Annotated in this window: 45 protein-coding genes and 6 tRNA genes; 27 read left to right on the forward strand and 24 right to left on the reverse strand. The window is 67.1% G+C overall.

The window, feature by feature from the left end:
* Positions 1-311 (reverse strand): DUF4136 domain-containing protein (locus Q3A80_RS29415; protein WP_446332312.1); only part of this gene is annotated, 311 nt, incomplete at its 3' end.
* 187 nt (positions 312-498) lie between these two features.
* Here Q3A80_RS29415 and pepN point away from each other — a divergent pair.
* The 7 genes from pepN (at position 499) to Q3A80_RS29450 (ending at position 8,416) form a co-directional block, all read left to right on the forward strand.
* Entirely contained in the window at positions 499-3,192 is a 2,694-nt protein-coding gene (pepN, locus tag Q3A80_RS29420) for an aminopeptidase N (RefSeq protein ID WP_446332313.1), read from the forward strand.
* A 291-nt stretch (positions 3,193-3,483) separates the two neighbouring features.
* On the forward strand, positions 3,484-4,497 hold the full coding sequence (locus Q3A80_RS29425) for a class 1 fructose-bisphosphatase (RefSeq protein WP_446332314.1): 1,014 nt from the start codon (positions 3,484-3,486) through the stop codon (positions 4,495-4,497).
* Between the two features lie 207 nt (positions 4,498-4,704).
* Positions 4,705-4,780, forward strand: a tRNA-Thr gene (locus tag Q3A80_RS29430).
* Between the two features lie 184 nt (positions 4,781-4,964).
* Entirely contained in the window at positions 4,965-5,774 is an 810-nt protein-coding gene (locus Q3A80_RS29435; RefSeq protein ID WP_446332315.1) for a helix-turn-helix transcriptional regulator, read from the forward strand.
* Between the two features lie 180 nt (positions 5,775-5,954).
* The gene (locus tag Q3A80_RS29440; protein WP_446332316.1) at positions 5,955-7,700 is read left to right on the forward strand and encodes an FAD-dependent oxidoreductase; all 1,746 of its coding nucleotides are present in this window, start codon (positions 5,955-5,957) and stop codon (positions 7,698-7,700) included.
* Positions 7,697-7,915, forward strand: coding sequence for a hypothetical protein (locus tag Q3A80_RS29445; protein ID WP_446332317.1), 219 nt, complete (start codon positions 7,697-7,699; stop codon positions 7,913-7,915). The genes Q3A80_RS29440 and Q3A80_RS29445 overlap by 4 nt, the downstream gene beginning before the upstream one ends.
* Positions 7,916-8,161: 246 nt before the next feature.
* Positions 8,162-8,416 (forward strand): GlsB/YeaQ/YmgE family stress response membrane protein, encoded by a 255-nt coding sequence (locus tag Q3A80_RS29450; protein WP_006476609.1) that lies wholly within the window; start codon positions 8,162-8,164, stop codon positions 8,414-8,416.
* A gap of 83 nt (positions 8,417-8,499) precedes the next feature.
* On the opposite strand, the gene Q3A80_RS29455 is transcribed toward Q3A80_RS29450, so the two are convergent.
* The 4 genes from Q3A80_RS29455 to Q3A80_RS29470 all read right to left on the reverse strand — a co-directional run bounded on the left by Q3A80_RS29455 (position 8,500) and on the right by Q3A80_RS29470 (position 13,115).
* Positions 8,500-8,982 carry a TlpA disulfide reductase family protein gene (locus Q3A80_RS29455; RefSeq protein ID WP_446332318.1) on the reverse strand — a complete coding sequence of 161 codons (483 nt, stop codon included), beginning with the start codon at positions 8,980-8,982 and terminating at the stop codon, positions 8,500-8,502.
* Complete coding sequence (locus tag Q3A80_RS29460) at positions 8,979-10,256, reverse strand: exo-alpha-sialidase (RefSeq protein WP_446332319.1); 1,278 nt, start codon at positions 10,254-10,256, stop codon at positions 8,979-8,981. Before Q3A80_RS29460 ends, Q3A80_RS29455 begins: the two co-directional genes overlap by 4 nt.
* Positions 10,244-12,598 carry a TonB-dependent receptor gene (locus Q3A80_RS29465; protein WP_446332320.1) on the reverse strand — a complete coding sequence of 785 codons (2,355 nt, stop codon included), beginning with the start codon at positions 12,596-12,598 and terminating at the stop codon, positions 10,244-10,246. Before Q3A80_RS29465 ends, Q3A80_RS29460 begins: the two co-directional genes overlap by 13 nt.
* 127 nt (positions 12,599-12,725) lie before the next feature.
* Positions 12,726-13,115, reverse strand: a complete 390-nt coding sequence (locus tag Q3A80_RS29470; RefSeq protein ID WP_446332321.1) for a DUF2946 domain-containing protein — start codon at positions 13,113-13,115, stop codon at positions 12,726-12,728.
* A gap of 239 nt (positions 13,116-13,354) precedes the next feature.
* On the opposite strand from Q3A80_RS29470, the gene Q3A80_RS29475 reads away from it, so the two are divergent.
* Both Q3A80_RS29475 and Q3A80_RS29480 read left to right on the forward strand, forming a co-directional pair.
* Positions 13,355-13,459 (forward strand): chorismate mutase, encoded by a 105-nt coding sequence (locus Q3A80_RS29475; protein WP_162484450.1) that lies wholly within the window; start codon positions 13,355-13,357, stop codon positions 13,457-13,459.
* A gap of 220 nt (positions 13,460-13,679) precedes the next feature.
* A complete protein-coding gene (locus Q3A80_RS29480; protein ID WP_446332322.1) occupies positions 13,680-14,273 on the forward strand; it encodes a chorismate mutase in 594 nt (197 codons plus the stop codon).
* A gap of 54 nt (positions 14,274-14,327) precedes the next feature.
* On the opposite strand, the gene Q3A80_RS29485 is transcribed toward Q3A80_RS29480, so the two are convergent.
* Entirely contained in the window at positions 14,328-15,455 is a 1,128-nt protein-coding gene (locus Q3A80_RS29485) for an exonuclease domain-containing protein (RefSeq protein ID WP_446332323.1), read from the reverse strand.
* Between the two features lie 159 nt (positions 15,456-15,614).
* Positions 15,615-15,818 carry a cold-shock protein gene (locus Q3A80_RS29490; RefSeq protein ID WP_006476615.1) on the reverse strand — a complete coding sequence of 68 codons (204 nt, stop codon included), beginning with the start codon at positions 15,816-15,818 and terminating at the stop codon, positions 15,615-15,617.
* A 393-nt stretch (positions 15,819-16,211) separates the two neighbouring features.
* Here Q3A80_RS29490 and Q3A80_RS29495 point away from each other — a divergent pair, with 393 nt between their 5' ends.
* Entirely contained in the window at positions 16,212-16,475 is a 264-nt protein-coding gene (locus Q3A80_RS29495; RefSeq protein WP_446332324.1) for a hypothetical protein, read from the forward strand.
* A 515-nt stretch (positions 16,476-16,990) separates the two neighbouring features.
* Positions 16,991-18,133, forward strand: a complete 1,143-nt coding sequence (locus Q3A80_RS29500) for a porin (protein WP_446332325.1) — start codon at positions 16,991-16,993, stop codon at positions 18,131-18,133.
* 98 nt (positions 18,134-18,231) lie between these two features.
* Here Q3A80_RS29500 and greB read toward each other — a convergent pair whose 3' ends face one another.
* Entirely contained in the window at positions 18,232-18,795 is a 564-nt protein-coding gene (gene greB / locus Q3A80_RS29505) for a transcription elongation factor GreB (RefSeq protein WP_446332326.1), read from the reverse strand.
* A 131-nt stretch (positions 18,796-18,926) separates the two neighbouring features.
* Here greB and Q3A80_RS29510 point away from each other — a divergent pair.
* From Q3A80_RS29510 to Q3A80_RS29520, 3 genes are all read left to right on the forward strand, one after another.
* Positions 18,927-19,003 (forward strand) — tRNA-Arg (locus tag Q3A80_RS29510).
* A 68-nt stretch (positions 19,004-19,071) separates the two neighbouring features.
* A tRNA-Arg gene (locus Q3A80_RS29515) sits at positions 19,072-19,148 on the forward strand.
* A gap of 61 nt (positions 19,149-19,209) precedes the next feature.
* Positions 19,210-19,286: transfer RNA gene (locus Q3A80_RS29520), tRNA-Arg, on the forward strand.
* Between the two features lie 140 nt (positions 19,287-19,426).
* On the opposite strand, the gene Q3A80_RS29525 is transcribed toward Q3A80_RS29520, so the two are convergent.
* From Q3A80_RS29525 to Q3A80_RS29540, 4 genes are all read right to left on the reverse strand, one after another.
* Entirely contained in the window at positions 19,427-21,793 is a 2,367-nt protein-coding gene (locus Q3A80_RS29525; protein ID WP_446332327.1) for a RelA/SpoT family protein, read from the reverse strand.
* A 63-nt stretch (positions 21,794-21,856) separates the two neighbouring features.
* The gene (gene rpoZ / locus Q3A80_RS29530; RefSeq protein ID WP_006025620.1) at positions 21,857-22,060 is read right to left on the reverse strand and encodes a DNA-directed RNA polymerase subunit omega; all 204 of its coding nucleotides are present in this window, start codon (positions 22,058-22,060) and stop codon (positions 21,857-21,859) included.
* 58 nt (positions 22,061-22,118) lie between these two features.
* A complete protein-coding gene (gmk, locus tag Q3A80_RS29535; protein ID WP_446332328.1) occupies positions 22,119-22,802 on the reverse strand; it encodes a guanylate kinase in 684 nt (227 codons plus the stop codon).
* 6 nt (positions 22,803-22,808) lie between these two features.
* Positions 22,809-23,732 carry a YicC/YloC family endoribonuclease gene (locus tag Q3A80_RS29540; protein WP_446332329.1) on the reverse strand — a complete coding sequence of 308 codons (924 nt, stop codon included), beginning with the start codon at positions 23,730-23,732 and terminating at the stop codon, positions 22,809-22,811.
* 174 nt (positions 23,733-23,906) lie between these two features.
* Between Q3A80_RS29540 and rph the strand changes: the two genes are divergently transcribed.
* The 9 genes from rph (at position 23,907) to Q3A80_RS29585 (ending at position 30,295) form a co-directional block, all read left to right on the forward strand.
* On the forward strand, positions 23,907-24,647 hold the full coding sequence (rph, locus tag Q3A80_RS29545) for a ribonuclease PH (protein WP_446332330.1): 741 nt from the start codon (positions 23,907-23,909) through the stop codon (positions 24,645-24,647).
* Positions 24,640-25,269, forward strand: coding sequence for an RdgB/HAM1 family non-canonical purine NTP pyrophosphatase (rdgB, locus tag Q3A80_RS29550; RefSeq protein WP_446332331.1), 630 nt, complete (start codon positions 24,640-24,642; stop codon positions 25,267-25,269). The genes rph and rdgB overlap by 8 nt, the downstream gene beginning before the upstream one ends.
* A 34-nt stretch (positions 25,270-25,303) precedes the next feature.
* Positions 25,304-26,518, forward strand: a complete 1,215-nt coding sequence (gene hemW, locus Q3A80_RS29555; protein ID WP_446332332.1) for a radical SAM family heme chaperone HemW — start codon at positions 25,304-25,306, stop codon at positions 26,516-26,518.
* Between the two features lie 42 nt (positions 26,519-26,560).
* Positions 26,561-26,648, forward strand: a tRNA-Ser gene (locus Q3A80_RS29560).
* Positions 26,649-26,801: 153 nt separating this feature from the next.
* Positions 26,802-27,203, forward strand: coding sequence for a hypothetical protein (locus Q3A80_RS29565; protein ID WP_446332333.1), 402 nt, complete (start codon positions 26,802-26,804; stop codon positions 27,201-27,203).
* 148 nt (positions 27,204-27,351) lie between these two features.
* Positions 27,352-27,645: a hypothetical protein gene (locus Q3A80_RS29570; RefSeq protein WP_446332334.1), complete on the forward strand. Its 294-nt coding sequence runs from the start codon at positions 27,352-27,354 to the stop codon at positions 27,643-27,645.
* A gap of 268 nt (positions 27,646-27,913) precedes the next feature.
* A complete protein-coding gene (locus Q3A80_RS29575; protein WP_446332335.1) occupies positions 27,914-28,405 on the forward strand; it encodes an energy transducer TonB family protein in 492 nt (163 codons plus the stop codon).
* Positions 28,406-28,698: 293 nt separating this feature from the next.
* A complete protein-coding gene (locus Q3A80_RS29580) occupies positions 28,699-30,009 on the forward strand; it encodes an MFS transporter (protein ID WP_446332336.1) in 1,311 nt (436 codons plus the stop codon).
* 106 nt (positions 30,010-30,115) lie between these two features.
* Positions 30,116-30,295 carry a hypothetical protein gene (locus Q3A80_RS29585; protein WP_446332337.1) on the forward strand — a complete coding sequence of 60 codons (180 nt, stop codon included), beginning with the start codon at positions 30,116-30,118 and terminating at the stop codon, positions 30,293-30,295.
* A gap of 46 nt (positions 30,296-30,341) precedes the next feature.
* Here Q3A80_RS29585 and waaC read toward each other — a convergent pair whose 3' ends face one another.
* Positions 30,342-31,340, reverse strand: coding sequence for a lipopolysaccharide heptosyltransferase I (gene waaC, locus Q3A80_RS29590; RefSeq protein WP_446332338.1), 999 nt, complete (start codon positions 31,338-31,340; stop codon positions 30,342-30,344).
* 173 nt (positions 31,341-31,513) lie between these two features.
* Here waaC and Q3A80_RS29595 point away from each other — a divergent pair, with 173 nt between their 5' ends.
* Complete coding sequence (locus Q3A80_RS29595) at positions 31,514-33,106, forward strand: chloride channel protein (protein ID WP_446332339.1); 1,593 nt, start codon at positions 31,514-31,516, stop codon at positions 33,104-33,106.
* Between the two features lie 116 nt (positions 33,107-33,222).
* Here Q3A80_RS29595 and Q3A80_RS29600 read toward each other — a convergent pair whose 3' ends face one another.
* The 5 genes from Q3A80_RS29600 to Q3A80_RS29620 all read right to left on the reverse strand — a co-directional run bounded on the left by Q3A80_RS29600 (position 33,223) and on the right by Q3A80_RS29620 (position 36,378).
* Complete coding sequence (locus Q3A80_RS29600; RefSeq protein WP_446332340.1) at positions 33,223-33,624, reverse strand: YXWGXW repeat-containing protein; 402 nt, start codon at positions 33,622-33,624, stop codon at positions 33,223-33,225.
* A gap of 160 nt (positions 33,625-33,784) precedes the next feature.
* Positions 33,785-34,039: a cell division topological specificity factor MinE gene (gene minE / locus Q3A80_RS29605; protein WP_006486661.1), complete on the reverse strand. Its 255-nt coding sequence runs from the start codon at positions 34,037-34,039 to the stop codon at positions 33,785-33,787.
* 12 nt (positions 34,040-34,051) lie between these two features.
* A complete protein-coding gene (minD, locus tag Q3A80_RS29610) occupies positions 34,052-34,867 on the reverse strand; it encodes a septum site-determining protein MinD (RefSeq protein ID WP_046545140.1) in 816 nt (271 codons plus the stop codon).
* Between the two features lie 59 nt (positions 34,868-34,926).
* Entirely contained in the window at positions 34,927-35,697 is a 771-nt protein-coding gene (minC, locus tag Q3A80_RS29615; protein ID WP_446332341.1) for a septum site-determining protein MinC, read from the reverse strand.
* A gap of 165 nt (positions 35,698-35,862) precedes the next feature.
* Positions 35,863-36,378: a GNAT family N-acetyltransferase gene (locus Q3A80_RS29620; protein ID WP_446332342.1), complete on the reverse strand. Its 516-nt coding sequence runs from the start codon at positions 36,376-36,378 to the stop codon at positions 35,863-35,865.
* A 687-nt stretch (positions 36,379-37,065) separates the two neighbouring features.
* Between Q3A80_RS29620 and Q3A80_RS29625 the strand changes: the two genes are divergently transcribed.
* The gene (locus Q3A80_RS29625; RefSeq protein ID WP_446332343.1) at positions 37,066-38,226 is read left to right on the forward strand and encodes an alkane 1-monooxygenase; all 1,161 of its coding nucleotides are present in this window, start codon (positions 37,066-37,068) and stop codon (positions 38,224-38,226) included.
* A gap of 36 nt (positions 38,227-38,262) precedes the next feature.
* On the opposite strand, the gene Q3A80_RS29630 is transcribed toward Q3A80_RS29625, so the two are convergent.
* The 3 genes from Q3A80_RS29630 to serS all read right to left on the reverse strand — a co-directional run bounded on the left by Q3A80_RS29630 (position 38,263) and on the right by serS (position 41,638).
* The gene (locus tag Q3A80_RS29630; RefSeq protein ID WP_446332344.1) at positions 38,263-39,798 is read right to left on the reverse strand and encodes a methyl-accepting chemotaxis protein; all 1,536 of its coding nucleotides are present in this window, start codon (positions 39,796-39,798) and stop codon (positions 38,263-38,265) included.
* Between the two features lie 317 nt (positions 39,799-40,115).
* A tRNA-Ser gene (locus tag Q3A80_RS29635) sits at positions 40,116-40,206 on the reverse strand.
* A 130-nt stretch (positions 40,207-40,336) separates the two neighbouring features.
* Positions 40,337-41,638 carry a serine--tRNA ligase gene (gene serS, locus Q3A80_RS29640; protein ID WP_446332345.1) on the reverse strand — a complete coding sequence of 434 codons (1,302 nt, stop codon included), beginning with the start codon at positions 41,636-41,638 and terminating at the stop codon, positions 40,337-40,339.
* 253 nt (positions 41,639-41,891) lie between these two features.
* On the opposite strand from serS, the gene Q3A80_RS29645 reads away from it, so the two are divergent.
* Positions 41,892-42,158, forward strand: a complete 267-nt coding sequence (locus Q3A80_RS29645; RefSeq protein WP_446332346.1) for a DUF2164 domain-containing protein — start codon at positions 41,892-41,894, stop codon at positions 42,156-42,158.
* Between the two features lie 30 nt (positions 42,159-42,188).
* Here the strand turns inward: Q3A80_RS29645 and Q3A80_RS29650 are convergent, their stop codons facing one another.
* The 3 genes from Q3A80_RS29650 to Q3A80_RS29660 all read right to left on the reverse strand — a co-directional run bounded on the left by Q3A80_RS29650 (position 42,189) and on the right by Q3A80_RS29660 (position 46,758).
* Positions 42,189-43,499: a replication-associated recombination protein A gene (locus Q3A80_RS29650; protein ID WP_446332347.1), complete on the reverse strand. Its 1,311-nt coding sequence runs from the start codon at positions 43,497-43,499 to the stop codon at positions 42,189-42,191.
* A gap of 213 nt (positions 43,500-43,712) precedes the next feature.
* Complete coding sequence (gene lolA, locus Q3A80_RS29655; protein ID WP_124613296.1) at positions 43,713-44,402, reverse strand: outer membrane lipoprotein chaperone LolA; 690 nt, start codon at positions 44,400-44,402, stop codon at positions 43,713-43,715.
* A gap of 46 nt (positions 44,403-44,448) precedes the next feature.
* A complete protein-coding gene (locus tag Q3A80_RS29660; protein WP_446332348.1) occupies positions 44,449-46,758 on the reverse strand; it encodes a DNA translocase FtsK in 2,310 nt (769 codons plus the stop codon).
* Between the two features lie 419 nt (positions 46,759-47,177).
* Here Q3A80_RS29660 and trxB point away from each other — a divergent pair, with 419 nt between their 5' ends.
* Positions 47,178-48,140 (forward strand): thioredoxin-disulfide reductase, encoded by a 963-nt coding sequence (gene trxB / locus Q3A80_RS29665; RefSeq protein ID WP_151065459.1) that lies wholly within the window; start codon positions 47,178-47,180, stop codon positions 48,138-48,140.
* Positions 48,141-48,266: the final 126 nt, after the last annotated feature.

Below are 48,266 nucleotides of genomic sequence, written 5' to 3' on the forward strand. Positions count from 1 at the left end.
TGCGGCACCGTCACCAGATCGCTGCCGACGCCGTACGCGAGACCGACCAGATAGCGGGCCTGCGCGGCCGGCACCTGGCGGAACGCGTACGCAGACAATTCGTTCGCGACGATCGGCTCGTAGGTCGACTGCTCGATGCTGTGCTTCTGCGCGTCGGTGCGCGTGAAGGCGTAAGTGCGTGTCGCGTCGCTGCCGTTCCAGTCGGAGAAGGCCGTGACCTGCGTCGTCACGTAGCTCGTGCAGCCCGCCAGCAGCGCCACGCACAGCACCGCCGCCCAGCCCGCACCGCGTTGTATCCATTCGCGTTTCATGTCGATCCTCGTCGATCCGTCACCCGTTCGTCGCACCGCGCGAAGCGCACGGGATGCCGATAATACGCGGACTCCCGGAACCGGTAAAAAGTTCGCGGCGGCACGCGGCCGCAAGCCTTTGTACAATGGCCCGGTTCACCCGGCCCGCGCCGCGGGCCCGATCCCCACTCCACCGACCTCGACGACCATGTCCGACAACGCCTCCTCCACCGTGATCCGCCGCGCCGACTACACGCCGCCGGCCTTTCTCATCGATTCCGTCGCACTCGAATTCGATCTCGCACCGGCCCGCACGATCGTCAGGAATACGATGCGCGTGCGCCGCAATCCGGACGCGGCGCCCAACCCGCATCTGGAGCTGATGGGCGAAGCGCTCGAATTCCTCGGCGCGCAGCTCGACGGCGCGCCGTACGGCGCGGTGCGCGCACACGAACACGGGCTCACCGTCGAAAACGTCCCCGATGCGTTCGAGCTCACGCTCGACAGCGCATGCGCGCCGGACCAGAACACGACGCTGTCGGGCCTGTACGTGTCGAGCGGCAACTTCTTCACGCAGTGCGAGGCCGAAGGCTTTCGCCGCATCACGTACTTCCTCGACCGTCCCGACGTGATGGCGTCGTACACCGTCACGCTGCGTGCCGACAAGGCCGCGTATCCGGTGCTGCTGTCGAACGGCAACCTCGTCGACTCGGGCGAGCTGCCCGACGGCCGCCACTTCGCGAAATGGGAAGACCCGTTCCGCAAGCCGAGCTACCTGTTCGCGCTGGTCGCGGGCAAGCTCGTCGCGATCGAGGAGACGATCACGACCGGCTCGGGCAAGGAAAAGCTGCTGCAGGTGTGGGTCGAACCGGCCGACCTCGACAAGACCCGCCACGCGATGGATTCGCTGATCCACTCGATCCGCTGGGACGAGAAGCGCTTCGGTCTCGAGCTCGATCTCGACCGCTTCATGATCGTCGCCGTCGGCGACTTCAACATGGGCGCGATGGAGAACAAGGGGCTCAACATCTTCAACACGAAGTACGTGCTCGCGAACCCCGAGACCGCGACCGACACCGATTTCGCGAACATCGAGTCGGTGGTGGGACACGAGTACTTCCACAACTGGACCGGCAACCGCGTGACCTGCCGCGACTGGTTCCAGCTGAGCCTGAAGGAAGGGCTGACGGTGTTCCGCGACCAGGAATTCTCGGCCGACATGGCCGCAGGCGACGACGTGGCATCCGCGGCCCGCGCGGTCAAGCGCATCGAGGACGTGCGCGTGCTGCGCCAGCTGCAGTTCGCCGAGGATGCGGGCCCGATGGCGCATCCGGTGCGCCCGGAAAGCTACGTCGAGATCAACAACTTCTACACGATGACCGTCTACGAGAAAGGCTCGGAAGTCGTGCGGATGTACCAGACGCTGTTCGGCCGCGACGGGTTCCGCAAGGGGATGGACCTGTACTTCCAGCGCCACGACGGCCACGCCGTGACCTGCGACGACTTCCGTCACGCGATGGCCGATGCGAACGGGCGCGACCTTGCGCAGTTCGAGCGCTGGTACAGCCAGGCCGGCACGCCGCGCGTGTCGGTGCGCACCGCGTACGACGCGGCCGCGCGCCGCTACACGGTCACGCTCGTGCAGGGCTACGGCGACGCGTCGCCGGCCGCGCGCGACACGCAGCAAGGGCCGCTGCTGATCCCGTTCGCGCTCGGCCTGATCGGCCGCGACGGCCGCGACCTGCCGTTGCGTCTCGACGGCGAAGACGCGGCGGCGGGCACGACGCGCGTGCTCGACTTCACCGATACCGAGCAGACCTTCACGTTCGTCGACGTGCCCGAACAACCGCTGCCGTCGCTGCTGCGCAATTTCTCGGCGCCGGTGGTCGTCGAGTACGACTACAGCGACGACGACCTCGCGTTCCTGCTCGCGCACGACAGCGACCCGTTCAACCGCTGGGAAGCCGGCCAGCGCCTCGCGACGCGCGCGCTGCTGACGCTCGCGTCGCGCGCCGCCGCGAACGAGCCGCTCACGCTCGGCGAGAACTTCGTCGCCGCGTTCCGCCGCGTGCTGACCGATGCGAGCCTGTCGCCCGCGTTCCGCGAACTGGCGCTGACGCTGCCGTCGGAAACCTATCTGGCCGACCAGATGGCCGAAGCCGATCCGGCGGCCGTGCATCGCGCACGCCAGTTCGTGCGCCGCCAGCTCGCGACCGCGCTGCGCGCCGAGTGGCTCGCCGCGTACGAGCAGCACCAGACGCCGGGCGCATACGAGCCGACGCCAGAAGCATCGGGCCGCCGCGCGCTGAAGAACCTCGCGCTCGCGTATCTCGCCGAACTCGAGGATCCGGCCGAAGCCGTGCGCATCGCGACCGCGCAGTACGACGCGGCGAACAACATGACCGATCGCGCCGCGGCGCTCGGTGCACTGTTGTCCGCGGCGGCGGCCGGTGCCGACGACGCGGCCGCGCGCGCGCTCGACGACTTCTACCACCGCTTCGACAAGGAAGCGCTCGTGATCGACAAGTGGTTCGCGATGCAGGCCGCGCAGCGCGGCACACCGGCCCAGCCGACGCTCGCGAAGGTGCGCAAGCTGATGGCTCACCCGGCGTTCAACCTGAAGAATCCGAACCGCGCACGCTCGCTGATCTTCAGCTTCTGCGCGGCGAACCCCGCGCAATTCCACGCGGCCGACGGCTCGGGTTACGCGTTCTGGGCCGAACAGGTGCTCGCGCTCGACGCGATCAACCCGCAGGTCGCCGCCCGCCTCGCGCGCTCGCTCGAACTGTGGCGCCGCTTCACGCCGACGCTGCGCGATCGCATGCGCGAAGCGCTCGAGCAGGTCGCGGCCGGCGCGAAATCGCGCGACGTGCGGGAGATCGTCGAGAAGGCGCTCGCGTAATAGCCGACACACGCGACCGCGTCGCGCGCTCGGCCGCGACGAAGCCGGTGCCGCCCCGTTGCGGCACCGGCTTTTTTATCGGCTGAAGGTTCGCGGGGTCGGAGCCGGACAACGCTTCGAGCGCCCCGCTTCCACTGCGCGGCAGGGCCGCGCGCCCGCGCCGCGCACGCCCCACCGCGGCCTGAATCGGCGGCCGCGTCATGTAACCGGACGAAAAAAGGCCGCGGGCCGGGAGGCACGCCGGGTAAAATTGCGGCAATTCAAGGATTCTTTGGCCTCTCGGAGTCTGTCATGTCCATTGCCCGCCGCACCACGCTGTCCAAGTTCCTGATCGAACAGCAGCGTGAGACCAACAACCTCCCCGCCGACCTCCGCCTGCTGATCGAAGTCGTCGCCCGCGCGTGCAAGGCGATCAGCTACAACGTGTCGAAGGGCGCGCTCGGCGATGCGCTCGGTACCGCCGGCAGCGAGAACGTCCAGGGCGAAGTGCAGAAGAAGCTCGACATCCTGTCGAACGAGATCCTGCTCGACGCGAACGAATGGGGCGGCAACCTCGCCGCGATGGCGTCGGAGGAAATGGAAACGTTCTTCCCGATCCCCGCGAACTATCCGCGCGGCGAATACCTGCTCGTGTTCGACCCGCTCGACGGCTCGTCGAACATCGACGTGAACGTGTCGATCGGCACGATCTTCTCGGTGCTGCGCTGCCCGGACGGCAAGCAGGCCACCGAGGAATCGTTCCTGCAGCCGGGCACCGAGCAGGTCGCCGCGGGCTACGCTGTGTATGGCCCGCAAACGGTATTCGTGCTGACGACCGGCAACGGCGTGAACTGCTTCACGCTCGACCGCGAAGTCGGCTCGTGGGTGCTCACGCAAAGCAACATGCAGATCCCGGCCGATACGCGCGAATACGCGATCAACGCGTCGAACGCGCGCCACTGGTACGAGCCGGTGCAGCGCTATGTCAACGAACTGAACGCCGGCAAGGATGGCCCGCGCGGCGACAATTTCAACATGCGCTGGATCGCATCGATGGTCGCCGACGTGCACCGGATCCTGAACCGCGGCGGCATCTTCATGTACCCGGCCGACAAGCGCACGCCCGATCGTCCGGGCAAGCTGCGCCTGATGTACGAAGCGAACCCGATGTCGTTCATCGTCGAACAGGCGGGCGGCGCCGCGACGACGGGCACGCAGCGCATCATGGAAGTGCAGCCGACCGGCCTGCACCAGCGCGTGCCGGTGTTCCTCGGTTCGAAGAACGAAGTCGAGCGCGTGACGAGCTATCACAACGAAGGCAAATAAATTTGCACCGCAGCACTGGACGAAGGCGCGAGACCTCAGTACAATCGCGCCTTCGCGATGTGGCCCTAGTGGCTGCATCGCAGTGAAGTGAAAGCGGGAAGTCCGCCGGATCGATGGTTTCGCGAAGCAGCGGCAGCAAGCTGAAAAAAATTCGCAAAACCTATTGCCAAGATCTCGGATATCACCATATAATTTCATTTCTCTGCTGCCGGTGTAGCTCAGTTGGTAGAGCAGCGCATTCGTAATGCGAAGGTCGTAGGTTCGACTCCTATCTCCGGCACCAAGATATAAAGGCCTGACAAGTGATGCTTGTCAGGCCTTTTCTCTTTTGCGGCCACGTTTCCGATGCGCGGATCGTGCGCCCTGTCCTCGCCTCGCCGCTGCATTCCGCTTGCGGGCATCTCCCGACTGCCGCGCCGCGCGCCGCCGACTACAATCGCCGGATCACCGGCCCTCTCCCAAGCACCATGCGCACCTGGCGTCTCGAGCGACCGAACCTCGGCGGGCAGCTGGACGTGTCCCGCGCAACCGGCCTCGTCGCCGCGATCGGCGGCAGCGAGCCGAACGCGTTCGCCGCGGAAATCCTGAAGCTGTTCGACGATGCGCTGTCCGTCACGCAGTGCACGATCTTCGCGTACGAGTTCGGCAACCGGCCGCGCACGGTGTCGGTCGCCGATCATCGCGGCGGCCGCTACCTGCGCGATGTCGCCGATACCTACGCACGACACTTCTATGCGCTCGACGGCAACCAGACCATCGTGTCGGCCGCCGGCCGCGGCACGCATCGCCGCGACGTGCTGCTGCATCAGCAGGCCGGCGACGAGATCGGCCACGATGCGTATCGCGCCGCCTGCTACCGCGGCCCCGACGTCTCCGATCGCCTCGCGCTGCTGATGCAGCCGAACGACGCGACGTGGCTGTCGATCAACCTGTATCGCGCGCATCGCAGCGGCGCGTTCCAGCCGCGCGAGATCGCGGCCATCGAGACGCTCGCGCCGCTGATCGCGCAGGCCGCGCAGCATCACTACACGCTCACGGGTTCGGCGCAGATCGGCATTCCGCAACGGATGCTCGCGCGGCTGCGCGCGGCGTGTCCGGCGCTGTCCAAGCGCGAACTCGACGTGCTGCGCGGCGTGCTCGAAGGCCGCACCGCGCAGGAGATCGGCGACACGATCGGCGTGAAGACATCGAGCGTCGTCACGTACCAGAAGCGCGCGTACCGCCGGCTCGGCATCTCGAGCCAGCGCCAGTTGTTCGCGCTGTGCGTGCAACCGTGAGCGGCACCTCGCGGGCCTGAACGCGTCCGGGTAAATCCCGGCCCGGCGGCTGCCGATCGTTGTACCCGGAATGGGGACAGCGGGGCCCCGCGCGGCTTCCATACTTGCATCCACCCTGCCGCACGCGTCGCGTCGCCGAGCGTGCGCGCGTGCCCGCTCACTGCAACCTGGAAGCCAACGATGGACATCGCATTCAAGCCATATCCGTTCGTCGCCGCACGCCACCCCGCGCGCCTGCCGCCGTGCAACGACGGTGTCGACACGCAGCGGCACCGCGTCGCGATCGTCGGCGGCGGGCCGGTCGGCCTCGCCGTCGCGCTCGGTCTCGCGAACCACGGCATCCGCAGCGTGCTGCTCGAAGCCGACGATTCGGTATGTCACGGCAGCCGCGCGATCTGCATCTCGCGACGCAGCCTCGAAATCATCGAGCGGCTCGGCGCGCTCGACGATTTCCTGCGCGTCGGACTGCCGTGGACCGGCGGCCGCAGCTTCTATCGTCACGACGAAGTGCTGCACTTCACGATGCCGCAGGACGAGAACCAGAAGCTGCCGCCGATGGTGAACCTCGCGCAATACCACATCGAGCAGTTCCTCCTCGATGCCGCGCTGCGCCGCCCCGATCTCATCGAGATTCGCTGGCAGACGAAGGTCGTCGGGCTCCGCCAGCACACGGACGGCGTGCGCGTCGACGTCGACACGCCGCTCGGCGACTACGCGCTCGATGCGGACTGGCTCGTCGCAAGCGATGGCGGACGCAGCACGATCCGCGACGCGCTCGGCCTGTCGCTGCAGGGAACGCGTTACGAAGGCCGCTACGTGATCGTCGACATCGCGCTCGACAGCGACCGGCCGACCGAGCGGCTCGCGTACTTCGACCCGCCGTCGAATCCCGGCTCGACGGTGCTCGTCCACAAACAGCCCGACAACGTGTGGCGGATCGACTACCAGCTGCGCGACGGCGAGGATCCCGAAGCGGCCGTGAAGCCCGAGAACGTGATCCCGCGCGTGCAGAGCCTGCTCGACATGATGGGCGAGCGCGGCGCCTGGTCGCCGATCTGGATCACGATCTACAAGGCCAATGCGCTGACGCTCGAGCGCTACCGGCACGGCCGTGTGCTGTTCTGCGGCGACGCCGCGCATCTCGTGCCGATCTTCGGCGTGCGCGGCGCGAATTCGGGTATCGACGACGCCGACAACGTCGCGTGGAAACTGGCGTACGCGATTCGCGGACTCGCGTCGGATGCGCTGCTCGACAGCTATTCGGACGAACGCGTGTTCGCGACGCACGAGAACCTGCGCTACGGCACGAAGAGCACCGAGTTCATGGCACCGCCGTCGTTCGCGTTCGAACTGATGCGCAAGGCCGTGCTGACGCTCGCGGCCCGGCATCCGCCGCTGCGCTCGCTGATCAATCCGCGCCAGACGTCTGCGATCGCCTATACGGCATCGCCGCTCAATGCGATCGAACGCGATGCGTTCTCGGCCGGACCGGCGCCCGGCACGGTACTCGCGGAGTGTCCGCTGATGGTGTACACGGTGCCCGAGCGCGGCAGCGACGCCGCCGCACGGCGCGCCCATCTGACCGATCTCGTCGGCGCGCGATTCACCGCGTTCCGCTTCACGCTCGACGGCGCACGCGATCCGTCGTTCGACGAACTCGAACGGCGGCTGCACGACGCCGGCCTGCCGTTCGCACTCGTCACGCTCGCGCGGCACGCGGCACCGCATCGACCGCGCTGCGACGGCTTCGATGCCGACGGCAGGTTGTTCGACCTGTACGGCGCGCGCGCCGGCACCGTCTATCTCGTGCGTCCGGACGGACATGTGCTCGGCCGCTGGCACGATGCACGCGTGGGCGACGTGAGCGACGCACTCGAACGCGCGCTTCATCCGTACACGCGCGCCGATCCTCAGGAGAACGCATGATGACCGATACCGAACGCGACAGCCTCTATACCGACCTGTGCCGCACGATGACCCGCGTCGGCGAAACCGACGCATCGCTCTTTCTCGCCCGCTTCGCGCTGCTGGCGATCGACGCGATCGGCGAGGCCGCGACCGTCGCGAGCCTGATTGCCGACGCAGGCGACGGCCTGCCCGACACAGGTGCCGTGGCCCGCGCGACGCCGGCTGGCACATGATTCGTCATTCGCCGTTTCTTACAAATATATTTCGACGCGCATTGTCCACGCGCGCGTCGCGCGCTAGCCAGACGAATTCCCTGGAAAAACCCGTTAAGCGTGCATAACATTACTTAACGATTCCGACCCGTCTATCGCGTTACATTGCGAAAGGCGGCGCGGCGGGTCGCAGTGCCGCCTTCATGCAGCTTGCGGCGAAACAGCCGGCGTCCGGTCATTTCGACTCAACACAAGGAGAGGATCACCATGACTCATGGCTTGATTATGTGGCTCATCATCGGCGCGATCGCCGGCTGGCTGGCGGGCCTGCTCGTCAAGGGCGGCGGGTTCGGACTGATCGTCGACATCATCGTCGGCATCGTCGGCGCGGTGATCGGCGGCTGGCTCGCCGGGCTGCTCGGCATCAGCATCGGCAGCGGCTTCATCGGCTCGGTGATCGTCGCGGTCATCGGCGCCGTGATCCTGCTGTTCGTGATCCGGCTATTCAGGCGCGCGGCCTGACGATCTTCTCGCGCGCCTTCGGGCGCGCTGTCGTTTCATGCATCGCAGCGGCGCGCGGCATCCGACGCGCGCCGCCGTCCGTTTCAGCGGCGCTTGCCGCGCTGCAGCCAGCCGTCGAGCACGTCGGTCGTCAGCAATCCGCTGCGCGCTTCGCGCGCACCATCGCGTCCGATCCACACGGTACGCGGCATTTCTCCGCGCCATCCCGCATCGAGCGCCGTTCGCAATCGCTCCGGCATCGGCTCCGCGTTCGCATACTGCGCGACCTGCGGCGGCAGGTTCATTTGCGCGAGCGCCTGTGCGATCGTCGCGCCGTTGTCGTCGTACGCGTCCATCGCGATCATCGCGAGTTGCACGTCCGGATGCCGGCGCTGCCACGCGACGAGATGCGCGGCGTTTTCGCGGCAGTATCCGCAATCGAGCGACCAGATCTCGACCGCGAGCGGCCGTTCCTGCGCGCTCGCATACAGCTTCGCGACCTCGGCCGCGCGCAGCGGCCGCAGTTCGCCGGCCCATGCCGGCAGACTCGCGAGCGCGGCACCGATCCATACGATCCATCGTTTCATCGCGCGCCCTCCACCGGGAACAGCCGGTAGCCGTCGTTACGCGTACGCCACGACAGGTAGATGCGGCCCGCATCGTCGAGCAACTGGGGGTTGTCGCTCGCGCCCGACGTCGACGCGATCACGCGCGGCGCCGACCAGTGCTCGCCGCGATCGTCCGAGCGGCGCAGCTTGATCTGCATCGTGTCGCCGTCGAACGCCTTCCACGCAAGCCATACGACGTCGCCGTGAGCGGCGAGTGCCGCGTGCGACGCCTGCTCGGCCGGCACCGCCGGATTCGCGCCGAACGCCCACGGCGTGCCGCGCGGCGCGCCGTCGGCGCCGATACGCGAATAGAACACGTCGGCGCGGCCGTCGACGACGCCGAACCACGCGATATGGCGCGTGCCGTCCGGCGTGATCGCGAGCGCCGGTCCGTGTTCGGGGCACGCTTCGACATGCCAGTTCGAGAACGTCGCACGCACCGGCACGACGGGCTCCGTCGCCGAGACGGGCAACACCGCGAGCGCATGATCACGGATCTGCCCGGGGAACACGTTGCGCCACACGGCTTCGATGTGTCCCGCCGGGTCGATCGCCATCGCGATCCGGCAGCATTCGCACGTGTGGTCGGTCACCTTGCGCTCGGGTTCGAACGACGCGCCGCCGTCGCGCGACACCGCGTAGTAGACGGCCGCGCCGTCGTACGCGTGCCCGGCCGCCTTCGCCGCGACGAGATCGCGCTTGTCGATCCACGCGATCGCGACGTTGCCGGCCGGATCGACGGCCATCATGTCGAAGCGGTGCGTGATCGCCTGCCTGTCGCGATGCACGGTGACGGGCACGCTCCACGTCGCGCCGCCGTCGAGCGACCGCGAGAAGCGCACCATGCCGGTGTACGGCGCATCGAGCGGCATCGACCACGACACGTACACCGCGCGGCCGTCCGGGCTCGCCGCGACTTTCGGCCGATTCTCCGCGCTCGTGTAGACCGGCTCGGGCATGGCGTTGACGGTCACGGGCGCAGACAGCGTGCGACCCGCGTCGTCCGAATGCGCGACGACGACATGCGCGCCTTCGACCCATGCGATCCACAGCCGGTGCCGCGCGTCGAATGCGGCGCCGGTCGCGAGCGGCTGCTTCTGTTGCGCCGGCGTGCCCTGCATGCTCATGTGCGCGGCATGCGGATCGGCGGTCTTCCGCCCATCTTGCGCATCCTGCGCGTCATGCGCGCCGGCGGACGACAGCGCCGCGAGCCACAGCGCGCAGCCCGCCGCGAACGATTTCACAGCGACCATTTCAGTTCTCCAAAGAAAGTGCGGCCCGGATACGGGTGGAACACGTAGTAGCGGCGGTCCGTCAGGTTGTCGATGCCGACCGACGCGGTCCAGTGACGGTCGAACCGGTAGCGCGCCTTCAGGTCGACGACCGTGAACACGCTCGTGCCGCCGTACACGTCCGGATTCACGTCGCTGTTGTCGAGCGTATTGAACTGGCGGCCCGAATAGCGGACACCGACGCTCGCGAGCCAGTGCTCGTCGAAGCGGTACGACGCGAGCAGGTTCGCGCGCATGCGCGGAATGCGCGGAAAGCGCGAGCCGACGTACGCGGGATTCGCGGTGTCCGCGAGGATCTGCGCATTGCTCGCCGACACGTTCGCGTCGATGTCGAGCCCGCGCAGCCCGACGTTCCGGCCGCTGAAGCCGAGTTCGACGCCGCGCACCCGCACGCGGTCGACGTTCGAGATGTTGGTGACGGTCGACGCACCCGACACCGTCGTCTGGCTGTAGATCGAATCGCGCAGGTCGCTCTGGAACACGCTGGCGCGCACGACGCCGACGCCGACGTCGCGCTCGGCCGTGAAGTCCCAGTCGATCGCCTTTTCCGGCCGCAGGTTCGGGTTGTGGTTGACGATCGCGTTGCTCGAGATCGTGCCCTGGAACAACTCGCCGACCGTCGGGAAACGCGTGCCGGTCGCAAACGACAGGCGGAAACGCCACACGTCCGTCGCATCCCATTGCACGGCGAGCTTCGGCGACAGCGCGTTCGCGCTGCGCTCGGCATAGCCGAGCGTGCCGTTCGCGTTGCCGAGCGCGCCACCATACGCATCCCAGCGCTCGTAGCGCAGGCCGAGCGTCGCGAGCCAGCCGGGTGCGAAACGCCACGCATCCTGCGCGAACAGCGCCTGCGTGCGCGTGTCGCCCCGGTAGACGCTCGCAAGCGACGTGGTGGGCCCGGCCAGCCAGTCGGCCGTGTTGTACGTGACGTTGCGCAGGAAATAGTTGTCGTAGTGATAGCCGAACGTGAGCGTGTGGCCCTTCACCTGTGGCGCTTCGGCCTTCAGATCCAGCGTGCGCCAGCCGGTGCCGTCACCCTGGAACAGCGTGCCGGCGCCGCCCTGCACCGTCGATGCGGCGCGCAGCACGTCGCGCGACACGTCGTATGCGGACACCACGCCCGACAGCCGCCAGCCCGAATCCAGCCGGCCGTTCAGCCCGAGCGCGTACAGCCAGTTCTCCTGGTCGCCGCGCTGCGGCGCGAACGCGCTCGGCGCGACGGTCATGTTCCGGCCGCCGATCGACACGTTGCCGCCGTAGACCGGATTGCCGGCCGCATCGCGCAGGAAGGTTTCGCCGTGCTGCCGGTAATGGTTCTCCCAATGGCCGAGCGTCAGCGTCGCGTCGACATGGTCGGTGAACGCGTAGCCCATCCGGACCGTCTCGTTCAGCTGTTCGGTCCGCTCGATGTTCTGCGCGCCGACGATCGTGCGCGGCTTGCCGTTGGGCCCGACGTCGGCCGCCGCGCCCGTCACGGGCAGCGCGGCGCCGAGCCGCGGGTTGTACGCGGCATTGGGGCTCGCATACTGCATCGGCTGACCGTCGTTCTCGAGCCGGTCGAGCGACAGCGAGAACCAGAACTTGCCGACGCGGTTCGCGATCCGCGCGGTCTGGTGATTGCCGCCGAAGCTGTCCGCCAGGCCGTAGCCGTCGCGATAGCGCTGCGTGAAGAACTGCGTCGACAGCGACGCCTCGAGCTTGTCGGGGCGCCGCGTCGTCAGCAGCACGGTCGAGCCGATCGCGTTGCCCGGATACAGCGCGGAAAAAGGGCCATACAGCACGTCGACGCGCGCGATGTCGTCGGGCGCGATCAGCGACCAGCGCGGCGGATACGCGTAGCTCGAGCCGAGCAGGTTCGACAGCAGCAGGCCGTCGGCGTAGACGAGCCCGCGCGCGCTCTGCAGCTCGTTGAAGTCGCGGCCGGCGAACACGCTGTTGCGGTCGCCGATGTAGCGCTTGCGCACCATCAGGTTGGGCGCGTACTTCAGCGCGTCCTCGGTGGTGACGTTGGTGTGCGCGTCGATCTGCTCGCGCGTGATCGACTCGACGACTGCCGGCGTATCGGGATCGACGGGTTGCCGCTGCGCGGTGACGCTGACCGCGCGCAGCGTATCGCCCGCCGGCGCGGACCCGGCTGCGGCAATCGCCGCGGCGCCGCCGGCGGGGTTACCGGCGCCGCCGGGCGCCGCGGCGCCGGATGCGCGATCGATGGAGGCCGCCTGCGCGGCCGGCCAGGCAAATGCGGCCGCGCACGCGAGCGCGAGCCGGCCGCGCGACGGTCGCGCGGCGAAGGTGAACGACATGGATGCATTCCTGAAAACGTGATCGGACGCCGCCAGGCCCGAGCCGCCGCACCGCGCGCATGCGGCGCGGCGCGCGGACCGGGCCGCGGGCGGCACGCGCGCCACCGGGGCGCGCGGACGCTATCAATCAGATCGGGACGTTTTCAGGCGGACCGCGCGGCTGCGCGAGACGGATGCCCTTGCGGGGAAAATCGGGAACGACGGGGGCGGCGGCGCGGTAGGCGAACGCACGCACGAAACCCGGCAATGCGGGCAGGCTCGAGCCGAGCGCGACGTTCGCCGCGAAGCCCGGGCAGTACACGCAGTGCGCTACGCCGGCATGGTCGAACGACGACGTGCCGCGCTCGTCGCGGGATTGCGCGAGCACGATCTGGCGTGCGCCCGCCGCACTGCACAATTCGAGCGTGAGCTCGCCGGAACCGCTCGACGCGAGACGCGCGTAGCCGACGACGGGCGACAGTACGTTCAGTACCAGCGCCAGCCATACGAGGCCGATCCATCGCGTCGTTCGTTTCATCGCGGTTCAGAAAAAAGTGCGCGCAAGTATAACAAGCGACCCGATTGTTGCCGACTGTGCAGGGCCAATAGCCGGCATCGCACGGCATGCGGCAGCGCATGTGCCGTTAATACAACAGAGACAAAATCTAACGATTCGCCACTGGCAAAAATCCAAGCACGAGGTTGATAATCATTGAACCTGTTGGAGAAACGACCATGGACGAAAGACCAACCCGCATGCCCCCGCCCGAGCAAGTAATGAGCCCGGATCCGGAACCGGTCGGCGTGGAATTCCTCGCCGAATTGCCCGAGCATGTCCGGGCATTCTTCGACGAGCAGCACAAGCTGTACTCGCCGAAGTGAACCTGCGTTCCGTTCCGTAACCGCCACGTGTCGATCGAGATCGTGCGGTTCATCGCTGCGTTTTCGGCGCAGATCGCATCGCACCCGGGCTGCAACGGCCTGACGGTGCCGGATCAGCGCGTCCGCTGATTCTTCTGTCGCGACGTTCCGCCGCGCGACTGTCTTCGTCTATCCTTCTGGTTTTCCCTCTCCTGCCCGCCGGGCTGTCCCGATCATTCCGATGAAGCAAGCCATTCGTGCCAGCATTGCTGTCGCCGCGCTAGGCGTCGCCGTCCTTTCGTCATCGCCCGTCGCCCGCGCCGACGGCGACGATACCGCGCTCACCAATCTCGTCGCGCTCGCGTCGCAGCGGCTCGCGCTCGCCGAACCGGTCGCGCGCTGGAAATGGGCGAACCACAAGGCAATCGAGGACCGGCCGCGCGAGGCGGCACTGCTCGAGTCGGTGCAGCAGCGCGCGGAACAGGCGGGCATCGATCCGGCATTCGCGCGGACGTTCTTCGAGGATCAGATTGCCGCGAGCAAGGATGTGCAGAACGCGCTCTTTACAACCTGGCGCGCGACACGGCCGCCGGAGGGCACGCCGCCCGACCTCGCGACCAGCACGCGGCCGGCGCTCGACCAGCTCACGCAGAAGATGCTCGCCGGCCTCGCACAGGTCGCGCCGCTGCGCGACGCCCCGGACTGCCAGGCGCGGCTCGCCCGCAGCATCGCGAACTGGAAAACGCTCACCCGCTACGACTCGACCCGGACGCAGGCACTCGGCACCGCGCTGTCGCATGTCTGCGCCGCCGGCGGCGCCAGCGCGATCGGCTGACCGCGCTCGACGCCGACCGCCGGGCCGCAGCGCGCAGCGCTCAGCGCTCAGCGCTCAGTCGGCGGCCGCGAACGCCGCGAGCGGAATCAGTTGCAGCCCGCGCGCGAGATGGGTCTGCAGCAGGCGATGGGTATGGGGTTCGAACGGGCCATCCGTGCCGTCGGCCACGAGGCGCATGGCCGCGTCCAGCGACTCGGCCACACCGAGGTAGCGCCAGCCGTCGATCACGTGAAAGAGGCGGCGCTCGCCGCTCGCTTCGAACGCGACCGCGCCGTCGAACGGCCAGGGCGCACTACCCGAACGGGCGGTATTCGCGGCGGGACGCCGGTTGTACGACGGACGCAGCTGGGCAATCCACTGCGCTTCCGCGAGCATCGCGCCGAGTTCGTTGCCGGTCTCCCGCCATTCGACGCGCCGCACCTGCTGCGCAATCCGCATTTCCTTCGACGAGCGCCGCTCGCCGGTCAACAGCGCGCGCAAGCGCTGCCGCACGCGCACGCTGCGCCCGACGTAAAGGGCTTCGTCGCCCTCGCCGAACAGCGCGTACGCACCGCATCCGGCCGGCGCGGTGTCGAGCCACGCTTCGGTCAGGTCGCCGCCGAGCCGGAAGTGACGCGTCGTGCGCGCGATCTGCTCGCGCAGACGCTCGAGCGGCACGATCTCGTGCAGTTGCCGCCAGAACTGCCAGAGGAGATCGGCATCCGCGAGCGCGCGGTGGCGAGCCGCCGGCACCAGCCCATGCCGCTCGATCAACGCATCGAGGCCATGCCGCGCCTCGCGCGGAAACAGCGCACGCGACAGCCGCACCGTGCACAGCACGTCCGGATTGAACGCGATGCCGGCGCGCTCGAATTCGGCGCGCAGAAAGCCGCGGTCGAAGCTCGCGTTGTGCGCGACGAACAGCTTGCCGTCGAGACGCTCGAACAGCGCGGGCGCGAGCGACGCGAACGACGGCGCATCCCGCACCATGTCGTCCGAAATACCGGTCAGTTGCTGGATGAACGGGGGAATCGCCTGCCCCGGGTTGACGAGCGTCGTCCACGTCGATACGCCGAGCGGCCCGATTTCGACCACGCCGATTTCGGTGATGCGGTGTTCGGCGGTCGAGCCACCGGTGGTTTCAAGGTCGACGAAGACGAGCGGCTGTTCGCTGGCGGAATCGGACGGACAGGAATCGGACATGAAAAGACTGGGAAACGATGCTTTCGTGAGTATGCACCGGCATGCGTGTTCGCGGCCAGTGCGCGCCGGAACGGATTCGCCGGCCGGCGGTTTTCGTGCCCCAGAATGCAAAAGCCCCCGCAATGCGGGGGCCGGACATGATCGGCAGAGCGTGGCGCGTCAGACCGCCTGGATATTCGCTGCCTGCTTGCCTTTCGGCCCGACTTTCACGTCGAAGGAAACGCGCTGGTTTTCCTTCAGCGTTTTGAAGCCGTCCATCCGGATTTCGGAAAAGTGCGCAAACAAATCTTCGCCGCCATTGTCCGACGTAATAAAGCCAAAACCTTTAGCATCGTTAAACCATTTTACGATACCGGTATCCATACCTTCGTTCCCCACTCGTTTAGATCAAAAAAGCTACCGTTATAGCCGCCTCCCGAAATCCCGCAACAGCGCGCCGCCACCCACCCCCAGCGCTCCGCCCGGGGACGGAGTGCTGACTTTATAAATTGGACAATCCGGGTGCGTCAAGGGAATTTTTGGCGCTTTCTTTATCGAAGAAACGCCAATAGCACTGGAATCGGTACACCATCGCCTTTTATTAATTGATCCGCATCAAAAACCTGTCAATGTTACCGGGATCGGATCACACATAATCGAAATGATGAAAAAGCTACCGGGGACAAATCGCGTCGGTAAAATCCTCGGGTTTTTTCCGGGTTGCGTAAAACGAAGCGCGTTGCGATGCTGAAGTCATACGGATGAAAGGAGACGGTCATGTGGCTGGACGGAATCAAGCGCTTCGCGAGCCGGCTGGCGCGCGTACGCCGCAAGTCCCGCGCGCTGGCCGAGTCCCGTGAAGTACCGTGCGACACCGAGTTCGACCCGACGTGGCACGGCGATCATTGGCAGAACCTGCTGGCGTCACCGCTGGATGCCCGTCACTACGTGATGGAAGACTGGACGTATACGCCGCTGCAGACGGAAACCAACGACACGGAACCGGCTGTCAAGCGCAAGCGACGCTCGTACACGCAATAGGAGCCGGACCGGAAAGGATCGGAACGACAGGCGAAAAAAAAGCGCGACTGGGAAGTCGCGCCGACAAAGGTTTGGAGATCTTTTCCGTCAACGAAAAAGTCTGCTTCGGAAAGCAGAGATCGCAGTATAGCGAGAGAACATCCTTTCATTATCCATGCTGCGCACAAACCTCTATTGCCGATGTGTCAATAATCGGATTGGCGCGGCGCGCGCCGCGTGCCTCACCGCCTGTCGCAATCGCGCAACGCCCGTTCGGCGGTGCTGAGCGCCCGTCCGGCGTGCTGCGCTGCCGCGAAGTCTTGATAGTCGCGGCTTGCCGCGCATGCGCGCATTCTTGCGCGATTCAAAATACAGTATTGCCGCAAGCAGTTTTCTTAGGTACCCGGCACGCTCCGTACACTGCAGATGGATTTCCGACGAGGGTGCCGCGCCCCGCGCGCACGGCGTTGCCGACCCGCGACGCCGCCGATGCCCGCAGCAGGTTCGATCGACCTCATCCTGTTTGGAGACGGATCATGAAGAAGACCCTGATCGTCGCGGCATTGGCCGGCGTGACCGCCACCGCCGCCCATGCGCAAAGCAGTGTCACGCTGTACGGACTGATCGACGCCGGCATTACCTACACGAACAACCAGGGCGGCCATAGCGCGTGGCAGCAGACGACCGGCTCGATCAACGGCAGCCGCTGGGGGCTGCGCGGGACCGAGGATCTCGGCGGCGGCCTGAAAGCGATCTTCACGCTGGAAAACGGCTTCGGCATCAACAACGGCACGCTGAAGCAGAACGGGCGAGAATTCGGCCGCCAGGCGTTCGTCGGGCTCGCGGACACCCGCTTCGGTTCGCTGACGCTCGGCCGCCAGTACGACAGCGTCGTCGATTACCTCGGCCCGCTGTCGCTCACCGGCACCCAGTACGGCGGCACGCAGTTCGCGCACCCGTTCGACAACGACAACCTGAACAACTCGTTCCGGATCAACAACTCGGTCAAATACCAGAGCGCGAACTACGGCGGCCTGAAGTTCGGCGCACTGTACGGCTTCTCGAACTCCAGCGACTTCTCGAACAACCGCGCGTACAGCGTGGGCGCGTCGTACACCTACATGGGCTTCAACATCGCGGCCGCGTACATGCAGCTGAACAACAACATCAACGCGCTGGCGCTCGCGGCCAGCGACCCCGGCGCGGTCGCCGGCGACTGGACGTTCGCAGCCAGCCGGCAGCGCACGTGGGGCGCCGGCCTCAACTATGCGTTCGGCCCCGCGACCGCCGGTTTCGTCTTCACGCAGACGCGCCTGACCGATTCGGCCCGCATCAGCGCCGGACAGTCGGGCGTTTCGGGCGGCATCCCGCTCGCGGGCGGCACGCGCTTCAACAATTACGAAGTGAACGGCCGCTATGCGCTGTCACCGGCGTTCTCGCTGGCCGGCTCGTACACGTATACCGACGGCCGGCTCGACGGCCAGACGCCGAGCTGGCACCAGTTCAACCTGCAGGCCGACTATGCGCTGTCGAAGCGCACCGACCTGTACCTGCAGGGCGAATATCAACGCGTCAATGCGGATGGTCTCGCGATCGGCGCGAACATCAACGGGCTCGGCACCGCGTCGTCGACGAACAAGCAGATCGCCGTCACGGCCGGCATGCGCCACCGCTTCTGAGCGATCGCGCCGCGCGCTCATTCACGCGACGCCACCATGACGAAGCGCCCCACCCGGGGCGCTTTTTCGTTCCCGCGACGCGCTGCGCCGCGACGGCTTCACGCGTCGCCGGGCGCCGGATAGCGGACGTCGAGCACGTCGATCGGCTGCGGGCCGGCCGGCGTCATCAGCGTGACGGTATCGCCGATCTTCGCCTTGATGAGCGCGCGCGCGACCGGCGAGATCCAGCTTACGCAGCCGCGATCGAGATCGACCTCGTCGATCCCGACGATCGTGACGGTATGGTCCTCGCCGTCCTCGGTCGCATAGTCGACGGTCGCGCCGAAGAACACCTGGTCGACGTTCTCCTGCCGGCTCGCGTCGACGACTTCCGCGAGATCGAGCCGCTTCGTCAGGAAACGGATCCGGCGGTCGATCTCGCGCAGCCGCCGCTTGCCGTAGATGTAGTCGCCATTTTCCGACCGGTCGCCGTTCGACGCGGCCCACGACACGAGCCGCACGACCTCGGGACGCTCGACGTCGATCAGATTCAGCAGTTCGTCCCGGAGCCGCTTGTGGCCGGCCGGGGTGATGTAGTTTTTCGTGCCCGCGGGAATCGCGGGCTGACTCGGGTCGAGATCGTCGTCGTCGCCGTCCGACTCTTTGACAAACGCCTTGTTCATGATGCAGATTCAACACGTGGATGACTGATTGCTTCAAGGGTACACGAAGGTGGCCGCGCAAGATCATGCGACCTATTTTGCGAATAAGGCTTCCCTTTTTATACAACTCTGCTATACTTCCGCTTCTGCGTGCGGCTGTAGCTCAGTTGGATAGAGTACTTGGCTACGAACCAAGGGGTCGTGGGTTCGAATCCTGCCAGCCGCGCCACCTTTTTCGAGGGCCTTCCGAACCGAAGGCCCTTTCAGTTCGAAGCAGTAGCAGTTTTGTTTTTGCGTGCGGCTGTAGCTCAGTTGGATAGAGTACTTGGCTACGAACCAAGGGGTCGTGGGTTCGAATCCTGCCAGCCGCGCCACCTTTTTGGGGGCCTTCCCATCGCAGAAGGTTCCGACAGTTGAAGTAGTACCGCTTTGCGTGCGGCTGTAGCTCAGTTGGATAGAGTACTTGGCTACGAACCAAGGGGTCGTGGGTTCGAATCCTGCCAGCCGCGCCACCTCAGAAGGGCCTTCCTCCGGGAAGGCCCTTTTTTCTTTTCCGCTCCCCTCTTCTCTTGAGGCGAAGCACGTCCGCCTCGCAAACGAAAACGGCGGCCCGTGGCCGCCGTCGGATCCCGCTGCAACGCAACGCGCAGCGTCAGTAATCCTGCCGCTCGCGCTCGATGCGCATCCCGCCGTCGTGGCGCGCATGCACGCTGTCGTCGGTCGAGCGCTCGCGCATGATCCGCATCACGTCCGGATTGGTCCGCACGCGCCGCATCACGTTCGCGAGGTGCACGCGGTCGCTGACCTGGATCACGAAGCGCAGCACCGTCGATTCGTGCGTCAGATCCTCGTCCATCGCAATGTGGACGATGTTCGCGTCGGCCGACGTGATGTCCGCCGCGACGCGCGCGAAGATGCCCTTCGTGTTCTTCACGAGCGCCTTCACCGCGACGTCGAACAGACGGCCCGGCTGCGGCGCCCATTCGACGTCGATCCAGCGGCCCGGATCGCGGCGATGGATGCGCTGCGCGACGCGGCAATCGGTCGTATGAATCGCCATCCCGAGGCCGATGCCGATGTAGCCCATGATCGCGTCGCCCGGAATCGGCCGGCAGCAGGCCGACAGCTGCACCGACATCCCTTCGGTGCCGGTGATGACGACCGGCGGCGCGTTGTGCGCGGGATGGCGCTCGGACTTCGGCAGATCGTCGTCCGCATCGCGGCCGGTCATCAGCACCTCGATGCGCTTGGCCATTACCGCGGCGACGCGACGGCCGAGGCCGATGTCCGCGAAGATTTCCTGGCGGCTCTTGTTGCCCGTCCACTGCACGAGCTTTTCCCATACTTCCGGCCCGACGTCGGCCAGCGCGAGCCCGTAGCCCTTCAGGCTCTGGTCGACGAGCCGCTCGCCGAGCTGCACCGACTCGTTCAGCCGCATCGTCTTCAGGTAGTGACGAATCGCCGAGCGCGCCTTGCCGGTGCGCACGAAACCGAGCCACGCGGGGTTCGGCTTCGAATACGGCGCGGTGATCACCTCGACGATGTCGCCGCTCTTCAGCTCGGTACGCAGCGGCAGCAGCTCGTTGTTGATCTTCACGGCCACGCACTGGTTGCCGAGATCGCTGTGGATCGAATACGCGAAATCGAGCGCCGTCGCGCCGCGCGGCAGCGCCATGATCTTCGACTTCGGCGTGAACACGTAGACCGCATCCGGGAACAGGTCGATCTTCACGTGCTCGAGGAATTCGCTCGAATCGCCGGCTTCGCTTTGGATGTCGAGCAGCGACTTCAGCCACTGGTGCGCGCGCTTCTGCACGTCGTTCAGGTCGGCACCGCCGTTCTTGTACAGCCAGTGCGCGGCCACGCCTGCCTCGGCGATCTCGTGCATCTTGCGCGTGCGGACCTGGAACTCGATCGGCGCGCCGAACGGGCCGACGAGCGTCGTGTGCAGCGACTGATAGCCGTTGATCTTCGGGATCGCGATGTAGTCCTTGAACTTGCCGGGCACGGGCTTGTACAGCGCGTGGAGCGCGCCGATGCACGTGTAGCAGTCGAGCGGGCTGTCGACGACGACGCGAAAGCCGTACACGTCGAGCACCTGCGAGAACGACAGCTGCTTGTCGCGCATCTTCCGGTAGATGCTGTAGATCGTCTTTTCGCGGCCGGTGATCTCGGCGTCGATCTTCGCGTCGGTCATCGCGCGCTGCGCGGCCTCGAGGATCTTGCTGATCACTTCGCGGCGGTTGCCGCGCGCGGCCTTCACGGCCTTCTCGAGCGTCGCGTAACGATGCGGGTTGAAATTCGCGAAGCTCATGTCCTGCAGCTCGCGATACGTGTTGTTCAACCCGAGGCGGTGCGCGATCGGCGCGTAGATGTCGAGCGTCTCGCGCGCGACGCGGCGGCGCTTTTCCATCGGCACCGCGCCGAGCGTGCGCATGTTGTGCAGGCGGTCGGCGAGCTTGACGAGGATCACGCGCACGTCGCGCGCCATCGCGAGCAGCATCTTGCGGAAGTTTTCCGCCTGCGCTTCCTCGCGGCTGCGGAACTCCATCTTGTCGAGCTTGGACAGCCCGTCGACCAGTTCGGCGACCTTCGGGCCGAACCGTTCGGCCAGCTCGCTCTTGGTCACGCCCTGGTCTTCCATCACGTCGTGCAGCAGCGCGGCCATCACGGCTTGCGCGTCGAGCTTCCAGCCGGCGCAGATTTCCGCGACGGCGACGGGATGGGTGATGTAGGGTTCGCCGCTCTGGCGATATTGACCGAGGTGGGCTTCGTCGCTGAAGTGGAACGCCGCCTTGACCTCTTTGATTTCATCCGGAGGGAGATACTCGGCAAGCGCGGCGGTCAGTTTCGCGATCGAAACGACGCCGTGCTTGCGCGGCTGCTCCGGAGTGGCGGTCGGCCCGAACAGATGCCGGAAGGACTGTTCGAGGACCGCGTCGATGTACTGGCGCGCAGGCGACTGGGCCGTAGCTTCGGTGGTCGAATCCGCGGAGGCGGACGATGGGGTGGTGCTCATATTCGCCTCCAGGTCGAGTCGTTGCGCGCGGGGACTACATGGCTGGAACGGGCCGGATGCGCGTTACACCGGCACCTTCTTCAGCATCTCGACGCCGACCTGGCCGGCAGCGATCTCGCGCAGCGCGACGACGGTCGGCTTGTCGCGGCTCTCGATCTTCGGCGTATGGCCTTGCGCGAGCTGCCGCGCGCGGTAGGTGGCGGCGAGCGCCAGTTCGAAGCGGTTGGGGATTTGCTTCAGGCAGTCTTCGACGGTAATGCGAGCCATGTTGGAAATTCCTTCTGAATATAGTGCTTATTCTACCTTATGTCCCTCTGCCCCCGCGTCATTCCGCGTGGGGCAGATGGATGCCGAGTTCGATGAACAGCTCCGCGTGTCGCGCGTACTGCGAAGCGAAGCGCAGGCGCGTCGCCGCGACGATGCATTCGAGCTCGGCGAGCGCACGATCGAAATTCTCGTTGATCACGACGTATTCCGCTTCGGACGCATGCGCCATCTCGCTGCCGGCGGCGAGCAGGCGCCGCGTGATCACGTTCGGCTCGTCCTGGCCGCGCTTCTTCAAACGCTCCTCGAGCGCGTCGAGCGACGGCGGCAGGATGAAGATGCCGACCGCGTTGCGGAACTGCTTCTTCACCTGCTGCGCGCCCTGCCAGTCGATCTCGAGCAGCACGTCGTGGCCGCTCGCCATCTGTTCTTCGATCCAGACGCGCGACGTGCCGTAGTAGTTGCCGTGCACTTCCGCGCTCTCGAGGAATTCGTGCGCGGCGTGGCGCGCGCGGAAGTCCTCGACGGTCGTGAAGTGGTAGTGCTGGCCGTCCTGCTCGCCCGGGCGCGGCTTGCGCGTCGTGTACGAAATCGACAGGCAGATGTCGCTGTCCTTCGACAGCAGCGCGTTCACGAGCGTCGACTTGCCGGCGCCCGACGGCGCGATGACCATGAACAGGTTGCCGGGATAGACGCCGCCGTGCAGCGCATGCGACGTGTGCGCGTCGCGATGAGATTCCGTCATGTTGCTTTACTCCAGGTTTTGCACTTGCTCGCGCATCTGCTCGATCAGCAGCTTCAGCGCCATCGACGCGTCGGCGAGTTCCTTCGCCGCCGCCTTCGAGCCGAGCGTGTTCGCTTCGCGATTCAGTTCCTGCATCATGAAGTCGAGACGCTTGCCGACGCGGCCGCCCTTCTCGATCACGTGACGCGTTTCGTTCAGGTGCGCGGTGAGTCGCGACAGCTCTTCCGCGATGTCGATCCGGATGCCGTACATCGTCACTTCCTGACGAATGCGCTCCGCGGCTTCCTCGCGCGTGACGACCGTCGAGCCGCCTTCGGGCGCCGCGAGGCCGAGCGCTTCCTGCAGCCGCTCGACGATCTTCTGCTGGTGCTTCGCGATCAGCTCCGGCACGAGCGGCGTGATGCGCGCGACGATCGCTTCCATTTCGGTGACGTTCGACAGCAGCATCGCCGCGAGTTGCGCGCCTTCGCGCGAGCGCACGACGACGAGCTCGCCGATCGCTTCCTTGCCGCACGCGAGCACCGCGTCGCGGATCGCTTCGGCCGACACGCCGCTCTCGGCGAGCACGCCCGGCCAGCGCAGGATCTCGCCCGCGCGCAGACGGCCGACGTCCGGAAACGAATCGAGCACCGAGCGCTCGAGTTCGGCGAGCTGGCCGAGTGCCGTCTGGTTCAGCGCGCCCGCGCCGATGCTCTGCTCGCCGCGCTGCAGGTTGATGCGCACGTCGACCTTGCCGCGCGACAGCTTGTTCATCAGCATCTCGCGCAGCGCGGGCTCGCACGCGCGCACGTCGTCCGGCATGCGGAAGTTCAGGTCAAGGAAACGCGAGTTCACGGTGCGCAGTTCGACCGACACGCTCGTGCCGCCGTTGCCGGCCGCCGTCGCGAGTTCGCGCGTCGCGTTCGCATAGCCCGTCATGCTGTAGATCATGGTTCGTCTCGCCGTCTGGGTGCCCTTGCCGGGCGGGAATATGTCGAGGCGCCCGGCGCATTGCAAGGCGCGGGGCGGGAAGCGCGCATTATCCCATTTTTGCGCCCCACCCCGCCGGGCGCGCGTGCCGTTCGGCGCTAAAATCGGGGTTTCCTCTTCCGCCCACGATTCCCCATGACGTCTTCCCTGTCCCGCCCGAGCGGCCGTCGCGCCGACGAACTGCGCAAGGTCGCGCTCACGCGCCACTACACGAAACACGCCGAAGGCTCGGTGCTCGTCGAATTCGGCGACACCAAGGTGATCTGCACCGCCAGCGTCGCCGAACGCGTGCCCGAGTTCCTGCGCGAGCGCGGCCAGGGCTGGCTGACGGCCGAATACGGGATGCTGCCGCGCGCGACCCACACGCGCAGCGACCGTGAAGCCGCGCGCGGCAAGCAGACGGGCCGCACGCAGGAAATTCAGCGCCTGATCGGCCGCGCGCTGCGCGCGGTGTTCGACCTCGACGCGCTCGGCCCGCGCACGATCCACATCGACTGCGACGTGATCCAGGCCGACGGCGGCACGCGCACGGCGAGCATCACCGGCGCGTTCGTCGCCGCGCACGACGCCGTGTCGAAGCTGATCGCGGCCGGCAAGCTCGCGCGCTCGCCGATCACCGACCACGTCGCCGCGATCTCGGTCGGCGTGTACGCAGGCGCCCCGGTGCTCGACCTCGACTACGCGGAAGATTCGCAGTGCGACACCGACATGAACGTCGTGATGACGGGCGCGGGCGGCTTCGTCGAAGTCCAGGGCACCGCCGAAGGCGTGCCGTTCTCGCGCGCCGAAATGAACGCGCTGCTCGACCTCGCGCAAAGCGGGATCGGCCGGCTCGTGCAGCTGCAGAAGGACGTGCTGGGCGCCGGCCATGTCTGACGATCGCACCCTCGCCCCGCTGTCGCGCATCGTGCTCGCGTCGAACAACGCCGGCAAGCTGCGCGAATTCACGGCGCTGTTCTCGACGGTCGGCATCGAGATCGTGCCGCAGGGCGACCTGGCCGTGCCCGAGGCCGACGAGCCGTTCGGCACCTTCATCGAGAATGCGCTGACGAAAGCGCGGCACGCGTCGCGGCTCACCGGGCTGCCGGCAATCGCCGACGATTCGGGCCTGTGCGTGCGCGCGCTGCGCGGCGCACCGGGCGTCTATTCGGCGCGCTACGCGCAGCGCGCGGGCCGCGCCAAGGGCGACGCGGCGAACAATGCGTACCTCGTCGAGCAACTGCACGGCGTGAACGACCGGCGCGCATACTATTGCTGCGTGCTCGCGCTCGTGCGCCACGCGGACGATCCCGAGCCGCTGTTCGCCGAAGGCCGCTGGGCCGGCGAGATCGTCGATACGCCGCGCGGCGAGCACGGATTCGGCTACGACCCGCATTTTTACCTGCCGTCGCTCGGCGCGACGGCGGCCGAACTCGAGCCGGCCGTGAAGAACACGCACAGCCATCGCGCGCTCGCGCTGAAGGCGCTGCTCGCGCGGCTTGCAGAGGAACCCGCATGATCGTCTTCACCACGCACTCGCAGCCGGAGGCCGCATGAGCCAGGCCGCGCAAACCGGCGCACGCGTCGTCGCAACCTTCACGTCGCCCGGCCAGGTGCGGCTCACGTCGCTGCCGCCGCTCGCGCTGTACGTGCATTTTCCGTGGTGCGTGCGCAAGTGCCCGTACTGCGATTTCAACTCGCACGAATGGAAGGGCGAACGGTTCCCGGAGACGGAATATCTCGACGCGCTGCGTGCCGATCTCGAACAGGCGCTGCCGCTCGTGTGGGGTCGGCAGGTGCATACGGTGTTCATCGGCGGCGGCACGCCGAGCCTGCTGTCGGCCGCCGGTCTCGACCGTCTGCTGTCCGACGTGCGCGCATTGCTGCCGCTCGACGCCGACGCGGAGATCACGCTCGAGGCGAATCCCGGCACGTTCGAGGCCGCGAAGTTCGCGCAGTTTCGCGCGAGCGGCGTGAATCGCCTGTCGGTCGGCATCCAGAGCTTCAACGAAGGCCATCTGAAGGCGCTCGGCCGCATTCACGACACCACGCAGGCGCGTGCGGCCGTCGAGATCGCCGCGAAGACGTTCGACAACTTCAACCTCGACTTGATGTTCGCGCTGCCGAACCAGACGCTCGACGAATGCCGGGCCGACATCGAGACTGCGCTGTCGTACGCGCCGCCGCATCTGTCGCTGTATCACCTGACGCTCGAGCCGAACACGCTGTTCGCGAAGTTCCCGCCCGCGGTGCCCGACGACGACGCGTCGGCCGACATGCAGGAATGGATCCATGAGCGCACGGCCGAGGCCGGTTACGGGCGCTACGAAGTGTCCGCGTACGCGAAGCCGAATCATCAGTGCAAGCACAACCTGAATTACTGGCGCTTCGGCGACTATCTCGGGATCGGCGCCGGCGCGCACACGAAGCTGTCATTCCCGAACCGGATCCTGCGGCAGGCGCGCTACAAGCATCCGGCGGCCTTCATCGAGCAGGCGATGGCCGGCACGCCGGTGCAGGAGGAGCGTGAAGTGGGCGCGCGCGACCTGCCGTTCGAGTTCATGCTGAACACGCTGCGGCTCGTCGAGGGCTTCCCCGTGCACAGTTTTGTCGAGCGCACCGGGCTGCCGATCAGCACGATCGAGCCTGCGCTGCAGGAAGCGGAGCGGCGCGGGCTGATCACGCGCGATTTCGCGCAGATCGCGCCGACGCCGCTCGGCCAGCGCTTCCTCAACGACCTGCAGGAATTGTTCCTGCGCGACGATTGACGCGGAACGGCGCGGCATTTCGGTTACAATGCCGCCTCGTGTGGAAGCGTGGCCGAGCGGTTTAAGGCACTGGTCTTGAAAACCAGCGACGGGAAACTGTCCGTGAGTTCGAATCTCACCGCTTCCGCCACGCGGTTCGCCAAACCCCGTCCATTCATCGAATGACGGGGTTTTTGTTTGCCCGCGGCATTTTCCGGCCGCAGCGCGCCCCCCGCGTGCCGACGCATCGCGCCCGATCCCGTTACAATCCGGCGCTCCGAATCGCGAAACGGGAAACCACGTCATGAAGCCCTTCATCGCCTCGTCGCTCGCCGCGCTGCTGGCCGCCGTCGGCACGCACGCAGCGGCCGCCGATTCCGCCTCCGGCACCGATGCACCGACGCCGTCGTGCGCGATCGCGTACGTGAAGGGCGTCGGCGGCTCGCCGCGCAGCCTGCGCGAATATCTCGCGAGCCCGACGCCGTACAACTACCTGAAGGAAAACGAACTCCAGTGCAAGGTGTCGGACGACGGCCGCGCGTCGAACTGCACCGGCGTGACCTACATCCGCAACGAACAGGTCAGCGTGTACGACGATTCGGACCCGGCGACGCTGACGGTCGTCGCGCCGGTCGAGCTCGAGCACGGCGAGAAGTATCCGGTGATCCTCGTCGTGCAGCGCAAGGACGCGCGCTGTACGCGCTAGTGCGCGACCCGGCTCGACCGGCGTTGCGCTGCGCGGGTCTCACGGGCCGGGCCGTCATCGCCTAGAATTCGATCAGCACGGCGACACGACCGCCGCCGCGACTCGATGCCGCTCGCGCCATCCGCGCGTGCGGCGCACGGAGACCGCCATGACCGAACTGTCGACCGCGACGGATCACGTCGATTACGAAGGCTTCGAGATTCATGTCGTGCCGGGCCTCGTTCCCGGCAGCGACGCGCGCTATACGTACACCGGCTACGTATGCCATCCGGGCGTGAATCCCGCCCTCCCCGGTCATGCGGTGGCCTTCCATGCGGACGGCGAGGAAAGCTTCGCGAGCGTCGACGATGCAGTGCACGAGGCCGTGCACATCGGCAAGAGCATCATCGACGGTACGCATCCGGACCTGTCCGTTCTGTCGCTCGTGACGCACGGCTACTGACCAGAGCAGCGCCGGCCGGGCCACGGGATCGCCGCTGTGCGCCGCGCGCGGGCGGTGGGGCACGCATGTCCCCCGCATGTCCCCGCATGTCCCCGCATGTCCCCCGCTTGTCGTCACATGTCACGTCACATCGCGACGCCGCCGGCCGCGCCAGGGAGCGATCATTCGCGCTCGCGCCGTCGCGTGCCGCGGATTATGCGTTTCTCCCGATAACGTGTCGCGCTCGGGCGCCTATCATTTTTTTATAGTCACTCCCGGCTTGCCTCCCATGCTCCCTCTACCCCGCCCGGGTGCCGACCGGCCGCGTGTCGCCGCGCTGGTCGCCGCCCTGTTGCTTGCCGCCTGCACGATCACGCCGCCGCCGTCGCTGCATTCGGTGCTGACGATCCCGTCGATCACGCGCGGCGCCAATCTCGACCAGTACCGCGTGGAAGTCGCGCGGTGCGTCGCCGAGCACAATCCATCCGGCGTATCGCGCGGCACACCGCAGGCGATGCTGCGCTCGCTCGTCGTCGTCGCGTTCACCGTCGATCGCGGCGGCCGCCTCGTCAACGCGTCCGTCTATCGCAGCAACGGCGACAGCGAAGCGGAAGCGCTCGCGCTCGCGTCGCTGCGCCGCTCGGCACCATTGCCGGCACCGCCGTCGAAACTGCTGGACGGCAATGGCCGGATCGAGATGATGGAAGGCTGGCTGTTCAACGACGACGGACGCTTCCAGCTGCAGAGCACGGCGTCCGCGCAGGCGCAGTCGATCGATTGAGCCTGCGCCCGCCCGCGATTGCCGCTATGTCGCGGCGCTGGCTATAATTTTCCGCAATCGCGGGGTCACCCTCCCGCGCGCGTTCGCATGCCGCACCCGGCATGCGAGCCGACCACGCCGGCACCGGGCGGCGGCGACCTATCCGTCTCCATCGTCGACCGGCGGGTGACGTCCGCGCCACGGCGCGCGTCCACGCCGCCACCGCATCATCCGCCCGGCTGCGAGCGGCAGGCGTTCGTGCCTGCCCGACCGTACGCCCGGCCGATCGCCCCAACGACAAAACGGAGACATCCATGTCCGCATCTCCCCCGGCCGTTGCACATGCAACCGGTTCGGCCACCGCCGTCAGCCACCGGCGCATCGTGTTCGCGAGCTTCATCGGCACCGCGATCGAGTTCTACGATTTCTACGTGTACGCGACCGCCGCGGCGCTCGTCATCGGCCCCGTGTTCTTCCCGCACGGCTCCGCGACCGCGCAGGCGCTGTCCGCGTTCGTCACGTTCGGCATCGCGTTCATCGCGCGGCCGATCGGTTCGTTCCTGTTCGGCCACTTCGGCGACCGCATCGGCCGCAAATCGACGCTCGTCGCGTCGCTGCTGGTAATGGGCATCTCGACCACCGCGATCGGTTTCGTGCCCGGCTACGATGCGATCGGCGCGCTCGCGCCGGTGCTGCTGTGCGTGCTGCGCTTCGGCCAGGGCATCGGGCTCGGCGGCGAATGGGGCGGCGCGGCGCTGCTCGCGACCGAGCATGCGCCGCAAGGCAAGCGCGGCTGGTTCGGGATGTTCCCGCAGCTCGGGCCGTCGGTCGGCTTCCTGATGTCGAACGGCCTGTTCTTCGCGCTCGCGCTGTCGCTGTCCGACGAACAGTTCCGCAGCTGGGGCTGGCGCATCCCGTTCCTCGTCAGCGCGGTGCTCGTGGCGCTCGGCCTGTACGTGCGGCTGAAGATCACCGAGACGCCGGCGTTCCAGGCCGCGCTCGACCGCAACGAGCGCGTGCGCGTGCCGGTCGCGACGCTCGTGTCGCAACACTGGCAGCCGACGCTGCTCGGCGCGCTCGCGATGGTGGTCTGCTACACGCTGTTCTACATCTCGACCGTGTTCTCGCTGTCGTACGGCGTGTCGGCGCTGCATATTCCGCGCCAGAGCTTCCTCGGGCTGCTGTGCTTCGCGGTCGTGTTCATGGGGCTCGCGACACCGCTGTCGGCGTGGGCGTCGGACCGCTTCGGCCGCAAGCCGGTGCTGGTCGTCGGCGCAATCGCCGCGCTGCTGTCCGGCTTCGCGATGGAACCGCTGCTCGGCAGCGGCTCGATGCCGCTCGTCGCGCTGTTCCTGACGATCGAGCTGTTCCTGATGGGCGTGACGTTCGCGCCGATGGGTGCGCTGCTGCCGGAGTTGTTCCCGACCAACGTCCGCTATACGGGCGCCGGCGTCGCGTACAACCTCGGCGGGATTCTCGGCGCGTCGATCGCACCGTACATCGCGCAACTGCTCGCCGCACGCGGCGGCCTGTCGTGGGTCGGCGGTTACGTGTCGGTCGCGGCGGCGATCAGCCTGATCGGCGTGCTGCTGATGCGCGAAACGCGCGACGCATCGCTCGTCTGAGCGTCCGGGGCGCCCCGGGTTGTGCGGCGGGGGGCGCCGCCTATACTCGATCGCGGGGGCGCCGCTGCGCGCGCCCCGGGATTCCCGCCCCGAAGGAGCCGCCGCGATGAACGTCCACCTCGACAACGCCGACCTCGTCCTGATCCTGGCACTCGCGCTGGGCGGCGCGCTGCTGCTCGCGGCGCGCTTCCGGCCGAAAACCTGGCGCGGTCTGCTGATCGAGGCGTTGCTGGCCAATCTGGCGGCGATCGCCGCGGTGGTCACCGTCGAAGTGCTGCTCGCCTGAACCGGCCGGCGCCGCGTCCGGAACCGGCTCGCGTCAGTCGCTGGCGCTAGGCCGTCAACCGCGCGCACGACGCGCCATAGACCGGCCCGACCGCATCGATCGCGTCGAGCGCCTGCGCAACCGACGGCGGCGCGCCGGGCTCGCCGATCGACAGCGCGTTCGGTGCGCCGCCGATCCCGCAATGGTGGCGCGACGTCGCGACGAAAATCATCACCGTCGGGCGCTTCAGCGCATGCGACATGTGCACGAATCCCGTATCGACCCCCACCACGAGCGCGGCCCGGCCAAGCGCCGCGCCCAATTCCCGCACCGACATCGCCGGCAAGACGATCGCACCGGGTGCGCGCGCGGCGATGTCCTGCGCATCGTCATGTTCGGCCGCCGATCCCCACGGCAGCAGCACGCGCACGCCGCGCGCCATCATCTGCGTGGCCAGCGCGGCCCAGCGATCGGCCGGCCATTGCTTGTCCGGATTCGACGTTGCATGGAACAGCAGCATGAACGGCGCGCCGTCGGTCACGGCCGCAGGCAGGTTCACATCCCGCGGCGCGACGACCCCGTAGTCGGCAATGCCTTCGGGGACATAACCGAGCGCCTCGCCGGCGCTCACGCGCATGCCGTGCCACGCGTCGCAATCCGGCCGCGGGCCGAAGCGATGCGAGTACGCGAAGCGCGCGCCCGTCTCGCCGAGATCCTGCGTCTGGTAACCGAACCGGCGCGCCGCGCGCGCGAGCGCCGAGATGATCGCGCTCTTGTAGACCCCGTGCAGGTCGATGACCGCATCGTAGCGGTGCGCGCGCAGCGCACCGATCGACGCCGAGATCGCCTTCAGGTCGCCGCCGTTGCGCAGCTTCTTGAACCGCCGCAGCGGTGCGCACAGCACGTTGCTCACGCCCGGATGCCAGCGCACGACCTCGGCGCACGACTCGTCGACGGCCCAATCGACCGCCACGCCGGGAAAAGCGCGATGGAGGTCCGCGACGACAGGCAGCGTCTGGACGACGTCGCCGAGCGACGTCACTTTCACGATGAGGATGCGTTTCACGTTTCTTGTGGGGAATGAGCGGCCGTTTCGCCATGCTAACGATGGCAGGCGCGCGTGGCATTACGGCAGCATTACATTTGCAACAAATTGCGTCGTTTTGTCGAAGTTTATCGAGCCCCGCCCGCATCCGGTTCTTTTTATAATGCTTTCTTTGCCTTCCGGCCGGCCGCCCGATGCAACGCCCCGCTGTTCCCGCCCTGCTTTCCGGATTGTTTCCCGCCCTCACGCGCCGCTCGCTGCGGATCTGGCGTCAGTACGGCGTATTCTGGCTCGGTGCGATCGCGGTGGGCCTCGCGGCCGTGCTGTATGCGCGACTCATCGACTGGGGCTACGACACCTTCCGCACGATGCGCGCGCATGCCGCATGGCTGCCGCTGCTGCTGACGCCGGCGATCGCCGCGGCGTCGGCGTGGCTCACGCGCCGCTTCTTTCGCGGCGCCGAGGGCAGCGGGATCCCGCAGGTCATCGCGACGCTGCATGCGAGCCCGACTTCGTTCGGTGCGCGGCTGCTGACGCTGCGGATCCTGTTCGGCAAGGTGCTGATTTCGCTGATGGGCATTCTCGGCGGCTTCACGATCGGCCGCGAAGGTCCGACCGTGCAGATCGGCGCGGCGCTGATGTTCAACCTGCGGCGTTTCTACCCGCGCTCGAACGCGCAGATCGAACGGCAGCTCGTGCTCGCGGGCGCGGCGGCCGGCCTGTCGGCCGCGTTCAATACGCCGCTCGCCGGGATCGTGTTCGCGATCGAGGAATTGACGCGCAGCTTCTCCGCGCGCGCAAGCGGCGTGCTGATCACGGCGATCATCCTCGCCGGTGTCGTCGCACTCGGCCTGAACGGCAACTACACGTATTTCGGCACGATCGACGCCGGCCAGCATTTCCCGAAGATGCTCGCCGTCGCCGTGCTCGTGACGGCGATCGTCACCGGAATCGCCGGCGGCCTGTTCAGCTGGCTGCTGCTCAATACGGGGCGCTGGCTGCCCGCGCGCGTGCTCGTCCTGTATCGCGAGCGGCCGATTGCGTTCGCGGCGCTGTGCGGCTTCGTGATCGCCGTCGTCGGCATCGTGTCGGGCGGCACGACGTTCGGCAGCGGCTATGCGGAGGCGCGCGGCCTGCTCGACGGCCACGAACAGCTGTCGCTGTTCTATCCGCTCCTGAAGATGGTGTCGATGGTGGCGTCTTACCTGCCGGGCATCCCGGGCGGGATCTTCGCGCCGTCGCTGTCGATCGGCGCCGGGTTCGGCAACCTGCTGCACGTCGCGTTCGGCGACATGAGCCTGCCGATGCTGATCGCGCTCGCGATGGTCGGCTACCTCGCGGCGGTCACGCAGTCGCCGATCACGTCGTTCGTGATCGTGATGGAGATGATCAACGGCCACGCGCTCGTGATTTCGCTGATGGCGACCGCGCTGGTGTCGAGCCGCGTCGCGCGCTTCTTCGCGCCGCCGCTCTATGAAACGCTCGCGCAGCGCTATCTCGCGCCGCCGCCGGCCGCCGCGCCATCCGCTGCGACGCACGCAGCGCAACCGGCCGCCGCAGCGGCGCCGGCGACCGGCGTCACCGAGCCGCAGGACGCGGCGGCCGCACCCGCCGATCCGCTCGACACACTGCGCGAAGAAGACGCGAGCGCGGCCGGCGTTCCGGCGGCCGGCGCTCCGGCGGCCGCCGACGCCGCCGCACCGACAGCGGCAACACCCGATCACGACGGGCCGCCTGCTTCGGGCGCGAACGGCCCGGCGCAGACGGGCCCGCGCGCGCCTCAATAGATCACCACAGGCGCCGGCCGGTAATAGACGGGCCGTGCCGGCACGACGATGCAGCCGGCGAGCGTGATCGCGACGAGCGCGATGGCGATGACGGTTCGCTTCATCGTTCGCCTCCGTTACGCCCAGTGGCCGCGGGTCCAGAACCAGTTCGGGCCGCGCTGATCCCAATGGCCCGGCACCCACTGCATGCCGATGCGCTCGGCTTCCCAGTGTCCGCCGATCCACAGGTAGCGGCCATGGTCCCAGCGCCAGTGGCCGCGCTCCCACACGTAGCCGACGCGCGCGTCGGGCACGACCTCGTAGCGCACGGGCGGCGGCGCGTTCGGCGCGACGACGACGACTTCCTCGGTACGCACGGCCACGGGCTCGGCGACGATCATCCGGCCCGACTGCACCAGCACCGGCGCGCCGACGAGAAGGTCGTCCGCGCGTGCGGCGAGCGGCGCGACGATGGCTGACAGGCCCGCGGCAACGAGCGCGAGCGAAACGATACGGCGTTGAACGGTAGAGACAGCCATCACAACCTCCTGATTGACGAATGACGCGAACGTATTCACTTCAATGCGGGAGGACGGCGAACGGCCGACAGAGACCGTGTTACGGCGAGCCCGAAAGTGCAACAGGGCGTAAGACGCGCACGACGGCATGCGCCGCCGTGCGGAGGGAGTGCGACAACGCTCAGGCTTGCGGGATCTCGATCTTCACTTCGAGGACTTCGAGATCGTCCTGGCGCTCGAGGCTCACGCGGATGTCGTCGTTCGAAATATGGACGTACTTCGAGATGACCGCGACGAGCTCCTTCTGCAGCGCCGGCAGGTAATCGGCCGGCGGACGGCCGCCGACCCGCTCGTGCGCGATGATGAGCTGCAGGCGCTCCTTCGCGACCGATGCGGACTTCTTCTTCTCGCCGAGGAGAAACGAAAGGATGGACATGGGCGGCCTCCGTTACTTGCTGCCGAAGAGGCGCTGCAGCAGGCCCGGCTTCTGGTAATCGGTGAAGCGCAGCGGCTTGTCTTCGCCGAGGAAGCGGGCGACGACGTCCTTGTACGCTTCCGCGACGTCGGTGCCGTCGATATGCACGGCCGGCAGACCCTGGTTCGACGCGTGCAGCACGGCTTCCGATTCGGGCACCACGCCGATCAGCTTGATGCGCAGGATTTCGCTGATGTCCTCGAGCGACAGCATCTCGCCTTCACTCACGCGCTTCGGGCTGTAACGCGTGATCAGCAGGTGCTCCTTGATCGGATCCTTGCCTTCGGTCGCGCGCTTCGTCTTCGACGACAGGATGCCGAGAATGCGGTCCGAGTCGCGCACCGACGACACTTCCGGGTTCGTGACGATCAGCGCCTCGTCCGCGAAGTACATCGCATGCAGCGCGCCCGCCTCGATACCGGCCGGCGAATCGCAGACGATGTATTCGAAGTCCATCGCGACCAGGTCGTTCAGCACCTTCTCGACGCCGTCACGCGTGAGCGCATCCTTGTCGCGCGTCTGCGACGCCGGCAGGATGAACAGGTTCTCGCACTTCTTGTCCTTGATCAGCGCCTGGTTCAGGTTCGCTTCGCCCTGGATCACGTTGACGAGGTCGTACACCACGCGACGCTCGCAGCCCATGATGAGATCGAGGTTACGCAGGCCGACGTCGAAGTCGATCACGGCCGTCTTGTGGCCGCGCAGCGCGAGGCCGGACGCGAAGCTCGCGCTGGTCGTCGTCTTGCCCACGCCGCCCTTGCCCGAAGTCACCACGATGATTTTTGCCATTTACCCAATACCCTGTGTTCGTCAATGAGAGCCGATCGATCCGGAGCGTGCCGCGTGAATCACGTCAGGCGCAGCGGTTCGATCATCAGTTTTTCCTCTTCGAGCCGGATCTGCACCGATTTGCCCAGTATGTCGGCGGGCAACGGGTTCTCGGTCGTTCGATAGATACCCGCGATCGAAATCAGTTCCGGTTCGAGACACGTGCAGAAAATGCGCGCGTCGTGATTGCCGTGCACACCCGCGAGGGCGCGGCCGCGCAACGGCGCGTAGATGTGGATGTTGCCTTCCGCGATGATTTCTGCGCCGTGACTGACCGGCGCGAGCACCACGAGGTCTCCTTTCGCGTAAATCTGCTGCCCCGAACGCAGCGGCCGATCGATCACCAGCGTCTGGCTGCCCGCCGGAATCGGCGTCGGCGCGGGCTCCGGCGCCGGTTCCGCTGCAGCCGCAGCAGGCGCCGCAACCGCAGGCGCCGGCTCCGCCGCTTCGTCGGCCGGCTTCGCGGCCGCCACGCGCCGATCGCGCGCCTCGAGCAGCGGCAAGCCGGCTTCGGCCGCCCAGCCCTGCGTCGGCAGCGCGACGACGCCCACCGGACGCATCCGCACGTCGTTCAACATCTGGCGGATGTCCGCGAGCGCGACGCGTTCGCCGTCCGCGAGACGGCGGACGTCGATCGCGACGACATCGTCGGCGAAAAACTCGGGAGTCGCTTCGAAGCGCTTGACCAGTTCGGTACGCAACGCATCGAGATCGGTCGTCTTCACGGTGAACAGCAACGTATCGACCGATCCGCTGCGCAGCTCGAAGAATGGCGATTTTTTAAGCGACATGGACACTCTGCAAAAAATTTTTGCGTATTTTACAGGCGTCCACGCGTGCAGCCATTATTTTTGGGAAACCGGATGGCGACGGTCGCGGCACGCGCGCAACCGGCCTGCGGGCTCGGACGGGGCGAGCGGGTGTCGATCGCGCCGGGCGGCCCGCGCATTCATGCGTCAGGGCGTGTTGAAGTGCGACACGAACAACGACTTCATCGCGCCGGGCATGCGCGCGATCGGCGCGTGCTCGCCCGTATTGCCGAAACCCGCGCGTTCGTAGAAGCGGATCGCATTGCGGTTCGCATCGGCGATCCATGCGTAGACGTCCTGCGCGCCGCGTTCGGCGAGCCACGCGGTGGCCGTTTCGAGCAGCAGCACGCCGCCGCGCAGATGGCGGACCGCATGCGCGACCCACAGCTCGCTGACGAACGCGCGCCGCTCGGGCGTATTGTCGAAATAGGCGCCGATCATGCCGGCCGGGTGGCCTTCGGTGTACAGCAGGAAAGTCGTCGACTCGTCGGATGCGGCACGCAGCGCGGCGATGGCCGCCGCTGCGTCGGAATCGACGTTCAGCAATTCGGCCTCCGGCGCTTCGCCGGGCGCGTAGGGCTCACGCAGCGATGCGGCGCGGAGTTCGCGATACACGCTGCCCTGGTCGGCAGCGATACGACGAACGGTCAAGGTCGAACTCATGCAGGCACAGCCCCCTTCGGACAGCAAGCTATTAGCTTCAACCGAAAGCGGGGCATGAGTCAAATCGTTATTTTCAAATGGCCGCGCGGATCGAAAGGCGGCAGGCAACGCGCGCGGTGCCACGCACACGCGGGTGTGCAGGTGCAGCATCGGGCGCTGCCGCACGCCGACGTATCGGCATTCGGACGCCGCTCGCGGACATGTCGCCGCGCCTGCCTTGTCGCACGCGGCATTCGTGCGCCGCGCGTCCGGCGTTGCGTCGCTGCAATCGTAATGGTCCGTAATATAAGGTTGCGAGAGCGCGACGACGACACGCGCCGTCATCGCGCGCTTATTGCGTTGCAACATTCGTTGCGGGCATGACCGGGCTCGCCCGGGCGCTGCGCGTCGCGCTTTCCTCAGACGAGAAAACCCTTCGCACGCGCGATTCGCGGCCGCGCACCCCGTTTCAATCACCCCCTCACCGGCCCTTCCCGACCCGAACCATGGACGGTTCGCCGTTTGGAGTTTCACGCCTACCGGCAGCGTTTGGAAAGCGTGCGCGGCGGTCGTATAACTGGCACAACCGGACCACGATCCGGGGCCGCGCGCCGTGCCGCGGACCGACGACGATTCGACCGACGAAAGAACGGGACACGCGGCCGCCAGGCCCTCGCGCTGGAGCTGGCCGCCACAAGGAGGGAGACAATGGCAAAAACCGACGGACCGGCCGCGCACTGGTCGGATGGCAAACGTTATCTGTGGCTGCTCGGCGCGGTGACGATCACGCTGCCGATCTTCGCGGCCCAGCTCGCGCTGTCGACGGGCCTGCACGTGTTCTGGTGGTTCGGCCCGCTGTTCGCGTTCGGCGTGATACCGGTCCTCGACACGCTCATCGGCGACGATCGCGACAATCCGCCCGAAGCCGTCGTCCCGCACCTCGAACGCGAGCGCTATTACCGCCATATCGTCTATCTCGCGACGCTGGTCGAATACGTCGCGTTCTTCATGTGCGTGTGGATCGTCGGCACGCATGCGCTCGCGTGGTACGACTACGTCGGCTTCGCGCTATCGCTCGGCGCGGCGACGGGCATCTCGATCAACACCGCGCACGAACTCGGGCACAAGACCAGCCGCTTCGAGCGCTGGCTCGCGAAGGTCACGCTCGCGCCGGTCGCGTACGGGCACTTCTTCGTCGAGCACAACCGCGGCCATCACGTGCGCGTCGCGACGGCCGAGGATCCGGCGAGCGCGCGCTTCGGCGAATCGTTCTGGGCGTTCCTGCCGCGCACGGTGACGGGCAGCATCCGTTCGGCGTGGCGGCTCGAGAAGACGCGTCTCGAGCGGCTCGGGCATTCGCCGTGGACCTGGCGCAACGAGGTGCTGCACGCATGGGCGATGACCGTCGTCGTGTGGGGCATCGCGATCGCGATGGCCGGCAAGGTCGCGATCCCGTTCCTCGTGATCCAGGCCGTGTACGGCGCGTCGCTGCTCGAAGTCGTGAACTACGTCGAGCACTACGGGCTCGGCTGCCGCAAGCTGGCTAGCGGCCGCTACGAACGCTGCACGCCGCAGCATTCGTGGAACAGCAATCACGTCGTCACGAACCGGTTCCTGTATCAGCTGCAGCGGCACGCCGATCATCACGCGAACCCGACGCGCTCGTACCAGGCGCTGCGCCACTTCGACGATTCGCCGCAATTGCCCGCGGGCTACGCGACGATGATCCTGTTCGCGTATGTGCCGCCGCTGTGGTACCGCGTGATGAATCCGCGGGTCGTCGCGCACTACGGCGGCAACATGGCGCAATCGAACATCAAGCCGTCGATCCGCGCTCGCGTGCTCGCGCAGTATTCGGCCGCGATGTGAGCGGCGACGGCGTGGTCGCCGTCGCCGGCGGCACCGTCACGCGGCCAGTGGCAGCCTGAACACGGCGACCGCGCGCCGCAGCGCGCTCGCCTGTTCGGCCAGCGCCTGCGTCGCGGCCGACGCCTGTTCAACCAGTGCCGCGTTGCGCTGCGTCGCTTCATCCATCTGCGTGACCGCGACGTTGACCTGCTGGATGCCGCCGCTCTGCTCCTGCGACGCAGACGAGATCTCGCCGACGATCGTCGTCACCCGCTGTACCGCGCCGATGATCTCGTGAATCGATTCGCCCGCGCGGCCGATCAGCAAGGCGCCGTCGTCGACGCGCCGCGTCGAGTGCTCGATGAGCGCCTTGATCTCCTTTGCAGCGGCCGCACTGCGCTGCGCGAGCGTGCGCACCTCGGCTGCGACGACTGCGAAGCCGCGCCCCTGCTCGCCCGCGCGCGCTGCCTCGACGGCGGCGTTCAGCGCGAGGATGTTGGTCTGGAACGCGATGCCGTCGATCACGGCGATGATCTCGCCGACCTTCGCCGCGCTGGCGGCGATCCCGCTCATCGTGTCGACGGCGTCCGTCATCACGCCGCCGCCCGCGGACGCGATGTCCGATGCGTCCCGGGCGAGCTGCGCCGCGTGCTGCGCGTGCTCGGCCGACTGGCGCACGATGCCCGTCAGTTCGGTCATGCTGGCCGCCGTTTCCTCGAGCGAGGCGGCCTGCTCCTCGGTGCGCGACGACAGATCGTGGTTGCCCGACGCGATCTGCGCGCTCGCGGTCGCGACGGCTTCGGCGTGCGTGCGCACCTCGAGCACGACACTCGACAGGCTCGCCTGCATCGTCTGCAACGCGCGCAGCAGCTCCGCGATCTCGTCGCTGCCGGCCGCGTCGACGTCGCGCGTCAGGTCGCCGCCCGCCACCGCCTGCGCACAGGCGACCGCGCGATCGAGCGGCCGCAGGATCGTGCGGCTGAACAGGAACGCGCCGATCATCGCGATGCCGAGCACGGCCAGCATCAGCACAACGCTCGCCACGGTCGCGCGGCTCGCATCGCGGCTTGCTTGCGCCGACACCGCGGCGCTTTCGTCGGCGATCGTCTTCGCCGCGCGCTCGAGCAGCGCGGCCGGCGCACGGTCGACGCCGGCCACGGCCGTGTCGCCTGCCGCCGGTTCGAAGCCGGCTGCCTTGAACGCATCGAACCCGCGGCGGTAACCGTCGCCCATCGCCGCATGTGCGCGCATGAACTGCTCGACGAGTGTCCGGCTCTCGCCGGGCGGCAGCTGGCTGACGAGTTGCGCGGCAAGCGCGTCGACCGTGCGCTCGCGCGTCTGGAACGCCTGCCAGTATTTGGCGAGCTTGTCGGGCTGCTTGCCCCGCAGCAGCGTGTCCTTCCACTCCTGGACTTGCAGCTTGAACTGCACGAGCGTCGCAGACACGAGCCGCTCGTCGGCGACATGCGTCTGCACGTCGTTCGCGAATGTATCGATCGACCGGTTGAGGATGCGGATGCCGTACAGCGCACCGCAGAACATCAGCAGCAGCGCAACGGCGAATGCGAGGGGAATCTTGTAGCTCAGTTTCATGGGACCTTGGATCGACGCAGAACGGCGACGGCGCGAAAGGCGCTTCTCGCCGTCCGCTGTTAACGGCGCGGGAAGCCAAGGCTGAAGCAGAAAGGCGGCGACAGAATGTCGCCGGGAGGCGGTTGCCGCGATCGCGATGATCGGAAGGTGGTCGGCAGCGCAACGGCTGGCATGCACATGCGGATGTGCGGATGTGCGGATGTGCCGTATGCGTGCGTGCTGCCGCAACGCGGCAGCGACGACCCAAGCACCGGTCGCCACCGGGCGACCAAAACGAAAAACCCCGTGATCCTTTCGAATCACGGGGCTTCGTATTTTGGCGGAGAGGGTGGGATTCGAACCCACGGTACGGGGAAACCGTACGCCTGATTTCGAGTCAGGTACATTCGACCACTCTGCCACCTCTCCTTCCTTGCTGCTTCATTTCCCGGTTGGTCGTGTCCGGGAAAGAAAAGATTATAGAACGATCTCTTCGAATCTCACAAGCCCTTTTTGCAAATTTTTTTGCGAGGCGTCGAGTACCGATCGTCCGGCGATCTCACGACGCCTGTACGGGCGCTTCGATGCGCTCCATGCCGCCCATGTACGGACGCAGTGCCTCCGGCACCGTGACCGAACCATCGGCATTCTGGTAGTTCTCGAGCACCGCGACGAGCGTGCGGCCGACCGCGAGGCCGGAGCCGTTCAGCGTATGCACGAGTTCCGGCTTGCCCTGCGCGTTACGGAAGCGCGCCTGCATCCGGCGCGCCTGGAACGCCTCGGTGTTCGAGCAGCTCGAGATCTCGCGATAGGTGTTCTGCGCGGGCAGCCACACTTCGAGGTCGAACGTCTTCGCGGCCGAGAAGCCCATGTCGCCCGTGCACAGCGTGATCACGCGGTACGGCAGGCCGAGCTTCTGCAGGATCGCTTCCGCGTGGCCGACCATTTCGTCGAGCGCCGCGTACGACGCGTCGGGCGCGACGATCTGCACCATCTCGACCTTGTCGAACTGGTGCTGGCGAATCATCCCGCGCGTGTCGCGGCCGTACGAGCCGGCTTCCGAGCGGAAGCACGGGGAATGCGCGGTCAGCTTGATCGGCAGCGCGGAACCTTCGACGATCGATTCGCGCACGGTGTTCGTCAGCGAAATCTCGGACGTCGAGATCAGGTATTGCGTGATCGTGTTCTCGGCACCGCCCTTCTCGACGCGGAACATGTCGTCCGCGAACTTCGGCAACTGGCCCGTGCCGTACAGGATTTCGGGGTTCACGATGTACGGCGTGTACGTCTCGCTGTAGCCGTGCTGCAGCGTGTGCGTGTCGATCATGAACTGCGCGAGCGCGCGGTGCAGGCGGGCGATCGAGCCGCGCAGCATCGTGAAGCGTGCTCCGGCCAGCTTCGCGCCCGTCTCGAAATCGAGGCCGAGCGGCGTGCCGACGTCGACGTGATCCTTCACCTCGAAGTCGAACTGGCGAGGCGTGCCCCAGCGGCGCACCTCGACGTTGTCGGACTCGTCCTTGCCGACCGGCACGCTTTCGTGCGCGATGTTCGGCATGCCCAGCATCAGGTCGGACAGACGCGACTGGATCTCGCCGAGCTTCGCTTCCGACGCCTTCATCTCGTCGCCGATGCCGCCGACTTCGGCCATCACGGCCGACGTGTCCTCGCCCTTCCCCTTCATCGCGCCGATCTGCTTCGACAGGCTGTTGCGGCGTGCCTGGAGCTCTTCGGTACGGGTCTGGATCGCGCGGCGTTCCGCTTCGAGGGCGGAGAACGCGGCGACGTCGAGGGTGTAGCCGCGATCGGCGAGGCGCTTCGCGACGCCGTCGAGGTCTTTGCGCAGCAACTGGATGTCGAGCATGGGAGGACTTGGAAAATCGTTGTGTAAGACGGGAATTCTAACGCACCGCGGGGCCGCCACGGCACTGGCCGGACGGACGATGCGCCAAACGCGCGGCACGCATGGCAGTATCGCAGTGCCGGAATGTGCTCGCGCCGCCGGCGAAGCGCGCCGCGTAGCACTGCCGCGCGGCGCGCGGCGGCTGCTCCGGCGGCGCACGACGCGGCAGGCGGCGCGTCCGCCGTCGCATCACCATCGACCGACGGAACCCGAGATGATCATCGAACTGGACAAGGATGTCCGCGACCGCGCGATCGCGTCGCTGCAACGCTATTTCACAGAAAACATGGACGAGCCGATCGGCAACGTCCAGGCCGGCGCGCTGCTGCACTTCTTCGTCGACGAAATCGCGCCGGCGATCTACAACCTCGCGATCGCCGATGCGCAGGAGCGCCTGCATGCGCGGGTCGCCGAGCTCGACATCGAATGCCACGCGGAGCCGTTCGAGTACTGGAAGAAGCAGCCGGGCCGCAAGCGCTGACGCACCGGCAGGCAGCGCCGCACGCGCCCGTCAATCCTTCTTGCCTGCCTCGCGGTCGAGCTCGCGCAGCCACGCGAGCTTGTCGGCGATCTTCGATTCGAGCCCGCGCGGCACCGGCTTGTACCAGTGCGGCTCGCGCATCCCTTCCGGCAGGTAGCGCTCGCCGGCCGCATACGCGTTCGGCTCGTCGTGCGCGTAGCGATACGCGTGGCCGTAGCCGAGTTCCTTCATCAGCTTGGTCGGCGCATTGCGCAGATGCACGGGCACCTCGCGCGACTTGTCCTGCTTCACGAATGCCATCGCCTGGTTGAACGCGTTGTAGCCCGCGTTGCTCTTCGCCGCGCACGCGAGATAGATCACCGCCTGCCCGAGCGCCAGCTCGCCTTCGGGCGAACCGAGCCGCTCGTAGGTTTCGGCCGCGTCGTTCGCCATCTGCAGCGCGCGCGGGTCGGCGAGGCCGATGTCTTCCCACGCCATCCGCACGATGCGCCGCGCGAGATATTTCGGATCCGCGCCGCCGTCGATCATCCGGCAGAACCAGTACAGCGCGCCGTCCGGACTCGATCCGCGCACCGACTTGTGCAGTGCCGAGATCTGATCGTAGAAGTTGTCGCCGCCCTTGTCGAAGCGCCGCGCGTTCAGCGTCATCGCGCTGCTGACGAAGTCGGCATCGATGGTCGTGACGCGGGCCGACGACGCGGCCGTCTGTGCCTGCTCGAGCAGGTTCAGGAAGCGCCGCGCGTCGCCGTCCGCGTAGCCGATCAGCGTATCGATCGCCTTGTCGTCGAACGCGAGCCCGTCGAGCGCGATTTCCTGTGCGCGCTTGAGCAGCTGGCGCATCTCGTCGTCGTTCAGCGACTTCAGCACGTACACCTGCGCGCGCGACAGCAATGCCGAGTTGACTTCGAAGCTCGGATTCTCGGTCGTTGCGCCGATGAACGTGACGAGCCCCGACTCGACGAACGGCAGCAGCGCGTCCTGCTGCCCCTTGTTGAAGCGGTGGATTTCGTCGACGAACAGGATCGTGTGGCGCCCGGTGCGGTTCAGCGTGTCCTTCGCCTGCTCCATGGCCTCGCGGATGTCCTTCACGCCGCCGAGCACTGCGGACAGCGCGATGAACTCGCAGTCGAACGCGAGCGCGGTCAGGCGTGCGAGCGTCGTCTTGCCGACGCCGGGCGGCCCCCACAGGATCATCGAATGCGGTTTGCCGGATTCGAACGCGAGCCGCAGCGGCTTGCCTTCGCCCAGCAGATGCGTCTGGCCGATCACCTCGGCGAGCGTCTTCGGCCGCAGCGCCTCGGCGAGCGGCCGGCGCGGCTCGACTTGAAACAGGTCGGACATGAACCCTCGCTCCAGATCAAACGATGACGGCCGAACGGGCCGCCGGACCCGACATTATGACAGCCGCGCGACCGCGCCGCCGCGCCCGGTGTCCGCGCCCGGTGTCCGCGCCCGGTGTCCGCGCCCGGTACCCGCGTCCGGTACCCGCGTCCCCAAACAACACGGGCCTGCCGTTGCCGGCAGGCCCGTGTCGGGAAAACGGCGCAGCGAAAGTCAGCCGTTGATCACGTCGGCGCCCTTCGGCACAACGAACTTGAACGCATCGCCCTTCAGCGGCGGGTTCGTCTGGATGTTCGTGAACGTCAGCAGCGTGACGTTGCCGAACACGTCGTGCAGTTCCATCGCGGCGAGCGTGCCGTTGCGGAACCCGATGCCGATCCGCTGGAATTGCGTGTCCTGCGCCTTCGGCAGCATCTCGAGCCATTCGATGCCGCCCTTCTCGCCGGCATCGCGCAGCGTGTAGTTCTTGTCGAGGTCGTTGCTGCCGAACAGGATCGCGGCCGGGCTCGCGCCCAGCGCGCCGTTCAGCTTGCGCTCGGTGACCTGGTTCAGGTCGCGGTCGTACACGTACAGCTTGTCGCCGTCGGCCTGCAGCACCTGCTGGTACGGCTTCTGGTAAGTCCAGATGAACTTGCCCGGACGCGAGAACACGAACGTGCCGCTCGAATTGTCGTTCGGCTTCGGTGCGGCCTGCGCGGCGCTCGCGCCCTTGGCGGGCGCCTTGACGATCTGCTGCGTGAAATCGCCCTTCGCCGAACGCACCTGCGACACGAAGGCCTTCAATTGCTCGGTGCCGCCCGCGAACGCGTGCGTCGCCGCCAGCATCAGCGATGCGCCGGCGAACGCCGCGCCGAGCCAGCGCCGCGTCGAACGAAGGGAAGGGACGAACGAAAGTTGCTGCATGATGCGGTTTTCTCCCTGGGTGGCCGGCGCTGCGAGCGCCGCGGACTCATTCCGCGTCGCGCGCCGGCACAAGAATTTCGCGGTTGCCGCTCGACGACATCGCCGACACGAGCCCCGACTGTTCCATCTGCTCGAGCAGCCGCGCTGCGCGGTTGTAGCCGATCCGCAAATGGCGCTGCACGAGCGAGATCGACGCGCGGCGGTTCTTGATGACGATCTCGACCGCCTGGTCGTACAGCGGATCAGACTCGCCGCCGCCTTCGCCGGTTCCCGCGCCGGCCGAGCCTTCGTCGCCGTCGGCGGTGCCGCCTTCGAGCAGCCCTTCGACGTAGTTCGGCTCGCCCTGCTCCTTGAGTTTCTCGACGACGCGATGCACCTCGTCGTCGGCGACGAACGCGCCGTGCACGCGCACCGGCAGCCCGGTGCCCGGCGGCAGGTACAGCATGTCGCCCATCCCGAGCAGCGATTCGGCGCCCATCTGGTCGAGGATCGTGCGCGAATCGATCTTCGACGACACCTGGAACGCGATCCGCGTCGGCACGTTCGCCTTGATCAGGCCGGTGATCACGTCGACGGACGGACGCTGCGTCGCGAGAATCAGGTGGATGCCGGCCGCGCGCGCCTTCTGCGCGATCCGCGCGATCAGTTCCTCGACCTTCTTGCCGACGACCATCATCAGGTCGGCCAGCTCGTCGATCACGACGACGATGTTCGGCAGGCGGCCGAGCGGTTCAGGATCGTCCGGCGTCAGGCTGAACGGATTCGGAATCTTTTCCTCGCGCTTCGCCGCGTCGTCGATCTTGTTGTTGTAGCCCGCGAGGTTGCGCACGCCGAGCTTGCTCATCAGCTTGTAGCGGCGCTCCATCTCCGCGACCGTCCAGTTCAGCGCATGACCGGCCTGCCGCATGTCGGTGACGACCGGACACAGCAGGTGCGGAATGCCTTCGTAGACGCTCATTTCGAGCATCTTCGGATCGATCAGGATCAGGCGCACCTGCTCGGCGGTCGCCTTGTACAGCAGCGACAGGATCATCGCGTTGATCCCGACGGACTTGCCCGAACCGGTCGTGCCGGCGACCAGCAGGTGCGGCATCTTCGCGAGATCCGCGCACACCGGCTTGCCGCCGATGTCCTTGCCGAGGCTCAGCGTCAGCGCCGACGACGCGGCCGCATAGACTTCCGAGCCGATGATCTCGGACAGGTGCACCGTCTGGCGGCGCTGGTTCGGCAGCTCGAGCGCCATGTAGTTCTTGCCGGGGATCGTCTCGACCACGCGGATCGACACGAGCGACAGCGAACGCGCGAGGTCCTTCGCGAGGTTGACGATCTGGCTGCCCTTCACGCCGGTGGCCGGCTCGATCTCGTAACGCGTGACGACGGGGCCCGGATACGCGGCCACGACGCTCGCCTCGACGCCGAAATCCTTCAGCTTCTTCTCGATCAGCCGCGACGTGAATTCGAGCGTATCGGCGGAAATCGATTCCTGCGTCTTCGGCGCGGGGTCGAGCAGCGACACCGGCGGCAGCGTGGAGTCGCCCGGCAGGTCGGTGAACAGCGGCACCTGGCGCTCGCGCTCGACACGCTCGGACTTCGCCGGCGTGACGACCGGCGGCACGATCGTCACGGGCTCGTGATCCTCGATGCGCACGCGCTCCTCCTCGACCTTGCCTTCGCGGCGCACGGCCGCGGCCTCGCCGAGCTTGCGGTCGCGCTCGGCCTCGCGGCGCAGCTTCGCGACGTTGACGGCCGACAGGATCGCGCCGCCGACGCGCTCGGCGACCGACAGCCACGAAAAACGGAAATACAGCGACAGCCCGATCGCAAGCAGGATCAGCAGCAGCAGCGTGCCGCCGGTGAAGCCGAACGCGTGCGACATCGCGCCGGCGACGGCCTCGCCGATCACGCCGCCCGGCGCGCGCGGCAGTTGCACCTTCAGCGACCACATCCGCAGCGCCTCGATGCCGTCGCACGCGAGCACGACGAGCACGAACGCGAAGATCTCGGTGAGCCAGCCGATCGGCCGCTCCGGTTCGTCGACGACCGCCTCGTGACGCGTGATGCGCCGGTAGTTGACCGCGATGCGCCGGCCGAGCGGCACGATCAGCCAATAGGCCGACAGACCGAAGAGCAGCAGGATGATGTCGGCCGTCCACGCGCCGACGCGCCCGGCCCAGTTCGAGATGTGGTCCACCTGCGCGGCGTGCGTCCAGCTCGGATCGCGCCGGCTGTAGCTCAACAGGGCCATCACCAGAAAAGCGCAGAGCGCGACCTGGAGAATCCAGCGGATCTCCGTGAGGAGCTTCGACATCCGGTGCGGCAACGCCTGTGCCTGGGCGGAATAAGGAGCTTTTGCCATGAATCCGTATAAAGAGGACGGGCCGCGCGCCCGCCTGTCGTTCGATCGCGCTTATTGTAAACGCTGCATCGGGCCGTCAAGTGTAAATGACGGTTACATAACGGGGCTGCGGCCGCTCATCGAGCCGATACCGCGCAGGCGAGCCGCATGCGCGGCGGCCCGGCCTCTGCCGCCCGGCTGCGGCAATGCGCCGCCCGGTGCGGCGGGGCGAGCGGTCGGCCCTGCCGCGCTGTCCCGCGCGCCGCGCGAGCCGGCCGCCGGCGAAACGCTATCGCCGCGATTGAAAGTCTCGTTCGGCAGCGCAGCAACGGGGCCTTTATAATGCGCGTCTGATACCCATCTATGACGGCATCCCGGTCAACCCAGACCGTCCGGCGCGCCTTATCCCGCCCGCCGGGCCGCCTTTTACGGATTTGCACATGTCCACGCCCAAACACGCCAAAGTCCTGATTCTCGGTTCCGGCCCCGCCGGCTACACGGCTGCCGTCTACGCGGCACGCGCCAATCTGTCCCCGGTGCTGATCACCGGCATCGCGCAGGGCGGCCAGCTGATGACCACGACCGACGTCGAAAACTGGCCGGCGGATGCGAAGGGCGTGCAGGGCCCGGAACTGATGGCGCGCTTCCAGGAGCACGCGGAGCGCTTCAACACCGAAATCGTCTTCGACCACATCCACACCGCGAAGCTGCACGAAAAGCCGATCCGGCTGATCGGCGACTCGGGCGAATACACGTGCGATTCGCTGATCATCGCGACCGGCGCGTCCGCGCAGTATCTCGGCCTGCCGTCCGAGGAAGCGTTCATGGGCAAGGGCGTGTCGGCCTGCGCGACCTGCGACGGCTTCTTCTATCGAAACCAGGAAGTCGCGGTGATCGGCGGCGGCAACACGGCCGTCGAGGAAGCGCTCTACCTGACGGGCATCGCGAAGAAGGTCACGGTGATCCACCGCCGCGACAAGTTCCGCGCCGAGCCGATCCTGATCGACCGGCTGCTCGAGAAGGAGAAGGAAGGCGTCGTCGACATCAAGTGGGATCACGTGCTCGACGAAGTGACGGGCGAGGAATCGGGCGTCACGGGCCTGCGCATCAAGAACGTGAAGACCGGCGCGACGCAGGATCTCGCCGTGCAGGGCGTGTTCGTCGCGATCGGCCACAAGCCGAACACCGACCTGTTCCAGGGCCAGCTGGAAATGAAGGACGGCTACATCCTGACGAAGAGCGGCCTGCAGGGCAACGCGACGTCGACGAGCGTGCCGGGCGTGTTCGCCGCCGGCGACGTGCAGGACAACGTGTATCGCCAGGCGATCACGAGCGCCGGCACGGGCTGCATGGCCGCGCTCGACGCGCAGCGCTACCTCGAAAGCCTGCACGACAAGAAGTAAGCCGCAAGCGTTTGCCGCGGCGGGCGCTACAATGGCGTCCGCTGCCGTGCAGCGCGCTTGACCGGAAAGCCGCTGCCGCCGTGCAGCGGCTTTTTTGTGCCCGCGCGCCCGGACGCGCCTGCCCTG

Source organism: Burkholderia sp. SR8 (assembly GCF_052851275.1).

Excerpts from the sequence above, each read along its gene's own strand:
- pepN (WP_446332313.1), top strand. The coding sequence starts at position 499 with ATGTCCGACAACGCCTCCTCCACCGTGATCCGCCGCGCCGACTACACG.
- Q3A80_RS29425 (WP_446332314.1), top strand. The coding sequence starts at position 3,484 with ATGTCCATTGCCCGCCGCACCACGCTGTCCAAGTTCCTGATCGAACAG.
- Q3A80_RS29435 (WP_446332315.1), top strand. The coding sequence starts at position 4,965 with ATGCGCACCTGGCGTCTCGAGCGACCGAACCTCGGCGGGCAGCTGGAC.
- Q3A80_RS29440 (WP_446332316.1), top strand. The coding sequence starts at position 5,955 with ATGGACATCGCATTCAAGCCATATCCGTTCGTCGCCGCACGCCACCCC.
- Q3A80_RS29445 (WP_446332317.1), top strand. The coding sequence starts at position 7,697 with ATGATGACCGATACCGAACGCGACAGCCTCTATACCGACCTGTGCCGC.
- Q3A80_RS29450 (WP_006476609.1), top strand. The coding sequence starts at position 8,162 with ATGACTCATGGCTTGATTATGTGGCTCATCATCGGCGCGATCGCCGGC.
- Q3A80_RS29455 (WP_446332318.1), bottom strand. The coding sequence starts at position 8,982 with ATGAAACGATGGATCGTATGGATCGGTGCCGCGCTCGCGAGTCTGCCG.
- Q3A80_RS29460 (WP_446332319.1), bottom strand. The coding sequence starts at position 10,256 with ATGGTCGCTGTGAAATCGTTCGCGGCGGGCTGCGCGCTGTGGCTCGCG.
- Q3A80_RS29465 (WP_446332320.1), bottom strand. The coding sequence starts at position 12,598 with ATGTCGTTCACCTTCGCCGCGCGACCGTCGCGCGGCCGGCTCGCGCTC.
- Q3A80_RS29470 (WP_446332321.1), bottom strand. The coding sequence starts at position 13,115 with ATGAAACGAACGACGCGATGGATCGGCCTCGTATGGCTGGCGCTGGTA.
- Q3A80_RS29475 (WP_162484450.1), top strand. The coding sequence starts at position 13,355 with ATGAGCCCGGATCCGGAACCGGTCGGCGTGGAATTCCTCGCCGAATTG.
- Q3A80_RS29480 (WP_446332322.1), top strand. The coding sequence starts at position 13,680 with ATGAAGCAAGCCATTCGTGCCAGCATTGCTGTCGCCGCGCTAGGCGTC.
- Q3A80_RS29485 (WP_446332323.1), bottom strand. The coding sequence starts at position 15,455 with ATGTCCGATTCCTGTCCGTCCGATTCCGCCAGCGAACAGCCGCTCGTC.
- Q3A80_RS29490 (WP_006476615.1), bottom strand. The coding sequence starts at position 15,818 with ATGGATACCGGTATCGTAAAATGGTTTAACGATGCTAAAGGTTTTGGC.
- Q3A80_RS29495 (WP_446332324.1), top strand. The coding sequence starts at position 16,212 with ATGTGGCTGGACGGAATCAAGCGCTTCGCGAGCCGGCTGGCGCGCGTA.
- Q3A80_RS29500 (WP_446332325.1), top strand. The coding sequence starts at position 16,991 with ATGAAGAAGACCCTGATCGTCGCGGCATTGGCCGGCGTGACCGCCACC.
- greB (WP_446332326.1), bottom strand. The coding sequence starts at position 18,795 with ATGAACAAGGCGTTTGTCAAAGAGTCGGACGGCGACGACGACGATCTC.
- Q3A80_RS29525 (WP_446332327.1), bottom strand. The coding sequence starts at position 21,793 with ATGAGCACCACCCCATCGTCCGCCTCCGCGGATTCGACCACCGAAGCT.
- rpoZ (WP_006025620.1), bottom strand. The coding sequence starts at position 22,060 with ATGGCTCGCATTACCGTCGAAGACTGCCTGAAGCAAATCCCCAACCGC.
- gmk (WP_446332328.1), bottom strand. The coding sequence starts at position 22,802 with ATGACGGAATCTCATCGCGACGCGCACACGTCGCATGCGCTGCACGGC.
- Q3A80_RS29540 (WP_446332329.1), bottom strand. The coding sequence starts at position 23,732 with ATGATCTACAGCATGACGGGCTATGCGAACGCGACGCGCGAACTCGCG.
- rph (WP_446332330.1), top strand. The coding sequence starts at position 23,907 with ATGACGTCTTCCCTGTCCCGCCCGAGCGGCCGTCGCGCCGACGAACTG.
- rdgB (WP_446332331.1), top strand. The coding sequence starts at position 24,640 with ATGTCTGACGATCGCACCCTCGCCCCGCTGTCGCGCATCGTGCTCGCG.
- hemW (WP_446332332.1), top strand. The coding sequence starts at position 25,304 with ATGAGCCAGGCCGCGCAAACCGGCGCACGCGTCGTCGCAACCTTCACG.
- Q3A80_RS29565 (WP_446332333.1), top strand. The coding sequence starts at position 26,802 with ATGAAGCCCTTCATCGCCTCGTCGCTCGCCGCGCTGCTGGCCGCCGTC.
- Q3A80_RS29570 (WP_446332334.1), top strand. The coding sequence starts at position 27,352 with ATGACCGAACTGTCGACCGCGACGGATCACGTCGATTACGAAGGCTTC.
- Q3A80_RS29575 (WP_446332335.1), top strand. The coding sequence starts at position 27,914 with ATGCTCCCTCTACCCCGCCCGGGTGCCGACCGGCCGCGTGTCGCCGCG.
- Q3A80_RS29580 (WP_446332336.1), top strand. The coding sequence starts at position 28,699 with ATGTCCGCATCTCCCCCGGCCGTTGCACATGCAACCGGTTCGGCCACC.
- Q3A80_RS29585 (WP_446332337.1), top strand. The coding sequence starts at position 30,116 with ATGAACGTCCACCTCGACAACGCCGACCTCGTCCTGATCCTGGCACTC.
- Q3A80_RS29595 (WP_446332339.1), top strand. The coding sequence starts at position 31,514 with ATGCAACGCCCCGCTGTTCCCGCCCTGCTTTCCGGATTGTTTCCCGCC.
- Q3A80_RS29600 (WP_446332340.1), bottom strand. The coding sequence starts at position 33,624 with ATGGCTGTCTCTACCGTTCAACGCCGTATCGTTTCGCTCGCGCTCGTT.
- minE (WP_006486661.1), bottom strand. The coding sequence starts at position 34,039 with ATGTCCATCCTTTCGTTTCTCCTCGGCGAGAAGAAGAAGTCCGCATCG.
- minD (WP_046545140.1), bottom strand. The coding sequence starts at position 34,867 with ATGGCAAAAATCATCGTGGTGACTTCGGGCAAGGGCGGCGTGGGCAAG.
- minC (WP_446332341.1), bottom strand. The coding sequence starts at position 35,697 with ATGTCGCTTAAAAAATCGCCATTCTTCGAGCTGCGCAGCGGATCGGTC.
- Q3A80_RS29620 (WP_446332342.1), bottom strand. The coding sequence starts at position 36,378 with ATGAGTTCGACCTTGACCGTTCGTCGTATCGCTGCCGACCAGGGCAGC.
- Q3A80_RS29625 (WP_446332343.1), top strand. The coding sequence starts at position 37,066 with ATGGCAAAAACCGACGGACCGGCCGCGCACTGGTCGGATGGCAAACGT.
- Q3A80_RS29630 (WP_446332344.1), bottom strand. The coding sequence starts at position 39,798 with ATGAAACTGAGCTACAAGATTCCCCTCGCATTCGCCGTTGCGCTGCTG.
- serS (WP_446332345.1), bottom strand. The coding sequence starts at position 41,638 with ATGCTCGACATCCAGTTGCTGCGCAAAGACCTCGACGGCGTCGCGAAG.
- Q3A80_RS29645 (WP_446332346.1), top strand. The coding sequence starts at position 41,892 with ATGATCATCGAACTGGACAAGGATGTCCGCGACCGCGCGATCGCGTCG.
- Q3A80_RS29650 (WP_446332347.1), bottom strand. The coding sequence starts at position 43,499 with ATGTCCGACCTGTTTCAAGTCGAGCCGCGCCGGCCGCTCGCCGAGGCG.
- lolA (WP_124613296.1), bottom strand. The coding sequence starts at position 44,402 with ATGCAGCAACTTTCGTTCGTCCCTTCCCTTCGTTCGACGCGGCGCTGG.
- Q3A80_RS29660 (WP_446332348.1), bottom strand. The coding sequence starts at position 46,758 with ATGGCAAAAGCTCCTTATTCCGCCCAGGCACAGGCGTTGCCGCACCGG.
- trxB (WP_151065459.1), top strand. The coding sequence starts at position 47,178 with ATGTCCACGCCCAAACACGCCAAAGTCCTGATTCTCGGTTCCGGCCCC.